Below are 55,023 nucleotides of genomic sequence, written 5' to 3' on the forward strand. Positions count from 1 at the left end.
GGTGCTTTACTTCTTCCCGCGCAGCTTCCGATGCGCGCCGAGGTCGAACACCTCGCTCGGGCCACCGTCGTTTTCGAGCAGGCCGAGGCGGCGGGCGACTTCCTGGTAGGCTTCTTCTTCGCCGCCGAGGTCGCGGCGGAAGCGGTCCTTGTCGAGTTTTTCGCCGGTGGTCATGTCCCACAGGCGGCAGCCGTCCGGGCTGATTTCGTCAGCCAGGATCACGCGGCTGTAGTCGCCGTCCCAGATGCGGCCGAATTCGAGCTTGAAATCGACGAGGCTGATGTTGATCGCCGCGAACATCCCGCAGAGGAAATCGTTCACGCGGATGGCCATCGAGGAGATGTCCTGCATTTCCTCGTTCGATGCCCAGCCGAAGCAGGCGATGTGCTCTTCGGCAATCATCGGATCGCCCAGCGCATCGTCCTTGTAATAGTATTCGATCAGGGTGTGCGGCAGCGGCTCACCCTCTTCAATGCCGAGGCGCTTGGAGATGGAGCCTGCGGCGATGTTGCGCACGACCACTTCGATCGGAATGATCTCGGCCTGGCGCACGAGCTGTTCGCGCATGTTCAGGCGGCGGATGAAGTGCGTGGGGATGCCGATGTGGGCGAGGCGCGTGAACACGTACTCGCTGATGCGGTTGTTGATCACGCCCTTGCCGTTGATCGTGCCGCGCTTCTGCGCGTTGAACGCCGTGGCATCGTCCTTGAAGTACTGGATCAGGGTGCCGGGTTCGGGACCCTCGTAAAGGATCTTGGCCTTGCCTTCGTAGATCTGGCGGCGACGGGACATGATTTGCGTCTTCCTGCACGGCGCCGGGCAGCGGCCCGGCCAGAATACAAAACCCCGGCATCGCGTTGGAGGCGAATCCATCGCAAGCGCCGGGGCGTTCTTGCCGCCCATAAGCCAACATGCGCCAAAGTGCAATTGGATGCGCCTGTGCAACGGAGCCTTGCAGGGCGGGGCGCTGGAATGGCGCGGCAGGCGGCGCTAGGCTGCGGGCAGAGGAGATACTGCTTATGACCAGCCCTGCCGCCAGAACCGATGCGATTGCCCTGCTTGCCCGCTACTACGCCGCGTTCAATGCCGGTGACTGGAAGGGCATGCTCGAGTGCCTGAGCGACGATGTGGCGCACGACATCAACCAGGGCGAGCGCGTGGTGGGCAAGGCGGCCTTCGCGGACTTCCTCGGCCACATGGAGCGCTGCTACAAGGAGCGGCTGGAAGATATCGTGCTGATGGCCAGCGAGGATGGCACGCGCGCTTCGGCGGAGTTCGTGGTGCATGGGGCGTACCTTGCGACCGACGAAGGCCTGCCCGAGGCGAACGGGCAGACTTACGTGCTGCCAGCCGGCGCGTTCCTCGCCATCGAGGGCGGCAAGATCGCGCGGCTGACGATGTACTACAATCTGGCCGACTGGACGAAGCAGGTGGTTGGCTGATGGGGATCGAGGTCAGGCCTCTGACCGGAAGCGAAATCGCGGCGGCGCTCGATGATCTGGCCGCCTTGAGGATCGCCGTCTTTGCGGCCTATCCCTATCTCTACGATGGCGATGCGGCCTATGAGGCGGAGTATCTTGCCGAGTATGCCGCTGCGCCCGATGCCGTGCTGGTGGCGGCATTCGATGGCGCCCGGATCGTCGGCGCGGCTACGGCGGCACCGATGATGCACCAGAAGGCGGAGTTTCGCAGACCCTTCGAGGCGCGGGGGATCGATACGGCGCGGCTGTTCTACTTTGGCGAGAGCGTGCTGCTGCCGGACTATCGCGGGGCCGGGATCGGGCATGCCTTCTTCGATCAGCGCGAGGCGCAGGCGAAGGCTTGCGGGGCTAATGCGGCGTGCTTTGCGGCGGTGGTGCGGGCGGACGATCATCCGGCGCGGCCCGAAGGTTACACCCCGCTCGATGCGTTCTGGACCAAGCGAGGCTATGCGGTGGTGCCGGGGCTGACCACGAAACTGGCGTGGAAGGAGCACGGCGACGAGGCCGAGAAGGTGAACGTGATGCAGTACTGGATGCGCCGATGGTAAGCTTCACCGTCGCTGCTGCGCAGTATCCGATCGACCGGCTGGAAAGCTGGGAAGCCTATGCGGCCAAGCTGACGCGGTGGGTGGAAGAGGCTGCGGCGGCGGGGGCCTCGCTGGCGGTATTCCCCGAGTATGGGGCGATGGAGCTGGCCAGCCTCGATCCTGAAACGATGGGCGATCTGGCCGGGTCGATCGAAACGGTTTCGGCGCTGCTGCCGCGCGTCGATGCGCTTCATGGCCAACTGGCGGCGCGGACGGGGATGCACATTCTGGCAGCTTCGGCACCGCGCAAGGATGCCGACGGGCGGTTTCGGAATGCCGCGCGGCTGTTTGCGCCCAATGGCAAGGCCTCGGTGCAGGACAAGCTGGTGATGACCCGGTTCGAACGGGAGGAGTGGGACATTGCGCCCGGAGCCTCGCTGCGGGTGTTCGATACGGCGCTGGGGCGGCTGGCGGTTTCGATCTGCTATGACAGCGAGTTTCCACTGCTGGCGCGGGCCTGCGTGGAGGCGGGGGCGGAGGTGCTGCTGGTGCCTTCGTGCACCGATACGCTGCACGGTTACTGGCGCGTGCGGATCGGGGCGCAGGCTCGGGCGCTGGAGGGGCAGTGCTATGCGGTGCATTCGCCGACCGTGGGGGATGCGGCGTGGTCTCCGGCGGTGGACGAGAACCGGGGGGCGGCGGGGGTCTATGGCCCGCCGGATCGCGGAATGCCGGAGGACGGTGTTGTGGCGCTGGGCGTCGAGGGCGCGGCGCAGTGGGTCTTTGGCGAGGTGGATACTGCGCGGGTGGCGGATTTGCGGGCCGATGGCGGGGTGCTCAATGCGCGGCACTGGGCGGAGCAGCCGGGGGCGGTGGCCTTGCCGGCGGTGGAGGTCGTGGACTTGCGCTAGGCCTGCGGCTATCACGCGGGTTCGTTACGAGGGAAACCATCCGCAATGTCGCTTGATGCCGCCGAGCAGGTCCACCGGCAGTTCCTTGATGCACTGGAAAACGGCACGGCGCGCAGGCGCTCGAACCTTGGGCTGAAGGACGTCGGGCTGACGCCGGAGCGGGCGACGGCGCTGTTCCGTTCGCAGGCTTTGTCGCGCCAGCTCGACCGGATGAGCCGCAAGCTGCAGGCGCGGGGCGAGGGGTTCTATACGATCGGCTCCTCCGGCCACGAGGGCAATGCGGTGCTGGCCGAAGTGCTGCGCGTCGACGACATGGCGTTCCTGCACTATCGCGATGCGGCGTTCCAGATCCATCGCGCGCACCGCGTGCCGGGAGAGAATCCGGCGTGGGACATGCTGTTGAGCTTTGCTGCCAGCGCCGAGGACCCGATCTCGGGCGGGCGGCACAAGGTGCTGGGATCGAAGCGCCTGTTCATTCCGCCGCAGACCTCGACCATCGCCAGCCACCTGCCCAAGGCGGTGGGGGCGGCGTTCTCCATCGGCATCGCGCGGCGGATGGGGTTCGAGGACACCGCATTGTCGAGGGACGGCGTGGTGCTGTGCAGCTTCGGCGATGCCAGCGCCAACCACTCGACCGCGCTGGGGGCGATCAACACGGCGTGCTGGGCGGCCTTTCAGGGCACGCCGATGCCGATCGTGTTCCTGTGCGAGGACAACGGCATCGGCATTTCCACCCGCACGCCCCCGGGCTGGATCGAGGCGAACTTCTCGGGGCGCGCAGGGCTGCACTACATCGCCTGTGACGGCTCGGACCTGGTCGACACGATGCGCGCCGCGCGCGAGGCGGAACAGATGGCGCGGCGGCAGAGGAAGCCGGTGTTCCTGCACATGAAGACGGTGCGGCTCTATGGCCATGCCGGGAACGACGTTCAGCTCGCCTATCGCACCAAGGAGGAGATCCGCGCCGAGGAGGAACGTGACCCGCTGCTGGCAAGCGCGGCGCTGCTGATCGAGGAAGGCGTGATGTCGGCGGCCGAAGTGCGCGGCGTCTATGACGAGATCGAGGCGACGCTGGAGCGGCAGGTGGAGCTGGCGATCAGGCGGCCCAAGTTGCCCGATGCGGCGGCGGTAATGGCGAGCATCGTGCCGCCAAAGCGCGAGGGCGTTGCAAGACCGTTGGCCTCGGCTCAGGACCGCGCCGCGCTGTTTGCCGACGATGCCACAGCGATGGACAAGCCGCAGCACATGGCCAAGCTGATCAGCTGGGCTATGGCCGACCTGCTGCTGCAATATCCCAACGCCATCGTCTGCGGCGAGGACGTGGGGCCGAAGGGCGGGGTCTATGCCGCGACGCAGAAGCTGCATGCGCGGTTCGGATCGGCGCGAGTGATCAATACCTTGCTGGATGAGCAGGCGATCCTGGGGCTGGCCATCGGGGCGGCGCACAACGGGTTGCTGCCGATGCCCGAGATCCAGTTCCTCGCCTATGTCCACAATGCCGAGGACCAGATCCGGGGCGAGGCGGCGACGCTGTCGTTCTTCTCGAACGGGCAGTACACCAACCCGATGGTCGTGCGGATTGCCGGTCTGCCCTACCAGAAGGGCTTCGGCGGGCACTTCCACAACGACAATTCGCTCGCCGTCTTCCGCGACATTCCGGGCGTCGTGCTCGCGGTGCCATCCTCTGGCCGCGACGCCGTGGCGATGCTGCGCGAATGCGTGCGGCTGGCGCATGAGGAACAGCGCGTAGTGGTCTTCGTGGAGCCGATTGCGCTCTACATGACGCGGGACTTGCACGAGGCGGGGGATGGCCTGTGGGCGAGCCTCTACCAACCGCCGGGGACGGGGGAGATCGCATTCGGCGAGATTGGCGTTGCCGGTGGCGGGACCGATCTTGCGATCGTGACTTACGGCAATGGCTACTACCTCTCGCTGCAGGCGCAGAAGCTGCTGGCGAAGCAGGGCGTTGGCGTGCGGGTGATTGACCTGCGCTGGCTGGGGCCGGTCAATGACGATGCGGTGATCGAGGCGGTTGCCCCCTGTTCGCGCGTGCTCGTCGTCGACGAATGCAGGATCACGGGCGGGCAGAACGAGGCGCTGATGGCGCTGCTGGCCGAACGCGCGCCTGACAAGGCGATTGCGCGCATGGCGGCGACAGACAGTTTCATCCCGCTAGCCCGCGCTGCCACTCATACCCTGCCCAGCCGCGACGGCATCGTCGCCAAGGTGCTGGAGATGGTGCGTGGCTAAGGAGACCGTCCTTGTCGTCTGCCCCGGACGCGGCACCTACAATGCTCCGGAGTTGGGGTATCTCAAGCAGCATCACGCCGGGTCCGAATGGCTGGCGCGGTTCGATGCGATGCGGGGCGAGGCGGGCAAGGAGACCTTGTCGGCGTTGGATGGGGCGGCAAAGTTCACGCCTGCGCACTTGCGGGGCGACAATGCGGCGCCCTTGATCCATGCCTGTGCCTACCTCGATTTCCTCAGGATCGACCGCGAGCGGTTCGAGATCGTGGGCGTCACCGGCAATTCGATGGGCTGGTACACCGCGCTTGCCTGCGCCGGGGCGGTTTCGCCCGAGCATGGCTTTGCCATTGCCGACGGCATGGGGATCAATTCGCAACGCCACGAGCCGGGTGGCCAGTCCGTGCTGGTGCTGGCGGGGGAGGACTGGACAGTCGATCCCGCGCTGTTGGCCGAAGTGGAAGCGGCAATGGCGCGCCATGGGGTGCTGCTGTCGATCCGGCTGGGCGGGATGCTGGTGGTGGCGGGGCCGGTCTCCGCGCTCGATGCCTTCGAGAAGGACTTGCCGAGGCTTTCGCGCCCGCCGCTGCGGTTGGCAGGGCATGGGCCGTTCCACACCCCGCTGATGCAGCCAAGCAGCGATGCGGCGCGGGCGCAGTTCCCGGTGGAATGGTTCGGCCAGCCGCAGGTTCCCCTGATCGACGGGCGGGGCAAGGTGTGGCGGCGGTTCGAGAGCAACCGCGAGGCGCTGTGGGACTACACCTTCGGCCACCAGATCCTGCAACCTTACGATTTCACCGCCGCGATGACCGTGGGCATTCGCGAATTCGCGCCCGACCGTGTCGTGCTGCTTGGCCCCGGCGAGACGCTGGGCGGGGCGATCGGGCAAGTGCAGATCGCTCTGAAATGGCTGGACATTGCGTCACGTAACATGTTCACTGCGCGTCAGGGAGAGGATCCGTTCCTGATTGGCATGGGGAGACCCAGCCAGCGAGGTACCGTGATCCCGTGAGCCAACCGTCAATACTGTTCGTCTGCCTTGGAAACATCTGCCGCTCGCCTCTCGCCGAGGCGGCCTTGCGCGCGCAATCCGTGGCTGCAGGGGTGGCAATGACCATCGATTCTGCCGGAACCGGCGACTGGCACGTCGGCCGCCCGCCCGATCCGCGCGCGCAGGAAACCGCGCGCCGCCACGGTCTCGACATCTCGAGCTATCGAGCGCGGCAAGTGGTCACGGAAGACTTCCACCGCTTCGGCCATATCTTCGCGCTTGATCAGCAGAACCTCAAGGACCTGCGCCGCATCGAGCCTTCACGCCACATCGCCGAAGTCGGCCTGCTGATGGACCTCGTGCCCGGCCGCAAGGGCACGGCGGTGATCGATCCCTATTATGGCGACGAGGACGATTTCGAGCAGGCCTGGGCCGACGTCAACGCGGCGGCAGAGCGGCTGGTGCAGCGCTACCTGCGCTGAAGCTCAGCCGCCAATCGACGAAGTGATGCGGGCTTCGGCAGCGGAAGCTTCCTCGATCAGCGCGCGCAGGGCGGTCGCGGTGTCCTGCATCAGCCGTTCGGAAATGGGCTTTTCGCCCGTAACGAAGCGCCGGATCGCGCGTTCGTCGATGCCGAGGCGGCGGCTGGCCGCAGTCGTTCCGCCCAGCACCTGGATGCAGTGGGCAAAGTGCTCGCCAAGTTCTTCGGTGGTGAATGTGCCGCTCATGCTGTCTCCTTGGCCTGATTGAATTGGCAGGCATGAAGGCTCTGCCTATAGGCCCTGAAATGGATATTGAAACGGACCCGGAAACGGAAACTGCGCCAGAAGCGGAAACTGTCGAAGCCGAATCCGCGCTGACGCGGCCGCAACGACGGCTGCTGCGGCGGATCTACAACGGTCGGACCGTGCCGATCGTGGTCGATGGCCAGCCGTTCCTGACCTTCAGGGAGGCAAGCCGCTATCTGCTGACGCTGTCGCCGGAGGCGCGCGATGCGGCCTATCTGGAGATGCGCGGGCAGGCGAAGTAACGCCTAGGCAACAACCAGCTTGACGCCCGCATCCTGCAAGGCAGCGGCCATGTCCGGCGCAATGCCGCTGTCGGTTATCACCGTGTCGATCTCGTCCAGCCCGCAGACGATAGTGCCGGACTGGGTGCTGAACTTGCTGCTGTCGACGAGCAGGATCACCTCCTCGGCCCGGTCGATCAGGCGGCGTTCGGCGGCGACCAGCACCGGGTCGGCCTGCATCACGCCTTGCGGTCCGATGGCCGCCGCACCCATGAACAGGCGCGGGGCGTGGAAGCGGGGCATCGATTCCTCGCCAGCAGGCGCAAGGATGATGTTCTGTTCGCGGAACACCGCGCCCGATGGCAGGAGGATGCGCGTGCCCGCCTGCGGCAGCAGCGCGTTGACGATGTGCAGCGAGTTGGTCAGCACCTGAAGGCCGAGCCCATCAAGGTGCGGGCACATCTGCAGCGTGGTGGTGCCGCCATCGATCATCACCCCTTCGCCCGGCTGGCACAGCGCTGCCGCCGCCTTGCCGATGGCCTGCTTGGCGCCGAGGTTCTGGGTGATGTTCTGGTCGAACGGCGTGCCCATCAGGCGCGGGCCGCTGGCGTCGTCGCCTTCGGGCAGCTTGGCCCCGCCGTGGACGCGGACGATCTGGCCGGATTCCTCCAGCCGCGTCAGGTCACGCCGGATCGTGGCCGGTGAGGCATCGAGCAGCACCTCGAGATCGCGATAGCTGACGAAGCCCGTCGGCCGCAGCGCCTCGAAGATGCGTCTTTCCCGTTCTGCCGCGTGCATTGCGCCCCACCGTCCCTAATTGTGGCGCTTATGCACTCGCCTGCAGCATGTTGCCAGCGCCGATCACGATGGTCGAGCCGACCAGCAGGCCGATCCCGGTCCACACCAGCGCGCGGGTGCGAGGGGAAGCGCCCTTCCATTCCCTGAGCGCGAAGCCCCACAGCGTCGAGAACAGGATGATCGAGGCCATGTGCAGGGTCCACGAGGAGAAGCCGTACTCGCCCATCTGGCTCTCGCCCATGGTGTAGAAGAAGAACTGGCCGTACCACAGCGTGCCGCCCAGCGCGGCGAGCAGCCAGTTGGCCAGCAGGTTGGGGCCCTCACCGGGCTGCGCTTCTGCCGAAGCCGCGCCGAAGAACTGGCCGAAGCTGCGGTTCCTGGCGATCAGGTAGGCGCACCACAGCGCATTGGTGGTGAGGCCTCCTGCAAGGACCACGCACAGGACCGGCAGGCCCTGGCTGAGCGGATCGGTGCCCGCTGCCAGCGTCAGGTCGCGGATCGGCTGGCCTGCGGCAAGGCCCCAGGCAAAGCAGCCGGACATCACGCCCGAGAAGGTCGCGATCAGCAGACCCTTGCGCAAGTTGAACTCGGCCACGCCTTCGGAAGCCTCGCCGCCAAGGTCGGCTTCCTTGGCATTGCCGGCGCGGGCGACGACGATGATGCCGGCCAGCGTGATCAGGATGCCTAGCAGGGTCAGTTTGCCGCTGGTGGTCGCGGCGATCTGGCCGAGGGTGCCATCAAAGATCGGCGGCCCCATCGTGCCGATCACGGTGGTCAGGCCCAGCGCCACCGCCATGCCGAGCGAGAGGCCAAGGTAGCGCATGGTCAGGCCGAAGGTCAGGCCGCCAAAGCCCCACATCGCGCCCCAGAACCAGCACCACATCAGCGTCTCGCGCGGGGTGGCGGAAAGGACGCCGAGGAGGTCCTTCGTCTGGATCGAGGCGAACAGCCAGGGCGCGATCAACCATGAGAACAGGCCGCCCGCCAGCCAGAACACTTCCCACGACCACAGCTTGATCCGCTTGTACGGCACATAGAAGCTGGCCGAGGAGAAGCCTCCGATCCAGTGAAAGATAACGCCCAGCAGCGGGTTCGCGCCCATCGGTTCCTGTCCCTTTTCGTTATGGCTTCACGAGTATCGAGCGGTCGATCTCGCTGATGTTCTTCACGCCGGTCAGCGTCATGGCGACGCGCATTTCGGCCTCGATGAGGCGGAGCATGTGCTCGACGCCCTGCTGCCCTTGCGCGGCAAGCGCGAAGACCCAGGCCCGGCCGAGCAGCACGCCCTTGGCACCCAAGGCGAGCAGGCGCACGACATCGAGGCCCGAGCGCACGCCGCCATCGGCCAGCACGGTGATCCGGTCGCCCACGGCATCGGCAATGGCGGGCAGGGCGCGGGCGGTGGAAGGCACGCCATCGAGCTGGCGACCGCCGTGGTTTGAAACGACGATGCCGTCCGCGCCAAGATTGGCCGCTTCCACCGCGTCCTCGGCATCGAGCAGGCCCTTGATGACCAGCGGCCCCTTCCACTCCGAGCGGATGAAGTCGAGGTCCTTCCACGAGATCGAGCTGTCGAAGTTCTCGCGCATCCACGCGAAGAAGTCCTCGATCCCGGTCTTGCCCTCAAGCTTGCGGATGACGTTGCCGAGGCCGTGCGGGCGGCCCATCACGCCCACGTCCCATGCCCAAGCCGGCTTCATCGCGCCTTGCAGCGTGCGGCGGATCGCGCCCTTCATGCCCGAGGCTCCGGCCAGCCCTGAGTGGTAATCGCGATAGCGGCTGCCCGGCACCGGCATGTCCACCGTGAACACCAGCGTCGAGCAGTTCAGCTCCACCGCTTCCTGCAGCAATTCGCGCATGAAGCCGCGGTCGCGGGTCATGTAGAGCTGGAACCAGAACGGCTTGCTCGCGGCCTTGGCGACTTCGGAGAGCGAGCAGGCCGATACGGTCGAGAGCGTGAACGGAATGCCCGCAGTCTCGGCCGCGCGCACCGCCTGGCATTCGCCGCGCCGCGCGTTCATCCCGGCAAGGCCGATCGGGGCGAGGGCAACCGGCAGTTTCAGCTTCTGGCCGAACAGCTCGGTCGAGAGGTCCAGTCCCGAAACATCGCGCAGCACGCGCTGGCGCAGGGCGATGTCGCGCAGGTCCTCGACGTTCCGCTTGAGCGTCGTCTCGCTGTAGGAGCCGCCGTCGATGTATTCGAACAGGAAGTGCGGCAGGCGGCGCCGGGCGAGTTCGCGGAAGTCGGGGATGGAGGCGGCAATCATGCGGCGGTTCTCTTCGTCGCGGCGTCGATCTCGGCGTGCCAGCGGTTGCGGTAGGTGTCGAGATCGCCATCGAGCGGTTCGACCCGCACCAGTTCCCCGCGCGGGGTGAGCGTCGGATCGATCAGGCGGAGTGCCCCGAACGACACATCGTTGTGGGCATTGGCGGTGTAGACCGCGGTGTCCGGACGCAGCGCAGCCAGCGCGCGCACGAACACTTCCGCCTCGGCAAAGCGCCCCTCGACCAGCAGGCGCTCGGACGAGCCGATCAGGTTAAGCGACGTGTCCGCCACCAGCGCGGCATAGATGCACGCGGCGGCGCGGCGCTCGTACCAGTCCTCGGGCCGGTTCAGCCAGTCGAAGCGCCCGTGCGGATAAGGCCCGAAGCCGCGCATCAGCGTCGGCAGGATCATGCGCTGCCTTGCCAGCACTTCCGGGACGGCGGCGAGCAGGGCGGGCTGATCGGGCTTGATGTCCACCCGGCGCGTGTCGATCTCGATCAGCGTCTCGATCTCGCGCCCGCCCATGAAGCGGGCCGAGGGCACCGCGCGGCCGTGGACGTCGACGTTGACAAGGCAGTCGCGCGCCTCGGGCAGGCTCGCGGTATCGACCGGGGTCGCGGGCAATCTCATGCCGATGAACCAGGTGCCGGTGGAAAGCACCGTCGCCTCGTTGTCGGCAATCTCGGCAAAGCCCCGCGCAGCCAGCAGTGCGGCATTGGAATCGTGCAGGCCTGCCAGCACTTTGACCTCGGGCGAAAGCCCGGTCTGCGCGGCGATCTCCGGCAACAGCGTACCCACTGCGTCTCCCGCGCGGGCGAGCGGCGCGAAGCGCTCGGCCCAGCCCAGACGCTTGGCCATGGGCGAGAAATCGGCTTCTTGCGGACACCACAAGTCGGAATGGCACCCCAGGCTGGTCACCTCGCTCACCGCATTGCCGGTGAGGAACCACGCCCAGTACTGCGCCCAGGGCAGCAGCGTGGCGCGGGCCATGGCTTCGGGCGCAAGCCGCTCCATCCACCACAACTGGCTGCCGAAGTTGAGGCCATCGGGCAGGGCGGGCGAGCCGGTCAGCGCAAACACGTCGCGCTGCGCCCGGTACTCGGCCATCGTCTCCTGCGGCAGCGCCTGCTCGTAGTCGAACGGCGGAAACGCCATCGCGCCATCGACCAGCGCCACCACGCCCGCACCATGGCCGACCGGCACGATCGTATCCACCGGAGCATGCGCGAATTCCGTCAGCATCTCGAGCAGCCACCGGCCCGTCGCCTCGGCATCGAGCCGCCGCACGCCCGCCACTTCCAGCGGCACGTTCGGGCGCACCCGACGGTCGAGCATGGTCCCGCCCGCATCCCACAGGCTGACCTTGCTCAGCGTCTTGCCGAGATCGATGACGATTCTAGCGCCCGACGGCACCCGCGCTCTCCCGCAGTCATTTCAATAAACGATCAATAGCAATCAAATATGATCGTTTCCAGCAGAAAGTCAGAACACCGCATGATCGCTGCGATCCACGCTGGCGCGGCCTTCGAGCACGGCACGGTAGTGATCGGTCAGCGTCTCGCTGCCGGTCGAAGGCGTCGCATCCGCGTCATACCGTCCCGTCGCCGGATCGAGCACCAGCATCGATTCGCTGGCATAGTATCGCCCGATCCGCGCCAGTTCCGCCTTGGTTGCAAGGCCCGGCACGACCTTGCCCGCCAGCGCCAGCACTCCGGCAATCGCATCGAGCAGCCCCAGCGGCACGGAGCGGAAGCGCGGCGCCTTGCCCAGCAGCGCAAACAGCGCCTCGCCCTGCGCACGCGGGGTCAGGGCCGGGCCGGGGCCGCCAATGGGCAGAATGCGGTTCCAGCGGTGTTCATGCGTGAGGCAATCGACGATGTAGGCGGCAAGATCGCCGTCGCTGACCGGCTTGCAGGCGGTCAGCGTGCCGTCGCCGAACACCAGGAAAGGCTTCCCCGCCTTTACCCGCTCGATCTGCCCGGACAGCGACTTGAAGAAGGCGGTCGGCCTGACGATGGAATGGCGCAGCCCCGATGCGGCCAGCTCTGCCTCGAAGGCCAGCTTGGCATGCTGGAACGCCAGCAGGGGTTTCTGAACGCAGATCGCCGAGAGCAGCACGAAATGCCCGACGCCTGCGCCTTGGGCGGCATCAAGCAGGTTCAGATTGGCACGATGATCCACCGCCCAGGCATCGTCCGGCACGCCGGTGCGCGAGGCGATGCACGAGATGACAGCGTCGAAGCGGCCTTCGTCAAAAATGCGCCCCAAGGCCTTCTTGTCGGAGAGATCCGCCAGCAGGATCCGTGCATCAGTTGACAAACCGTCGTCCGGTCGCCGCGACAGACAACTGACCTCATGCCCGTGCCGGGCCAATTCGCGAACCACCGCGCGCCCGATAGTCCCCGTCCCCCCGGCCACGCAGACCCGCATCGCTTCCTCCCGGCCCACCAGCGAGAGAGCCTCAAGCCAGCGACAGTCAGACAGATCGCGAGCGCGATCAAGCGAGATGTGGAGAAGGTGTGAAAATGGTGCCCGGGGACGGATTCGAACCGCCGACACGCGGATTTTCAATCCGCTGCTCTACCAACTGAGCTACCCGGGCATCGTCCTTTGCCGCGTCCTGAAAAGGACTTGGCTCGATGGGAAGCGCGCCTATGGCGAAGCGGGGCGAGGTTGGCAAGCCCCATCGCGCGAAAATTTTGGCGATTGTTGTGGTTGTAAACTTTGCGGCTGGATGCCCACCCCCAGCCCCTACCGCCTGCGGGAGGGGAGAACTGAAACGCTCCCTCCTGCTTGCGGGAGGGGAGAGTTGATGCGCGCTTTCTACCGGCGGATGGAAGCGAGACTTATTGGGCCTCGTGCGCGGTCTGATTCCCGGATTCCGGACGCTTTCAGTCTTCGGGATCCTCGTCCGCCGGACGGCCCGGAAGGGCGTAGCCACCTTCCAGCCACTGCACGAGATCGCGGTCCTTGCAGCGGGTCGAGCAGAACGGGCTGTGGGCCTCGCTGCGGGGCTTTCCGCAGATCGGGCAGCGCTTCTGGGTGGGCCGGGGGGCGGGTGTCGTCATAGCGGCACGCCTTGGGCAAAGCCGCCGGAAAGGGCAAGCGCGGGATCGGCCTTGCGGCGCACGGTGCGGCCGCTGCGGCGGGCAAGCTCGGCTTCCCATTCGGGCTGGATCGCGTCGAGCACGCGCGGATGAGCGGCGAGCAGCAGGGCGCCCGGCTCGGTCACGCGTTCGGCCTGGCGCAACAAGGCCCGCGCCGCAGCACTTGCGGGATAGCGTGCGTATCGTGCCACCAGCGAGGCCCGCTCGAGCCTCGAGACGAGGTGGACGAAGCCGAAGCCGTTCATCGCCGTGCGCTCGCCCTGCCAGTCGATCAGCGCATCGCCCAGCGCCTTGTCGACGTGCTGGCGGTCCTTCTTCTCGTGCAATGTCGGGAAATCGATGCCGACCGAGCCGCCGATGTCGAGCCGGTGCAGCGCATCGGCAATTTCATCGACGGCGGCGAGCGCGAGCTTGAGCGGCGGGAGTGCGCCATCAACGTCGATCAGGGTCATGGCCGGGGTGGGGCTGACGATGATGGAGCCGCCTGCGAAGGAGACTTCGCCGGTGATCGCCTGCTCGACCAGCTCGTCCCAGCCGTTGTCGGTAAAGGCGCGGCCGGTGATGGCCGCGGTCTTGACCGATGCGCCGGTCTCTTCGAGCTCTTCGCGCAAGGTTGGGGCCGGGCGGGGCGCCTCGCCGGGGGCTGAGCGGACGACAGGAAGCTTGGTGCGACCGCGCTCGGCAATCGCGGCGCGGGTGACGCGGACGGTAAGCGTCACGCCTTCGGTCGCCTCGCGCGGAAGCTGGTCGATCAGCGCCTCGGCACCGTCCTCGAAGCGCACGACGCCCCGCCTGCTGCCAGGATGGCGTTTGACGAGACGGGCCTGCGCGACAAGTCCGGGGCGCAAGCTTTCCCCCCAGCAGACGCGGGCCGAAAGAATGCGGCCGCCGGAGACGAGGATGGCGCGTTCCTCGCCGATCCCGGCCTCGTGCAGCCAGTCAGCGGACATCGAGGCCCGCCGCGCGCAGCAACTTGCGGGTTTCGAACAGGGGCAGGCCGATCACGCCGGAATGGCTGCCGGAAAGCCAGTCGCAGAAACCTTCGGCGCTGCCCTGGATGGCATAGCCGCCGGCCTTGCCGTGCCATTCGCCACCGGCGATGTAGCTTTCCACTTCCTCGCCCGACAGGCGCTTGAAGCGCACGATCGTCTCGGACAGGGCTTCCCGCAGCCTGCCGTCGGGCGTGATCACGGCGATCGCCGAAAACACGCGGTGGCGTCGGCCCGAGAGCAGGGCGAGGCACTGGCGGGCAGTGGCCTCGTCCTCGGCCTTGGGCAGGATGCGTGCGCCTGCGCCGACGACGGTGTCTCCGGCAAGGATAACGCAATCCGGGGCGATGGCTGCGGCAGCGCGCGCCTTTTCAGCAGCAAGCCGCGCGGCATGGGCGCGGGGGCGCTCGCCCTTGAGCGGGGACTCGTCGATGTCGGTGGCGACGACGCGCGCGGGCGTGATGCCGATGCGCCGGAGCAGTTCCAGCCGGCGCGGGCTGGCGCTAGCGAGAACCAGTTCGGGAGAAGGGGATGCGGGCGAAACCTCGCCCGCCATCAGAAGCCGCCGGGACCGCCGCGACCGGGCATGAAGCGGTAGGTGATGCGGCCCTTGGTCAGGTCGTAAGGGGTGAGTTCGACCAGCACTTCGTCGCCCACCAGCACGCGGATGCGGTTCTTGCGCATCTTGCCGGCGGTGTGGCCGAGGATTTCGTGGTCGTTTTCGAGGCGGACGCGGAACATCGCGTTGGGCAGGAGTTCCACCACCTGTCCGCGCATTTCGAGGAGTTCTTCTTTCGCCATCGGCGGGCTCGGATGCCTTTGTATAAGGGTATGCAGAAGGAACGCGCAGGCCACCGGAAATGATCCACGCGCACAAGGATTGCGCGGCCCATAGCCTTGCCGGGCGAAAAAGGGAAGAGGCGCGCGCGGGGCCGGTCTTGCGGTGACCAGCTTTGGTTCAGGTTGCGCGCCGGATGGTACAGTTCATGTTGCAGTGCGACAAACTGATACCAAATGCGCGTTGCCGCTGCGGGACCGTCTCGGCAGGTGTGGCGTTGAAGCTGCCAATGCCCAGCCGGCACCCTTTCGAGTTCAAGGAATTGCAGACGTGAGATTTTCCGCCGTGCCCTCGCTGGCCGCCATTGCCTTCTGCCTCGCGGCGACCAGTCCCGCGACGGCACAGGACGTGACTGCCGGGACCGATGATGCGGCGGCCGAAGGCGCGGCGCAGGATGCGCTGCAGGATCTCGAAGGCAACCCGATCACTGCCGAGGACGACCAGATCCTCGTCGTCGCCACCCGCATCAAGGGTCAGGTCGATACCGCGCAGCCGCCGATCGCGGTGCTCGATGAGAACGCCATCGCCTCCTATGGCGCGGGATCGTTGCAGGACCTGCTGGCCGCGCTTTCGCCGCAGACTTCGTCGGGGCGAGGGCGGGGAGGCGGGATGCCGGTCGTCCTGCTCAACGGCATGCGCATCTCGGGCTTTCGCGAGATGCGTGGCCTTCCGCCCGAAGCCATCCGCCGGGTCGAGGTCCTGCCCGAGGAAGTGGCGCTGAAGTACGGCTACCGGCCCGACCAGCGCGTGGTGAACTTCATCCTCAAGGATAATTTCAGCAGCTTCGGCAGCGACAGCGAGTTGCGCCTGCCCAGCGGCGGCGGCTTTACCGAGTGGGAGCAGGAACTCATCCTGACGAAGATCGCGGGCGGCAACCGCATCAACGTGACCGGCAAGCTCGATGATGCCAGCCCGCTGACCGAGGCCGAGCGCGGGATTGTGCAGCCCAGCACTTCGGCGACGCGCGTGGCCGGCGATCCCGATCCGGCGGCCTATCGCACGCTGATCGCGGATTCGAAGTCGGCCCAGCTCAATGCCACACTGGCGCGCGCGCTTGGCGGCGGGGCAGGCTTGAGCGTCAACGTGCTGGCCCAGCGCGACGATTCCCGTTCGCTCAACGGGTTGAACTCGGTGACGCTGACGGATGAGAGCGGCAGCTTCTCGCGCTTCACGCTCGACCCGCAACCGCTGACCACGCGCCGCCGCACGACCACGCTGCAGGCGAGCGCCGCGCTGAACAAGCCGCTTGGCAACTGGAACCTGGCGGTTACGGCAGATGGCGGGCACGTCGAGACGAACAGCACGATCGACCGCCGCGCGGACTTGTCGGGTCTGCAGGCACTGGTGAACAGCGGAGCACTGGCAGCGTCGGGCGCCTTGCCGTCCTCGGCGATCATCCCCGGTGCGGCCGACCGGGCATTGTCCAAGACCGACTCGCTGACCAGCCTTGCCACGCTGTCGGGCCGTCCGCTGCGCCTGCCGGGTGGCGAGGTGGCGCTGACGGTCAAGGCGGGGTTCGACTATTCGGGCATCGAAAGCAGCGATACGCGCACCGCCACCGGCCAGATCAACCTCAAGCGCGGCGATGCGCAAGGTGGGTTAAGCCTCGACCTGCCAATCACCAGCCGCAAGGAAAGCTTTGGCGCCGGGATTGGCGACATCTCGCTCAACGCCAATGCCGAAGTGCATCGGCTGTCGGACTTCGGCACGCTCTACAACTGGGGCGGCGGGCTGACATACAGTCCGACCGAGAAGTTGACCCTGCAGGCCAGCTATGTCGCTGCCGACAAGGCGCCGACGCTGACCGAACTGGGCGGCCCTTCGATCCTCACCGAGAACGTCTCGATCTACGACTTCTCGCGCGGCGAGACGGTGCTGGCGCGGGTGATTTCGGGCGGCAACCCGAACCTCGTCAAGGAGCGCCAGCGCGACTGGAAGTTCGGGCTCAACTGGACGCTGCCGTTCCTCAAGGATTCGACCTTCGTCGCCGAATACTTCCGCAACCGCTCGACCAACACCACCAACGATTTCCCGCTGCTCACGCCAGAGGTGGAAGCGGCGTTTCCGGGGCGCGTCGTGCGCGATGCCTCGGGGCGGATCGTGTCGGTGGACCAGAGCCCGGTGACCTTTGCCGAGGAGAAGAGCTCGCGCCTGCGCTATGGCCTCAATCTCTCCGGCAGCTTCGGCAAGCCCGACCCCAATGCACAACGCGGGCCGATGGCTGGCGTGCGGGGCGGCGGTGGCGGGCCGGGTGGTCCTCGCGCCGGGGCTGGCGGTCCGCCTCCCGGAGCCGGTCCGCGCATGGGCGGTGGTGGCGGGCGCGGCGGCCCCGGCGGCTTCAATTCCGACGGTCGCGGCCGCTGGAACCTTTCGATCTTCCACACCATCCGCTTCCAGCAATCGGTGCAGATCGCTCCGGGCGGCACCGTGCTCAACCTGCTCGATGGCGAGGCGATCAGCGGCAGCGTGGCGCGGCATTCGCTGGAGATGGAAGGCGGCGGCTTCTATCGCGGCTTCGGCCTGCGCCTCAACGGCACCTACACCGGCGGCTCGCGCATCGATGCCAGCGGCTTGCCGGGTTCGACGACGCTGAGGTTCGATCCGATCGCCACGTTCAACCTGCGCCTGTTCGCCGATCTCGGGCGCAAGCCGAAGCTGGTGGAGAAAGTGCCGTTCCTCAAGGGCTCGCGCCTCTCGCTTTCGGTCGACAACCTGTTCAACGCCCAGCAGCGCGTGACCGACAATACCGGCACCGTACCGCTGCGCTATCAGCCCGGCTACCTCGATCCGCGCGGGCGGGTGTTCGAGATCGAGTTCCGCAAGCAGTTCTGAGGCCGGGCTAGACGATCCGGCTCTTGCCCTGCACCCAGGCGCGGGCGCGTTCCTTGTTGCGCTCGCGCTCGGTCGCGGCGAAATTGTCGGCAAAGTGCCGCAGCGAAACGACCTGCGCGAGCGGCAGCTTCTCTTCGAACATCAGCCCGCAACGCCCGTAGCGGGCCCAGCGCACCTGTCCGAACGCCTCGATATGTTCGCATTGCAGGATCGCCGAAGCGCCGACAGGCGGCAGGTCTTCCTCGGGAATGATCGCCGCGCCGGTGACGGACAGGTCCTCGAGCATGCAATGCTGCGTGCCCGTCAGCAGGATCAGACGCGCAGGCAGGTGCAGCCGGACGCGGGCATCGCCGCGCCGTCCCTGGGGCACGGCGCTTGCGCCTGTCCCCGCCCGGCCGAAAGGTTTCGCGATCATTCACCACTTGTCGCGCAGGAGCCCTAAAACCACCGGAACGGACCATCCGGGAAAACCCTGATCACTTTGGGGAAACCCGGCCTCTGACCATTGCGCCGCGCGCGCCAGCGACTATCTGCATGGGAACGCCATGGCCCGCACGCCCGCCCCTCCACCCGACCGCGATACCGAGCGCTTCCACGAGGATCGCGCGTCGACCACCGTGCGCGGTGCGGACAAGCCGGACATCGAACTGGGCATCTCGGTCATCCGCGATACGGTGAACACGCTGCGGCCCAAGCCCGGCGTCTACCGCATGCTCGATGCGCGAGGTGACGTGCTCTACGTGGGCAAGGCGCGCGCGCTGAAGAACCGCGTCGCCAACTATACGCAAGTCGATCGCCTGCCCAACCGCCTGCGCCGCATGGTCAGCCAGACGCGCAGCATGACGATCGTCACGACGAATTCGGAAGCCGAGGCGCTGCTGCTCGAAGCGCAGCTGATCAAGCGCTTCCGCCCGCCCTACAACGTGCTGCTGCGCGATGACAAATCGTTCCCGTTCATCCTGTTGCGCGGCGACCATGCGTTCCCGCGCATCCAGAAGCATCGCGGCGCGCGCAAGGCCAAGGGCAACTACTACGGCCCCTTTGCCAGCGCCGGCAGCGTCAACACCACGATCAACGCACTGCAGAAACTGTTCCTGCTGCGCAGCTGCAACGACGGCTTCATGGCGCGGCGCGATCGGCCCTGCCTGCTCTACCAGATCCGCCGCTGCTCGGCCCCTTGCGTCGATCGCATCAGCGAGGCGGACTACGGCGAGCTGGTGCGGCAGGCCAAGGACTTCCTCGGCGGCAAGTCGAGCGCGGTCCAGCGCGAGATCGAGGCGCAGATGCAGGAGGCGGCGGAGAACCTCGACTTCGAGCGCGCCGCGATGCTGCGCGACCGTTTGCGCGCCGCCACCTTTATCCAGGGCAGCCAGGCGATCAACGCCGAGGGCGTCGGCAATGCCGATGTCTTCGCCATGGCAGTCAAGGGCGGGCAGGTGGCGGTGCAGGCCTTCTTCATCCGTGGCGGCCAGAACTGGGGCCACCGCGCCTTCTTCCCCAGCCACACCGAGGGGCTGGCAGAAACCGAAGTGATGACCAGCTTCCTCGCCCAGTTCTACGAGGAAGTGCCGCCGGCGCGCCTGATCCTCGTCGACCGTGAACTGCCAGAAGCCGCGCTGCTGGCCGAGGCCCTGTGCGAGGCGGCAGGAGGCAAGGTCGAGATTTCGGTGCCCCAGCGTGGCGACCGGCGCAGGCTGATGGAGCAGGCGCAGCGCAACGCCGTGGAATCGCTCGACCGGCGCATGGCCGAGAGCGGCACCAAGGCCAAGGTCATGCGCGAACTCGCCGAATTCCTCGAACTGCCCGAAGTGCCGCAGCGCATCGAGGTCTATGACAACAGCCACATCCAGGGCACCAATGCGCTTGGCGCGATGATCGTCGCGGGGCCGGAAGGCTTCGTGAAGGGCCAGTACCGCAAGTGGAACATCAAGACCGCACAGACCAACGACGACTTCGGCATGATGCGCGAAGTGATGACCCGGCGCTTCGGCAAAGCGCAGGAGGAAGACCCTGACCGCGAGAGCGGCATGTGGCCCGACCTCGTGCTGATCGATGGCGGCAAGGGCCAGATGTCGGCGGTGAAGGAGGCGCTTGGCGAACTCGGCATCGAGGACGTGGCGCTGATCGCCATTGCCAAAGGGCCGCACCACGGGCGCGAAGGACGCGAGGTGTTCCACTTCCCCGACGGGCGCGAGAAGATGCTTCCGGTCAACTCGCCGGTGCTGTTCCACCTGCAGAACATGCGCGACGAGGTTCACCGCTTCGCCATCGGCGCCCACCGCGCCAAGCGCAGCCGCGCGATCACCGCCAGCCCGCTGGACGAGATCCCCGGCATCGGCCCGGCCCGCAAGCGCGCGCTGCTCCTGCACTTCGGCACGGCGGGCAAGGTCCGCGCGGCGAGCCTCGACGATCTGCAGCGCGCACCGGGCGTGAGCGCGGCAGTGGCGCAAACCGTCTACGACTTCTATCATCCGAACGGCTAGAGGATGGAGAGTGCGATGAGCGACGACCGGCGCAAGTGGAGCGACGAGGCCGTGCGCCGGATCGAGGCGGACTTCAACCGCTCCGCCGACACGCACCTGATCCGCGTGGAACTGCCGAAATTCCCCGGCATCACGCTCTACCTCAAGGACGAAAGCGTCCATCCCACCGGCAGCCTCAAGCACCGTCTGGCGCGGTCGCTGATCCTCTACGGCTTGTGCAACAATCGCATCGGCCCGGACACGCTGCTGGTAGACGCGACAAGCGGATCGACGGCGGTTTCGGAAGCCTACTTCGCCAGGCTGATCGGGCTGAAATTCGTCGCGGTCATTCCGCGCAGCACCTCGCCGGCCAAGATCGAGGCGATCCGCTTTCATGGCGGCGACGTCCACATGGTCGACAGCGCGGGCGAGATGTATCCGGCAGCCGAACAGCTTGCTGCCGAAGCAGGCGGCCTGTTTCTTGACCAGTTCACCTACGCCGAGCGCGCGACCGACTGGCGCGGCAACAACAACATCGCGCAGTCGATCTTCCAGCAGATGGCGCGCGAGGATCACCCGGTGCCGTCGTGGATCGTGTGCGGGGCAGGGACGGGCGGTACCTCGGCCACGCTCGGCCGCTTCATCCGCTATGGCCGCTACCCGACGCGGCTGTGCGTGGCTGATCCCGAAGGCTCGGTGTTCCACCGCCACCATGCCGACCGCAGCGTCACCGCGCCGCCGCAGGGCGCGTGCTGCCTGATCGAAGGCATTGGCCGCCCGCGCGTCGAACCTTCGTTCGTGCCCGAGGTGATCGACCGCATGATCGCCGTGCCCGATGCCTCGTCGATCGGGGCGATGCGCGCCATTGCCGCGCGGATCGGCAGGCCGGTCGGCGGTTCGACCGGCACCAACATCCACGCCTGCCTCATGCTGGCCGAGGAAATGGCGGCGGCAGGCCAGGCGGGTTCGATCGTCACGATCCTGTGCGATTCGGGCCTGCGCTATGCCCAGACCTATTACGACGATGCCTGGCTCGAGGCGCAGGGGCTGGACTGGAAACCCGCCGAAACCCGCGCCGCCGCGTTGCTTTCCTGACACAGGGCATACGCAGGAACACCGTTTAGGCACCGGTAACCTTGTTTGTTTGCCTGCGGTTGAGGCTCCCGGGCGCTTGCTCGCCTGCGGGACAGGCCTTGCGCGTACGGGACGCGCGGGGCCGGGAGACTTGGGCAATGACGTTACGCAGCAGCCGCATTGCGGCATTGGGAGCCTTGGCGATGGTGGCTGCCGCACCGCTCGCCGCACAAAGCGCCAACGGCGTCGGCTCGCCGTTCGAACTGGCGTTCTGGCAATCGGTGGCGGGGAGCGAGGACCCGGCGGTCTATGACGCCTACCTGCAGCAATACCCCGCCGGGACATTCGCGGGCCTCGCCAAGGCCAAGGTGGCGAGCCTGCGCAAGTCTGCGCCAGCCCCGGTGGTCGCACCGCCGGTTGCTGCGCCCGCCCCGCAACCGGTCGCCGCTCCAGCGACACCGGCACCCGCCCCGGCTCTTGCCACAGCCGTAGCGGCACCGGCAGAACCCGCACAGGCCGCCCGCGATGCCGCGCTGCTTAGCGAACTGGCCAAGTCGCAGGAGCCCGGCGCGGGCACCGCAAGTGTCGCCGCCGCGCAAGGCTTTGCCCTGCCACCCCGGCCTGCGCTCACCGAGGTCAGCGACCTGCCGCTGCCGGGATCGTTCTGCTCTGCCGAGCAGCGCAATGCCTTCTACGAACTGCGCTACAAGCCGCTGCTCGAACTCGCACGCGGCAACAACTCCGCCGCCATCGCCCACATGCAGAAGCTGCAGCAGGCCTACGACAGCTACCAGCTCGCGCGCGATCCCTCGCCGATGAACGCGCTGGCCGCCGAGGCGCGCGACTATCAGCAGCAGGTTGCGGCGATGACCTACAGCCGTCAGGCCGCCGTGGTCCGCCAGTTCGATGCGATCATGGCCGTACCGATCACCGCCTGCCCGGTCACGGTCGCCGCGAAGTGAAGCGCCTCGTTGCCGCGCTTGCGGCCTGCACAATGCTTCTGCCGCTGCCAGTGCAGGCGCAGGCCTGTCTTGATCGCGAGACCCTTGTCGCCGCGCAAGTCCATGAATTCGAAGCGATGATGATGGCGGTCAGCCTGCGCTGCAAGGCCATCGGCGTCGACATCTCCGCCGATTACGAGGCCATGCTTGCCACCCACGCGCCGGTCTTTGCCGCAGCCGACCGCCGCCTGCGCGCGCACTTCGCGCAAGGGCGCACTTACGAGAGCTACGCTACCCAGCTCGGCAACCGCTATGGCGGCGGAGCGACCGATCCCGCCAATTGCCAGCGCTTCGATGCCGTGGCCCGCACCCTCGCCGCGCAACCGGCGATCTCGGCCTTGGGCAAGGTCGTCGCGGCCATGGTCGCGCAGCCGCGCATCACCGGTGCCGCCTGCCGCAAGCCCTGATCAGCCCTCGCGGCTCTTCGGCTCGATCGGCCGGATCAGCCCTTCCTGTGCCACGCTTGCCACCAGCCTGCCGTCGCGAGTGTAGATCCGCCCGCGATTGAAGCCGCGCGCGCGCCCAGCCCACGGGCTGTCGCAGGCGTAGAGCAGCCATTCGTCGGCGCGGAAATCATCGTGGAACCACACTGCGTGGTCGAGGCTCGCGCCCATCAGGTTGCCCTTCGACCAGCTGATGTCGTGCGGCAGGGTGGAGGTACCGAGCAGCGTCATGTCGCTGGCATAGGCCAGCACAGCGCGGTGGATGCGCGGATCGTCGGGCAGCGCGGCGACCGAACGGAACCAGGTATGCGCGCGCGGCTCCTGCGGGCCGCTGTTCATCCAGTGCCGCGCCTCCAGCGGGCGCAATTCGATGGGTCGGGGCTGCAGCATGAACTGGCGCTGATGCTCCGGCATCTTGTCGGCATGGCGACGGCGCAGTTCGGCCTCGCTGGCAAGATCATCCGGTCCGGCCACCTCCGGCATCGGCTCGGCATGATAGCGCCCGTCCTCGCGCTTGTGGAACGAGGCGACCATGTTGAGGATCGGCTTGCCCAGCTGGCTCGCCACCACCCGCCGGTTGGAGAACGAACCGCCGTCGAGGTCGCGCTCCACCTTGAAGTCGATCTCGTGGTCCTCGTTCCCGCCGCGCAGGAAATAGGCGTGGAGCGAGTGGACCGGGCGGTCGTCGGGCACGGTGCGCTCGGCGCTGGCGAGGGCCTGGCCGATAACCTGCCCGCCGAACACGCGGCCGACGCCGCCGATCTTGCGCCGTCCCTCGAAGCGGTCGCCGCCGTGGTCCTTGACGTCGAGCAGGTCGAGCAGACGGTCGACCAGTTCCTGCGGAGTCGGATTGTCGTTTTCGGTCATGCCCGTCCGATGGACTGACTTGCCGTTAGCGTCAACGGGATCAGCGCCGTCCACTGAGCTTGGCATAGAGCCGCCAGCCCAGCGCCTTGGCGCGATTGCTGGCCGGCCAGCGCCCCGGCGCGCGCGGAGCCCGGCCCCATTTGCGCAGCAGACCATTGAACGCCCGCGCATCGGCTTCGGCAAAGCTCCATTCCGAACGCCACGTGATCGACAGCGAGACCGAGGGCGCAGGCCCGTTTCGCACGAAATGCGGCGACATCACCGGTACATAGAGCGCCTCGCCCGGGTGCAGCGACCAGTCCTTGCCGGCGGGCTTCAGCTCGTCCCGCCAGAACAGCTCGCGTCCGCCGCCGGTGTGATAGCTTTCGTGCGTCTCGTCCGGCGCAAAGCGCGCATCGCCTGCCGGGAACATGGTCATGACCTTGCTGCCCATGACCTGCAGCAGGATGTTGTGCTCCGGGTCGAAGTGATAGGGCGTCACGCCGTCGGGGCTGGTCACGAAGACAAAGCCCTGCGGCTTGAGCATCGCCCCGGTGCGGTCCTCGATCACCGGGCGCAGTTCTTCCAGCAGGCTCGCCAGCAGTTCGGCATAGGCCGGGCATTGCTCGATGTTCTTGAGCGCGGCCCAGCTGCCGGTCGAGGCGATGTTGCGGATGGTCTCGCCGATGCCGATGCCGTTGGCCGGAGCCTTCTCGCCGTTCAGGCCGATGGGCAGTGCGGCGCGGTTGTACTCCACCGAACGCTCGGGCAGGGCCTCGGCCAGACAGGCCAGCGCGTCCAGCTGCATCAGCGGGTGCATGCCGAGCCGGTGAACCAGCTTGTGCGGCACTTCCGGGTAGGACGCGGCAAAGGTTGCGCGCGAAGTCTCGTCGAAGGCATCAAGCGGCGCCGCTGCGCGCGGCAAAGGGAAGGGCTGGTTCATCGTGTCAGTCCGACGGGATTGCGCCCGAGTTCGAGCGCGAGGAGGGTTTCGAACAGGGATCGCCGCAGCTTGCCGCCGATCGCCACGGAGATGCGCCCGATCGCGCGGCGCTCGGTCCACAGGCTGTCGATCATCGGATGGTCGGGCGCGGCGCAGCTGTCGCACCAGGTGATCTCGGGCCGCGAAAGCAGTGCCAGGTTTTCGCGTTGCAGCAGCACGCCCGGCGAATAGCGTGCGAAGTCCTCGTCGAACGCGGTCTTGTAGGAAAAGCTGCCCGGCGGCGTCAGGAAGTTGGCCAGCATGGCAATCGGCCGCCTGTCGATCGTCAGCGACAGGCGCTCCAGTCGGCCCAGCGCGGCCGCGCCTTCCAGCGCATTGCGGAACAGGGCCTCGGTCTCCGGCGCACAGGCCATCGCACTGTTGCTCGTGCCTTTCCAGCCACGCTTCTCAAGTGCGAGGAAGGCCTCGATCCAGGCGTCCAAGGCCGTGGCGTCCCGATACCGCACCACTTCCAGCTGCCCCTGTTCGGCGAGGCGCGAATGCTGGCGGCGCAGCTCCTTGCGCTTCTTGGCGGTGAGCGCCCGCTCGAGATAGAGTTCCGGTGTCAGCGGCGAATGCAGCAGGGCTCGCTGCTCGCGCATGACCAGCGAGGCCTTGCGGCCCTGCTCATCGGCACAGTCGAACAGCGCCTCGGTCAGCGGCTGTTCCAGCGGCATCGCAGGCAGGTGCAGGAACAGCGCCTGTTCGCGCCCGGCCTGCGCGTCTGCCCATTGCAACAGGGCCCGCCAGAACACCCTTTCGCACCCCGCCCGCACCAGCGGCGCACCGAGGAAGGCGTTGGGATGCAGCCATGTCGCCAGATGCGGCAGCGGCCAGCGACCATAGCGGCGGGGGCTGCTCAACGGCATCAGCCCGGCAAGTTCGCCCGCCACTTCCACCGAGAGCAACCGGCCCGTTCCTGTGGGATCGAAAGCCTCGAGCGAGGCCAGCAGGTACCACGGCTCGAAGAACGGGTTCGGGGTCGATGCACTTTCCGCCAGCGCATGCCACTGCATGCGGCGTTCGGGCGAAGTCCATTCGCGCCACGGTCGCACCGACGTCACCGGCTCGTCCGCAAGGACGAGAGGCGTGGGCGTGGCTGCCGTGGTGAATGTCGCAAGGTTCAAGTGTCAGGGTCTCCGCACCTCGCCTTAGGTGCAATGCCCGAAAACTCGGTTAACACGCGGGCAAAGAAATGCCCCGCCCGGATCGCTCCGGACGGGGCCTCCTCTCCCCAACTTTCCGTTGGTGGTTATCCCATCGCGTGGCTGGCAAGGGCTGCAAGCAGCAGCAGTGCCACGATATTGGTGATCTTGATCATCGGGTTCACGGCAGGGCCGGCGGTGTCCTTGTAGGGATCGCCCACGGTATCACCCGTGACGGCGGCCTTGTGGGCTTCCGAGCCCTTGCCGCCGTGGTTGCCGTCTTCAATGTACTTCTTGGCATTGTCCCATGCGCCGCCGCCCGAGGTCATCGAGATGGCGACGAACAGACCGCCGACGATCACGCCGAGCAGCAGTGCGCCAAGCGCGGCAAAGCCGTTGGCCTGGCCAGCGACACCCGCGATCACGAAGTAGACCGCGATCGGTGCCAGCACCGGCAGCAGCGACGGCACGATCATTTCCTTGATCGCCGCCTTGGTCACGAGGTCCACGGTGCGGGCATAGTCGGGCTTGCTGGTGCCTTCCATGATGCCCTTGTTGCTGGCGAACTGCTCGCGCACGTCGACCACCACGTCGCCTGCCGCGCGGCCCACTGCGGTCATGCCCATCGCACCGAACAGGTACGGCAGGAGCGCGCCGAGCAGCAGCCCGACGATGACATAGGGGTTCTCGAGGCTGAAGCTGACCGCGAGGTTCGGGAAGAACTCGCGCAGGTCGGTGGTATAGGCGGCGAACAGGACGAGCGCGGCAAGGCCGGCCGATCCGATCGCATAGCCCTTGGTCACGGCCTTGGTGGTGTTGCCCACCGCGTCCAGAGCGTCGGTCTTGTCACGCACCGAATCGTCGAGACCGGCCATTTCGGCGATGCCACCGGCGTTGTCGGTGACCGGGCCGTATGCGTCGAGCGCCACGACCATGCCGGCCAGCGCCAGCATCGCGGTTGCGCCATAGGCAATGCCGATCAGGCCTGCGAGCTGGTAGGCGATGATGATGCCGGCACAGATCACGATGGTCGGCATCGCGGTCGATTCAAGGCTGATTGCCAGGCCCTGGATGACGTTGGTGCCGTGGCCGGTTTCCGACGACTTGGCGATCGAGCGCACCGGGCGATAGTTGGTGCCGGTGTAGTACTCGGTGATCCAGATGATCAGGCCGGTGATGACGAGGCCAAGCAGCGAGCAGTAGAACAGCACGCGGCCCGAGAAGGTCACCGTATTGTCGAGGATGGTGTAGCCCATCGGCGCTTCCATGTCCCCGAGCGCATAGGAAATCGCCCACCAGATCGCACCGACGGACAGGACGGCGGTGACAAGGAAGCCCTTGTACATCGCGCCCATGATGTTGTTCGAGGAGCCGAGCTTGACGAAGTAGGTGCCGATGATCGAGGTGACGATGCACACGCCGCCGATCAGCAGCGGCAGCGCCATCATCGGGGCGAGAGCAGCGCCAAGGCCCTTGAGCAGCAGCGCGGTCAGCACCATCGTGGCGCCCACGGTCACGACGTAAGTTTCGAAGAGGTCGGCGGCCATGCCGGCGCAGTCGCCGACGTTGTCGCCCACGTTGTCGGCAATCACCGCGGGGTTGCGCGGATCGTCTTCGGGGATGCCGGCTTCGACCTTGCCGACGAGGTCGGCGCCGACGTCTGCGGCCTTGGTGAAGATGCCGCCGCCAAGGCGCGCGAAGATCGAGATCAGCGAGGCACCGAAGGCCAGCGCGACGAGGCCGTCGACCACGGTGCGGTCATCGCCGCCCACGGTGTAACCGGCGATGTCGGTCAGGTAGTGGTAGAACACCGCGATGGCGAGCAGGGCGAGGCCTGCCACCAGCATGCCGGTGATCGCGCCTGCGCGGAACGCGAGGGTCAGGCCGGCCTGGAGGCCGTTCTGCGCCGCCGCTGCCGTGCGCACGTTCGAACGCACCGAGATGTTCATCCCGATGAAGCCCGCGACGCCCGAAAGCACGGCGCCGATCACGAAGCCGGTGGCCGAGATCGCGCCGAGCGTCGCGGCGATGATCACGGCAACGACCACGCCGACGATGGCGATGGTGGTGTACTGGCGCTTGAGGTAGGCTTGCGCGCCTTCCTGGATGGCGCCGGCAATTTCCTGCATCCTGGCATTGCCAGCCGGTGCGCCGAGCACCTGGCGGCTGGTCACGAAGCCATAAACGACGGCCAGCAACCCGAATATTATCGATAAAACGACTAGGTTCACGTTGGCATCCCCCTTATCTCCCGGACCTCGAAAGGTCCGTCCCCGTCGTTGCGGGTCGGGCGGGAAGCTATAGCTTTATTTCTGCCCCGCAAGCCCTTCGATGACGTGCGGCATGGCCTTTTTAATCGTGCATATAACCCAGATTGCCATGCGGCACTGCACCATCGACGATAACAGGTGATGGCATCGCCGCTCGCGCCACGCCGATGCAATGCGCCGCAGTCGGGGGATTCGCATCGGCTGGCAGCGTGAACAGCAGTTCGTAGTCATCGCCCCAGCGCATCGCCTCGTCGCGGCGGCTGGCGGGCAGGGCGGGCGGGAAGGGCACGGCCTCGCTGTCGATGGCAAAGGTCACGCCACTGGCCTGCGCCATCCGCGCGGCATCGATCAGGAGGCCGTCGGAAACGTCCATCATCGCCGTGGCCATGGGGGCCAGCGCCCGCCCTTCCTCAAGGCGCGGCGTCGGCCGCCGGAACGCGGCGCTATCACCAGTCATCCCGTCGCGCAGCGCCTCGAACCCCAGCATCGCCGCGCCCACTGGTCCGGTCAGCCAGAGCCTGTCACCCGGTCGCGACCCGCTCCGTGAAGGCACCGGAGAGCAGGTCGCCCGCCCCAGCGCGGTCAGGCCAAGGCTGCGCGGGCCATTGGCGCTCACCGTATCGCCACCCAGCAAGGGCACGCCAAACGCCTGCAATGCCTCGCCCAGCCCGGCAACGAAGCGCGCATCCTCCTCACCCAGCGTGAAGCCGAGCAGCACGCCCACCGGTTCCGCGCCCTTGGCCGCGAGGTCCGAGAGGTTGGTTGCCACCAGCTTCCACGCCACGTCGGCCATATCCTGCCCCGGCAGCCAGTGCACGCCCTCGACCATCATGTCATGCGTCAGCACCAGCGTTTCGCCGCCGAAGGGCAGGACCGCGCAGTCGTCCGCCAGCCCGCGCGCCGCCGGGTGCGGGGCCAGCGCGCGCAGGGCTTCGATCAGGGCCAGTTCCTTGCTCACGCCCCGGTCTATGGGATGCGCTGCGAGACTTCACAAGCCCGCTTGACCAGCGCCGTCCCGCTCCTTAATCGTTCGATTAAAGGTATTTCGAGAGGAGTCGGAGCACATGGCCACAGCCTATATCGTCGATGCGGTGCGCACTGCCGGAGGGCGCCGTGGCGGCCGCCTCGCAGGCGTCCACCCGGTCGATCTCGCCGCGCGCAGTCTCGATGCGATCATCGCCCGCACCGGCATCGATCCGACTGCGGTTGACGACGTGATCATGGGCTGCGTCACCCAGGCCGGGCAGCAGGCCATGCAGGTCGGCCGCAACGCCGTGCTCGCCTCGAAGCTGCTCCCGCAATCGACGCCCGCCGTGACCATCGACCGCCAGTGCGGCTCCTCGCAGCAGGCGATCCAGTTCGCGGCGCAAGCGGTCATGTCGGGCGTGCAGGACGTGGTCATCGCCTCGGGCGTCGAAAGCATGAGCCGCGTGCCGATGGGCTCGAACGCCACCTTCCACATGAAGGAGGGCCTCGGCCACTACAAGTCGCCGGGTCTCGACGAGAAGTATCCGGGCATCATGTTCTCGCAGTTCATGGGCGCGGAAATGATCGTGAAGAAGCACGGCTTCACCAAGGACGACCTCGACCGCTTCTCGCTCAACAGCCACCACAAGGCCATTGCCGCGACGAATGCCCAGGCATTTGCGAACGAGATCGTGCCTATCGAGATCGAGACCCCCGAAGGCCCCGCCATGCACACCGTGGACGAAGGCATCCGCTTCGACGCCACGCTCGAAGGCATTGCCGGGGTCAAGCTGCTCAGCCCCGAAGGTTCGCTCACCGCTGCCAGCTCCAGCCAGATCTGCGACGGCTCCAGCGCCGTGCTGGTCGTCTCCGAAGCTGCGCTCAAGGCCCACGGCCTTACCCCGCTCGCCCGCATCCACAACCTGACGGTGACGGCGGGCGATCCGGTGATCATGCTAGAAGAACCCCTCTTCGCCACCGACCGCGCCCTGCAGCGCGCGGGCATGAAGATTTCGGACATCGACCTCTACGAGGTCAACGAAGCTTTCGCCTCGGTGCCGATGGCCTGGCTCAAGCACACCGGCGCGGACCCCGAGAAGCTCAACGTCAATGGCGGTGCCATCGCGCTCGGCCACCCGCTGGGCGCCTCGGGCACGAAGCTCATGGCCACGCTCGTCCACGCCCTGCGCGCGCGCGGCGGCAAGTATGGCCTCCAGACCATGTGCGAAGGCGGCGGCGTCGCCAACGTCACCATCATCGAAGCCCTTTGATTTTCCACCATCCCTTTCGTCATTGCGAGGAGGCGAAGCCGACGAAGCAATCCAGAGTCATCGCAAGCCGCTCTGGATTGCTTCACCCCGCTCTGCGGGGCTCGCAATGACGAAATTGGGGAACGACACCGATTGATCTGCCATTCTTGAGAGAGGAATACCCCCAATGAAGCTCGACAACACCGTTGCTGCCGTGGTCACCGGCGGCGCTTCCGGCCTCGGCGCTGCCACTGCCCGCGCGCTTGCTGCCAAGGGCGTCAAGGTCGCCATCTTCGACCTGCAGAAGGAAAAGGGCGAAGCCGTCGCGGCCGAGATCGGCGGCGTGTTCTGCGAGGTCAACGTGACCAGCGACGAAAGCGTCGATGCCGGCTTTGCCAAGGCCCGCGCCGCCCACGGTCAGGAGCGCATCCTCGTCAACTGCGCCGGCACCGGCAACGCGATCAAGACCGCCAGCCGCTCCAAGGAAACCGGCGAGATCAAGCACTTCCCGATGGATGCTTTCAACTGGATCATCCAGATCAACCTCGTCGGCACGTTCCGCTGCATCGCCAAGTCGGCGGCCGGCATGATGACGCTCGATCCGTGCGACGAGTTCGGCGAACGTGGCGCCATCGTCAACACCGCCTCGGTCGCCGCCGAAGACGGCCAGATGGGCCAGGCTGCCTACTCGGCCTCGAAGGGCGGCGTCGTCGGCATGACCCTGCCGATCGCGCGCGACCTGATGAGCGAGGGCATCCGCGTCAACACCATCCTGCCCGGCATCTTCAACACCCCGCTGCTGCAGGGCGCGCCGCAGAACGTGAAGGACGCGCTCGCCGCCTCCGTGCCGTTCCCCAAGCGCCTCGGCCAGCCGGAGGAATACGCCAATCTCGCCCTGTGCATGATCGAGACCGGCTACTTCAACGGCGAGGACGTCCGCCTCGACGGTGCCATCCGCATGGCACCGCGCTGACAGCAGAAGTAAGGTGAGGGGCGGGACAGCGATCCCGCCTCCATCGTTTCGGGAGAGTTACGTGGCCGACTACACGCAGATCAAGCTCGACATCGCCGACGGCATTGCAACGATCACGCTGCACCGCCCGGAAAAGATGAACGCCTATACCGGCACCATGATGAACGAGATGATCGACGCGTTCGATCGCACCGATGCCGATGACAGCGTCCGCGCCGTGATCGTCACCGGGGCCGGGGACCGCGCCTTCTGCGCCGGGGCCGATCTTACCCCGTCCGATGGCAAGCACGTCTTCTCCAGCGGCGATACGGTCGAGGACCTGTCCGATCCGCGCGTGCGCGATGGCGGCGGCATGATCACCTTGCGCATCTACCAGTCGAAGAAGCCGGTAATCGGCGCGATCAACGGCGCGGCGGTGGGCGTCGGCGTCACCATGCAGCTGCCGATGGACATCCGCCTCGCCTCGACCAAGGCGCGCTTCGGTCTCGTGTTCGCGCGGCGCGGCATCGTCCCGGAAGCAGCGTCGAGCTGGTTCCTGCCGCGCATCGTCGGCCTGCCCCAGGCGCTCGAATGGTGCATGACCGGCCGCATCTTCGACGCCGAGGAAGCCCTGCGCGGCGGCCTCGTCCGCTCGCTCCATGAGCCTGAGGACCTGATGCCTGCGGCCATCGCGCTCGCCCGCGAGATTGCCGACAACACCAGCGCCGTCTCGGTCGCGATGACCCGCGCGATGCTGTGGCACAATCCCTCGCTGTCGCACCCGATGGAGGCCCACCGCGTCGACAGCCGTGCCATCTACACCCTCTCGCGCGGCGGCGATGCGGCAGAGGGCATCGCGAGTTTTCTGGAAAAACGCGCTCCCCGCTACCCCGGACGCGTTTCTTCGGATATGCCTTCGTTTTATCCGTGGTGGAACGAGCCGGGTTGGGAATGAATACGGAAGTGTCAAAGGGGGAAAGCCTGGAAACGCCGGGCGCACGCGAGCAGCTTCTCCAGACCGCATCGATGATCATGCGCGAGGGAGATGTCGTCGATATTTCACTCTCGGAACTCAGCCTGCGCTCCGGGCTCAATTCCGCGCTGGTGAAGTACTACTTCGGCAACAAGGCCGGCCTGCTCAAGGCCCTGCTCGATCGCGACATGGAGAACATCGTCAAGTCGGTCGATGCCCTGCTGGCCAAGGACGACATGAGCCCCGAGGCCAAGCTGCGGCGCCACATCTCCAAGTGCATCGATACCTATTACGATTACCCCTACCTCAACCGCCTGCTGATGCGTCTGGTGCGCGACAGCGACGAGGCCGAGGCCAAGCGCATTGCCGACCAGTACCTGCTGCCGCTGCACCGCGCCTACAACCGCTTCATCGGCGAGGGCGTGAAGGCGGGCGTGTTCCGGCCGATCAACCCGCAGCTGTTCTACTTCACGGTGACCGGCGCGGCGGACCGTTTCTTCTCGGCGCGGCTGGTCCTCAAGCACTGCTTCGATCAGGACACGCTGACCGAACAGCTGCGCGACAGCTACCGCGAACACACCGTCGACTTCATCATGGCGGGCATCCTCGCGCACTGATTGCGCTGCCGAACCGCCCGTTTTTACTGCCCCGCGCGGCGAAAGCTGCGCGCGGGTGCGGTAAAGAAAATTTCGTGTGGCGGGCAGGACGGTAATGATCTAACGGGTTTTTCGCGGCCTGGTGTCATATTATTTCTCTCTTGCAAATCAGGCTGGTTTCATGTGATACGAAATCATGCCTCAGACACAGTCTCGCCTCTCCGACTTCATGCCCTACCGGATGGCCATCACCTCGAACGCGGTGAGCGGGCTTATCGCGGGCGAGTACCGCAGCGAATTTGGCCTCAAGATCCCCGAATGGCGCATCATGGCGGTCCTCGGCGATGCCGGGTCGCTGACCCAGCGCGATCTCGTCCGCGCCACGCTGATGGACAAGGTCGCCGTCAACCGCGCCTGCAAGGTGCTTGAGGAGCGCGGCCTCGTCCAGCGCAGCCCGAACGAGCAGGACGGTCGCTCGCATCATCTTGAACTGACGGCTGCAGGTTGCGACCTGCACGGCAAGATCTGGCCGCAGGCGGTGGAGATGTACGACAGGATCTTTGCCGCGATCACTCCGCGCGAACAGGAAAAGCTGCGCGCCATCCTCGACAAGCTGCTCAAGGCGGCCCGCGCGCTCGAAGGCGACGACAAGTGAAGCTCGCATCCCTGCCGCAAGGGCGCGACGGTCGTCTGATCGTCGTGTCCGAAGACCTTGCCTGGTACGCCGACGCCGATCACATCGTGCCGACGATGCAGGCCCTGCTCGACGATTGGGACCGCTATTTCCCGATGATCGAGGCGCTTTCGATCGAGCTTGCCCATGAGGCGATCCCGCGCAAGCGCTTCCACGAACGCGAAGCCTGCGCGCCCCTGCCGCGTGCCTACCAGTGGGTCGATGGCAGCGCCTACGTCAATCACGTCGAACTGGTCCGCAAGGCGCGCGGAGCGGAGCTTCCGCAAAGCTTCTGGACCGATCCGCTGATGTATCAGGGCGGCAGCGACGACCTGCGCGGCGGACGCGAACCGTTGCGCCTCGCCGACGAAGCATGGGGCTGCGACCTCGAGGCCGAGATCGTCGTCGTCACCGGCGACGTGCCGCAGGGCGTCTCAGCGGAGGAGGCGCTGGGCCACATCCGTCTCGTCGGCCTCGTCAACGACGTTTCGCTGCGCAACCTGATCCCCGGCGAACTCGCCAAGGGTTTCGGATTCGTGCAGTCCAAGCCGGCCAGCCACTTCTCGCCGGTCTTCGTCACGCCCGCGGCGCTCGGCGATGCCTGGGCCGGTGGCAAGCTCTCGCGCACGCTGATGATCGACGTGAACGGCCAGCCCTTCGGCCGGGTCGAGGCGGGCGAGGAGTGCACGTTCGATTTCGGCGTGCTGATCGCCCATCTGGCCAGGACGCGCAGCCTCGGCGCCGGCTCGATCATCGGTTCGGGCACTGTTTCGAACCGCGATCCCGATGGCTCGCCCGGCCGTCCCGTCGCGCAAGGCGGGCGTGGCTATGCCTGCATCGCCGAACAGCGCATGGTCGAGACCATTGCCTCGGGCCAGCCGCAGACGCCGTTCCTCAAGTGGGGCGACACGGTGCGGATCGAGATGCGCAACGCCAAGGGCAAGAGCATCTTCGGCGCGATCGACCAGACCGTCACCCGCGCCTGAACGCCTGCATCCGCAAACGAAAAGGCCCCGCCGGTTTGTCCGGCGGGGCCTTTCCTTGTGCCTGAAGGCCGGTCAGCTCTTCTTGTGGATCAGGGTATCGCTGATCGAGCAGGCCGCAGGGCCGAGGATGACCACGAACAGCACCGGCAGAATGAACAGGATCAGCGGGATGGTCATGATCGCCGGCAGGCGCGCGGCCTTTTCCTCGGCGCGCATCATGCGCTCGTTGCGGAACTCGGCCGAAAGCACGCGCAGTGCCGATGCCAGCGGCGTACCATAGCGCTCGGTCTGGATCATCGTTGTCACCACGCCCTTTACCGAATCCAGATCGACGCGGTAGGCCAAATTCTCGAAAGCCTGGCGGCGCTCGGTCAGGAACGACAGCTCGATCGCGGTGAGGGCGAACTCGTCGCCCAGTTCGGGATAGGCACGCCCCAGTTCGCGCGCCACGCGGCTGAACGCGGCGTCGACGGTCAGGCCGGCCTCGGCGCAGATCACCAGCAGGTCGAGCGCATCGGGCAGGCCCTTGCGGATCGCGTTGGTGCGCTTGGACACCATGTTCTGGATGAACACGTCCGGCCCCTTGTACCCCGCGATCAGCATGAACATGAACGCGCCCATGCGCTTCATGGGGCTCCAGTCGCCGAACATGTTCGTCCAGTAGAACATCACCGCGCCAAGCAGGCCGAGCGTGATCGGGCCGACCAGACGGCCAAGGATGACCGCAACCGCCCATTCCTTCTTGCGGATGCCGGCCTGGGCCAGCTTCTGCTGGATGACGGCGAGCTGGCTGTCCTGCAGGACCTTCAGCGATTCGAGGAAGCCGCGGATCTGGTCGGTGGTCTGGTTGCGACGGACGATGCTCTGGCGCTTGCGGGCATTGGCGGTGACGATGCCGGCCTTGAGCTGCTCGCGCCGCTCGTTCAGCGCCTTGACGCGCTTGGCCATCGGATCGCGCACGGTCACCGCGGCATAGATCGCCAGCATGACGGCGGCGGCGGCAACGCCGATCAGGATCGATCCGACGAAGTAGACGTCAAAGCCGAGCAGGGTCGGTCCGGGCGGGTTCTGAATCATGGCCTGTCTTTCCCGCTCAGATTTCGAAGTTGACCATCTTGGCCATGATGAACGACCCGATGCCCAGCCAGGTCAGCCCGCCGAGCCCGGCGATGATCAGGCGCTCGTCGACGAAGAATTTCGACAGGTAGACCGGGTTGATCCAGTAGATCAGCGCGAACACGATGAACGGCAGCGACCCGACGATATAGGCCGAGGCCTTGGATTCCGAGCTCATCGCCTTGATCTTCAGCTTCATCTGCGCGCGCTTGCGCAGCACGTCGGACAGGTTCGAGAGCGTTTCGGCAAGGTTGCCGCCGGTCTCGCGCTGGATCGCGAGGGTGATGCAGAAGAAGTTGAACTCGGGCATGTTGAGGCGGTCGGCCGTGTCCTGCAGCGCGTCTTCCATCGTCCGGCCCACCTTGATGCGGTCGGTCACCAGCTTGAATTCCTCGCCCACCGGACCCGGCAGTTCGCTGGCGACAACGCCAAGCGTCTCGGTCACCGGCAGGCCCGAACGAAGCCCGCGCACCAGCAGGTCGAGCGCATCGGGCAGGCGGGTGGTGAAGTTGTCGACGCGCTTGTTGATGGCGCGCGATACCAGCATGTGCGGAATTCCGCCGCCGATCAGCACGCCCGCGCCAAGCGCCATCAGCGGCGCGCCGGTCTTCAGGTAGACGATGACCAGCACCGCCAGGGCAAGGCCGCCGCTGAAATAGAGGTACTGCGACAGCGTCCAGCCCTTGCCGGTGCGATGAAGCCGCAGTTCCAGCGCTTCCATTCGCGAACCGGACCCGGCGATCTTCATGGTGCGCGGCTTGCGCGCGGCCAGCGTCTTGCGATACTGCGCCTCGACCTTGTCCATCGCGCTGTCGGAATGGCGGAAGCGCACCGACTGCAGTCGGCGCCCGCCTTCCTTCGAGGCGGAAGGACCCGAAAGCGCGGCATAACCCAGCACCATCGCCACCATCATGCCGACGGACATCAGGATCAGCTGGATCATGTTCCCCATTTCAGGTCTCTTCCTGTAACCTCAGTGGCTGCAATGCCGGATCAGGCCGGCACGCCGGCCTTGGGCTTGTTGAGCATCTTCTTGAGATCGAACTTGCCCAGCAGCGAGGGCTTGCGCGCGGTGGCAGCGCCGTCCTCCGCGCCGTCCTCCTCGCCCGATCCGATGATCGCGAAGGCGATGTCGCGGATCGCGCCACCCACCTTCGAGGCCCGGTTGGCGGCAACGAAAGTCTGCCCCAGCTTGGCCGCGTTCGACGCGCCCTTTATGTCGTAGGGCAGCATGTAGTTGATCTTGCGCTCGATCGAGGCTTCGAAGTCGGCCTTGCTGATTTCGTTCGCGCCGGCCTGCACCTTGTTCGCCACGATGATCGGGCGGGCGTGCGCGGCATTGGTCTTCAGCCAGGAGAGCAGGCGGATGGCATCGCGGGCACCGGCCAGCGTCAGTTCGGTCGCCACGATCACCACGTTCACGTCACCCAGCAGGTGCGGGAAGTTGATCAGCATGTTGCGCGGCATGTCGATCACGGTCATCTCGAACGCCTGGCGGAATTCCTCCTCCAGCTGCACGAAGGCGCTGCCGTCGGTCATCAGCGGCGAGCTGATCGGCGCTTCGGCCGAAAGGATCGCCAGATTGTCGTTGGCGCGGATCATCGCGCGTTCGATGAACAGCCCGTCGATGCGGCTCGGATTGTCGATAGCGTCGGTCAGGCCGCGGCCCGGCTCGAGGTCGAGCGTCAGCGCCCCGGTGCCGAAGTGCACGTCAAGATCGAGCAGCGCGGTCGGCAGCTTGTGGTCGGTGCTGAACAGCCAGGCGAGCGAGGTCGCCAGCGTCGAGGCACCGACGCCGCCGCGCGTGCCGACGACCGCAGTCGAGACGTGGCGCTTCACTGCTGCCGGATCATGGCTCTTGGGCGCCGTGAAGATCGCCTGCGCCTGCACCAGCGCGTCACGGATCTGCCCGGCGTTGAGCGGCTTGAGCAGATAGTCCTGGATGCCCGAGGCGATCAGGTCGCGGTAGAGGCGCACATCGTTGACCTGGCCCACCGCGATCACCACGGTGCCCGGTTCGCACACCTCGGCCAGCGCGTTGATGTCGTTCAGCGGGTCGCCGCTTTCCGACAGGTCGACCATCAGGATGTTCGGGCTGGCGGTGATGGACAGCGACTGGATCGCGTTCCTCAGGCCGCCACGGTGGCACTTTTCCGGTGCCCAGCCCATGTCGACGACGACCGGGCGAAGCACGTCGAGCGCGGTCTCGTCGCACATGAAGGCGGCAAAGGCGTCGCGGTTTGCATTCTTCCAGCTCATGTCGTCAGTTCCCTCCACCGCCGCCGCCGGCAGCGTTCGACGTCGCATTGTTCTTCAGGCCTTGCTCACCGGTCGGCCGTGCCGTGCGGAAGCTGTCTATCGCCTTGGTCCCGCTCATCACCACGGTCTCGCCGGTGCCGTCCGCGCCCTTGACCAGGTGCTCCTTGTCGGCGACCATCGCGGCCAGATTGCTGTTGATCGCGCAGCCGAAGTTCGAGGTGGTGCGGTTGCTCATCGAGAAGTCGGACTTGGCGGTCCAGTCCGGGCATCCCGGAACCGAAGCCGTCGCCCGCATCACCACCACGCGCGCAGCGCCAGCCGCCACGTAGCCGGGAGTGACCGGGGCCGGACCGTCGACGAACATGCCCCAGCGGCCGGCAACCGCGTCGACCGAGGCAATCGTCGCCTTGGACTGCAGCGGATCGTCGATGGCGATCTTGTCGCCATACTTCAGGCCGAGGCTTTCGAACCATCCGGCGAGGCGGCGCTGTTCAGGGATCGAGATGCCGCCGCCGGGCAGCGTCTCGACGTCGAAGACATAGCGGTCACGCTCGACCACCGGCTGGTGGACCGAATTGAGCATCCGGTTCTCGGGCGCGTTGACCGAGCAGGCCGAAAGCACCGTGGCCAGCGAAAGCAGCAGCGCTGCCGAAGCCGGTCGGAGGGCAGGGCGGGTGTGATTGATGCGCATGGGCTGTCCCTCTCTCACTGGATGCTGAAGCCGGGCTCGACGCTGGCGACCTTCTTGTCGCTGCGGCGGTCGGCCGATTGCGGCGCGCCCTTGGGCCGATCGAGTTCGCCGACCTTGGGCCCGGCCTGGACCGTGCCTTCCTTCTGCGTCGGCTTGGGCCGATCGCCGCCGGTCACCCCGTCGTTCTCCATGTTGCCGAGCAGGCGCTGGATGTCGTTGGGGCTCTGGAAGCCGTCGGTCGGCAGCTTGATCTCGTTGGCGTTGACCGGGTTGACCAGATAAGGCGTCACCACGATCACCAGCTCGGTCTCGCCCTTGCGATAGCGGGTCGAGCGGAACAGCGAGCCGAGGATCGGCACGTCGCCTACGCCGGGCATCTTGGTCAGGGCGTTCTGCGAACCGTTCTGCAGCAGGCCGGCGATCATGAACGACTGGCCCGAGCCCAGTTCGATCGTGGTTTCGGCGCGGCGCACGGTCAGCGCCGGGATTTCCACGCTGTCGAGCTTGAGCGCACCGGTGCTGGAAAGCTCCGAGACTTCCGGCCGCACGCGGATCGAGATGCGCCCGTTGGCCAGGACCGTGGGGGTGTAGGCAAGGCTCACGCCATAGCGCTTGTATTCGATCGAGGTGGTGCCGAGGCCCTGCGATACCGGGATCGGGTATTCGCCGCCCGCAAGGAAGTCGGCCGTCTCGCCCGAAAGCGCGGTCAGGTTCGGTTCCGAAAGCGTGGTCACCAGGCCCAGCGTCTCGCCGGCATCAAGCGCGCCCAGCAGGTCCAGCCCGAGCAGCTTGCCCATGCCCGAAATCGTCGTGCCCGAAGCGGCAGCCGAAATCGCAGTGCCGGTGCTCTTGACCAGATTGGCCGAGGCACCGGTCGGATCGGGGATATAGCCGCTCACGTTGACGTTCCCGCCACCCACCGCAAACGGCAGGCGCGGGTCGTTGGTGAACGTCGTGCCGATCGCGCGGCCTTGACCAACGCCGAACTTGAAGCCGCCCGAACCGTCGATCGTCGTCAGGTTGAAGCCGAGGTCGCGCACCAGCGTGCGGCTCACCTCGGCAAACTTCACGTGCAGGCTCACCTGCAGCGGCGTTGCCATCTTCAGGCGGCTGATCACGTTGGTCTTGTCGCCGACGAAGGCCTTGACCAGACGCTCGGCCTCGGCAGCGTCCTCGGGCGCGGCGACCGAACCGGTCAGCAGCACCGTGTTGTTCATTGTCGAGACGTTGACGCGGGCCTCGGGCATGGCGAGGTGCAGCATCTGGTCGATCGAGTCGATGTTGTTGCCGACGCGGATGTTGGCAGACCACACCACGTCGCCCTTGGCGTTGCTGGCATAGACCGTGGTCTCGCCGCCGGCCTTGCCGAACACGTAGAACTGGTTGGTCGACTTGACCTGCACGTCCGCCACCTTGTCATCGGCAACGAAGACGTCGGCCATGCGGCCAGGCACCGTGACCAGTTCGCCGCGTCCGATCGAGATCGTGACGGTACGGGCCGGGCTGGTCAGGCTTTGGGCGTGGAGCGCGCCGGTCGCGGGCAGCAGGGCCAGCGGGGCGGCGATCATCGCGGCCGTGATAAGCGTGGAGAGACGGCGGTTCATGGTGCTGCCCTTCGAATGCGGGTTCTGTCGCATGGTCCTGGTGTCGGGAGCGCGCATCACTTGGCTCCGATCGAGACGGTTTCGGTGTCCTTGCCGCGGGTCACGCGGACCATCGGACCGGTGCGGACGGGCTGGCCGTTCGCCGACATCTGCGGCGCGGGGCCGGAGGACGGTGCGGCATAGCCACCCGATGGCGCCGTCGCGACCGGCACGGTCGAGCGCTGGAAGCGCGATACGTCGCCACCGGTCACGTAGCTGGCCTTGGCGCTTTCGATCGGGCGGGCCATGGCCTGCTTGATCAGCGCTTCTTCCTGCTGCTTGGTCGCGCCAGCCGGGATCTTGACGTCACCCGAAGCGATCGCCTGCTCCAGCTCGGCTGAATTGTCGGCCAGCGAGCGCAGCGACAGGCTGATCGTGCCGACCGTCTGCGCCACCGCGATCTTCTCGGCGATCTTCGGCGTCACTTCGAGCGTGACGGTGCTGAAGGTGCGCACGCGGGTCTTGCCTTCGACCATTTCCTGTTCGGTCGACTGGTCGGTTGCCAGCACGCGCAGGTTCTTGAGGAAGGTTTCCGATGCCTTGAGCGCCATGCCGGCATCGCCGTTGCCCTTGACGGTCTGCGTCAGGACGAGGTCGATGTGGTCGCCCGGGAACACGAACCCGGCAACGCCGGTGCGGGCAGAGACCGGAATGGTCACGGCGCGCATGCCCGGCCCGAGAGCGGCGGCCAGGAAGCCGCGGTCGCCAGGAGCGACAAGGTTGCCCTTGGTCACCGGCTCGCCTGCGGTCATCGGGTTGCGCACCACGGTGCCGAGCAGCTTCTGCATGTCGGCCTCGCCTTCGACGAAGTAGGCGTCCTGGACCATGTCCTTGGGCCAGGGCTGGAAGTTGATCGCGTCGGCGGTGATGATCGTGCCGACGGGCAGGGCGCGCTGCGCCACCAGCACCTTCGGACCCATCGGCACCTTGGCCGCAGCTTCGGCCTGGGGCGTGGACGCGCCGGCGAAAAGGCTCCTTGCCGCGAAGGCCGTGCCGATCGCCACGATCAGCGCCCCCACCAGCAACATCAGCTTCCTCTTGTCCATGCTACTTGTCCCGCCCTCTTAAGTCAGGCCCGCATGTCTCGGGCAAAATGGTTAAAATTTGTGATATTGCGTTCACGCGCCCGTAACGGAGTGCCAGCCGGCCTCCAGCATCGGGGCGAGGATGATCAGTCCGGCAGTGGCAATCGCCACGCCGTAGGGGATCTTCGCGTCGCGCCGACGGGTCACGGTATAGTGCCACGCCGCCACCACGATGGTCAGCGCGCCGCCCAGCAGCGACATGATCACCAGCAGCTTGAGGAAGCTCACCGGCGGCAGCCAAAGCGCCAGCGCGGCGAGCAGCTTGACGTCGCCTCCGCCCATCAGCTTGAGCGCGAACAGTCCTGCCAGCACCACGAAGGCCAGCAGCGCCACGCCCAGTTGCATGGCCACGCCCGGCCACAGCGACAGGCCCGATGCCCACCAGTAGGCGGGCGCAGCCAGCGCGATGGCGGCGTTCAGCCAGTTGTCGATCTGGCGGCGGCGGATATCGGTGAAGGCGGCAACCAGCAGCGCGATTGCCAATGCCCCGACCAGTCCGTAAACGATGGTGTTCCCCTGCATGCTTCGGGGCATACGGGACAATCACTTACCAAACGGTAACCAAACCTTGGCGCACGATTGCGTCGGTGGAGGCGTCGCAGGCATGGAGTTCGACAGCACCAGGCGGATCGATCGCAGGGCGATTCCGGCCGATGCGATCGAGGGAAGCTGGACCGCTCCGGATGGCCACGCCATCCGCCGGATCGACTGGCCGGGCCTGGCCGAAGACCCCGCCCACGACAGCCCGCGCGGCTCGATCCTGTTCCTCCCCGGACGCGGCGATTTCTACGAGAAGTATCTGGAATCCCTCGATTATTGGCACAGCGAGGGCTGGCGGGTCACCGCGCTCGACTGGCGCGGGCAGGCAGGCTCCGGCAGGCTCTCGCCTCACCCCGACATCGGCCATGTCGAGGACTTCAATCTGTGGCTCGATGACCTCGCAAGCTTCTGGTCGCAATGGGTTTCGCAAACCCCTGCACCCCATGTCATCATCGGTCATTCGATGGGCGGGCACCTCGTCATGCGCGCGGTTGCGGAGAAGCGCATTAACCCTGTCGCGGTGGTCCTGAGCGCGCCGATGCTCGGCTTTCTCACCCCCGGTCCGAATCGCCTGCTGCACAAGGTCGCAGCCGCGATGTGCCGATTCGGCGACCCTGCTCGTCCTGCCTGGAAGATCAGCGAAAAGCCCGGCACCACCGCCGCGGCCCGCAACACCCTGCTCACCCACGATGACGCGCGCTACGAGGACGAGGCGCAGTGGAAGCGGCAGCGCCCGTACCTCGGCATGGGGCCGGGGTCGTGGCGCTGGGTCGAACGCGCCTATGCCTCGATGCTCGTGCTCGATGCCCCCGGCTTGCTCGAATCGGTGCAGACGCCGGTCCTCCTGCTGGCCGCGCGCCACGATGGCCTGGTCGGCTGGAAGGCGATCGAGCAGGCCGCCCGCCGCCTGCCGCGCGCCCAGCTCATGGTCTGGGGCCGCGAGGCACGCCACGAACTGCTGCGCGAGGCCGATCCTGTGCGCGACAAGGTCATGGCCGCGATCGACGATTTCCTTGATCGGCTGGCCCCCGCCGAGGAGGTCACCCCCGCGTGACCCTGTTTGCCGGAAACTTCGACGTCGCCGTGATCGGCGCAGGGATGGCCGGTGCCAGCCTCGCTGCCGAATGCGCCCCCCATGCCCGCGTCCTGCTGGTCGAGGCCGAGGACACGCCTGGCTACCACACCACCGGCCGCTCCGCCGCGTTCTGGGAAGAGACCTATGGCGGCCCCGGCGTCTTCCCGCTGACCATGGCCTCGGGCCGCTTCCTGCGCGAGGGCGGCTACCTGTCCCCGCGCGGCGCGCTCAACATCGGCCAGGCGGCAGACCGCGACAAGGTCGAGGCCTTCGTCGAGAAGTTCACCGCGCTCGGTGCCACGCTTCACCTGCAGGACCGCGCTGCATTGGAAGCCCGCGTGCCCGGCCTCAGGCCCGAATGGATCATCGGCGCGTGGGAGCCGGAATGCGCCGACATCGATGTCGCCGGCCTGCACCAGCACTACCTTGCCGCCTCGAAGCGCACCGGCACCGTGCTGCGCGTCCGCGCCCGGGTCGAGCGGCTGGAGCGCGAGGGCGGCGAGTGGCGCATTGCCTGGGCCGATGGCGAGGCGCGCGCGCCGATCATCGCCAACGCCGCCGGCGCCTGGGCCGACACTCTTGCCGAAATTGCCGGTGCCCGCCCGCTCGGCATCCAGCCCTTGCGCCGCACCATCGTTCAGCTGCGCACCGATCCCGCGCCTGCCGACGATCTGCCGCTGACGCTCGGCATCAACGAGGACTTCTACTTCAAGCCGCAAGGCGGGCGCCTGTGGCTCTCGCCGCATGACGAGATTCCCGACGTCGCCGGCGATGCCGCGCCCGAGGAACTCGATGTCGCCATCGCCATCGATCGCTTCGAACACGTCGTCGACTGGAAGATCGCCGCCATGGAACGGCGCTGGGCCGGCCTGCGCTCGTTCTCGCCCGACCGCCTCCCGGTCTACGGCTTCGATCCTGAGGTCGAGGGCCTGTTCTGGTTTGCAGGGCAGGGCGGCTTCGGCATCCAGACGGCCCCTGCCGCCGCACGCCTCGCCGCCCAGCTCCTCCTCGGCCTGCCCCGTGACGGGCTGACCGCGGAAATCGACGCCGGCGTCTATGCGCCGGCGCGCTTCCGGCCCGATCAGTCGTAGATCGGGCGCAGCTCGTTATCGAGGTAGTACCGGGTCATCGCCATCGAGGCGAGCAGGTCCGGCGACCCGTCGTACTCGATCGACATCCAGCCCTTGAACCCATGCTGCTTGAGCAGACGATAGAGGCCCTTGAGGTCGAGCGTGCCCATCCCCGGCTCCCAGAACCAGCGCGTGCCGTCGTCGGTGATTTCCGGGTCCTGCGAATAGCGCAGGCTGTCGGGCTGCCTGGACGAGGCCGTGTCCTTGAGGTGGAACGTGCTGATCCGGTCGTGGTAGTCGTTGTAGAAGGTCAGCAGGTCCTCGCCCATGATCGAGATCTGCGCGGTGTCGATGCAGTAGTGGACGTAGCGCGGGTCGGTCGATTCGATCAGTTCGCGGTGCTCGGGCAGGTTGATCGCGCAGAAGAACTCGTTGTGCAGGCCGATCTTCACCCCCTTGTCGGTGGCATAGCGGCCGATCTCGTTCATCACCTTGGCGCAATTCTGCACCTCCTCGCGGCTGAGCGGGCCACAGCCGAACCAGTTCTGCGTCGGGCAGGTGTTCATGTAGGTGCCGCCGAAGCGCACGATGGTGTCCACCGCCTCGCGGCCTGACTGCACCGCTTCGTCGAAGTGGCTGGCATCGTGCGAGGCATGGGCGCCATGGAACATGCCGATCACTTCGACGCCGCGATCCTTGGCAAAGGCGGTGAAGTTCTCGGGCGATCCGAACAGCGGCAGGATGTCGGCCATGTCCCACGGCGCGATCTCGATGCCGTTGAAGCCCAGCGCCGACTGGTATTTCAGGATGTTGTCCCAGTCGGAATAGTAGGCGCTGTTGGTCTTGTCCTCGTAGTAGAAGTCGCGGAAGTTATCGATCTGCTTGTAGGGGATCGACTTCCAGTGGCTCATGTTGGCGTATTGGATGTTGGGCATGTCGGAGACCTCCGGCCTTAATTCTGAAGCTGGTTGAGCAGGGCGCGCGTGCGCAGCAGGGCGCGGAACGGATCGCGCGTCTGGCGGGCGCTGCACACCACGGGGCCGGAGTAGCCCAGCTGGTCGAGCGTTGCGGCAAGGGCGGCAAAGTCCACCGATCCGGTGCCGGGATCGCGGAACACTTGCGTGGCCCGGGGCTGCGGGTGTTCGGGATTTGGCGTCTTCCACACCTCGCCGCTGTCGACGAAGCTGGTGTCGGTCAGGTGGACGCAGCCGATGCGGGCGAAGTTCGCGGTCAGGAACTGCACCGGATCGATCCCCGCCACGGTCAGGCTGGCGCTATCCAGATCGAGCGCCACGCTCTCCGGCAAACGTGCCAGCAGCGCCAGCACGCGCTCGCCCCCGAACAGGCTCCAGTATTCGTTGCGCAGGACGAGCTTCACGCCCAGTTCCTCGGCCTTGGCGGCAAGGCCGCTCAGCAGTTCGACCGTGCGGTCGGTGAACATCTCGATCTGCGCGTCGATGTCCGGGTGATACTGCCGGATGCGCCCGTAATAGGGCGAGGGGCTGATCGCGAAGTAGTCCGCGCCAAGGTCGGCCGCGTGGGACAGCGCCTCTCCGGCGAAGTGGCCGCTCGCGCCGAAGTAGAAGTGGATGTTGTCGTTGCGCATGAACAGGTTGGGATCGAACGTCACGCCGGTCACGCGCGTGATGCCCTTGCCCTCCAGCATCTCGCGATAGGCCGCCGCGCTGCCGTACTTGGTATTGATGCAATAGCGGTTCATCGGCACGCCGCTGCGCCCGCCGAACTGCCACACCGGCTCATAGGGAATCTCGATCGAGACGAACCCTGCCGTGGCGATCAGCGGGTAGAGTTCCTCCCAGAAGTACTTGCTTTCGAACCGGTTGCGGTTCGGTTCCTGATAATGGCGATTGATCAGATCGAGGCTTATCGCGATCTCTTTGGCGTTCATGGTCGGCTTCCACTTTCTGGCCTGGCTGCCCCGTGGGAGGAGCAGCGGCGTCCGTGCTTGATCGGAAAAGGGACCTGTGCCGCGCAGGCGCGGGCAACCGCGCCGGAGAGCACTCCGGCGTTCTGGCCGATGACAAATGACGATTTTGCCGCCGCAGACACAGGATCCATTTCCCATTCCACGGCCCCGACGCGCCTTGGCGCTCGTTTGCCTGGCGGGATCAAGGCCCGCTACTTTATGCGAGCGGGCATCTGCCATCGGCGCGCAAAAATCAAGTCCGCCCGCACGATTTGCCTGCCACCTCGCGCATTTCCCGTGGTATCACTTAACCTGGGTTAACGACTGGGAGAGTCGCGATGGCGCACCGTTTCGAGATCCGCAAGAACAAGGCCGGCGAGTTCGTCGCCTACTTCTGCCACAACAGCGAAGCAATTTTCTGGACCGAGGGCTACTCGAGCAAGGCCGGCGCGAAGAACGCGATTGAATCGGTCAGGAAGAACGGCCCGGACGCCGACGTGGTGGATACGACGGTCGACTGATCGCCGAAGCTCGTCCGCACCAATACTCGCGGGGCAACGCGTCACACCCGAAGTGTCAGAAGGCAGCGGGATCCCGGGGCAGGCCCACGATAACGTTGGTCAGAGCGATGGGTGTGGGGGAGAAATCCCCTCAGGCCGCCACCGCCGCGTCGCTCGCCAGCTTGTCCACGCGCTCGTTCTCGGGGTGGCCGTCGTGGCCCTTGACCCAGACCCATTCGACCTTGTGCGGACGCACCGCCTCGACCAGCGCGCGCCACAGGTCCTCGTTCTTGACCGGCTTGTTGTCGGCCGTCTTCCAGCCCTTCTTCTGCCAGCCGAACACCCACTTGGTGATGCCGTCGAGCACGTACTTGCTGTCGGTGTGGAGCGTCACGCGGCAAGGCTGCTTGAGCGCCTGCAGCGCCATGATCGCGCCCATCAGTTCCATGCGGTTGTTGGTCGTCTCCTTTTCGGAGCCGGCCATTTCCTTCTCGTGCTCGCCCATGCGCAGCAGCGCGCCCCAGCCGCCCTTGCCCGGATTGCCCTTGCAAGCGCCGTCGGTGAAGATCTCGACGTGCTTCACGCGAACACCTCAGGATTTGCCGCATAGAACTGCAGCCGCCGGGCAAAGGCCATCGGGTCCTTGCGCACCACCAGCGCATCGGCGGGCGTGTTCAGCCAGTCATAGGCGCGGCTCGAGGTGAAGCGCATCGCCGCACCCTGCGCCAGCAGGGGCAGGGCGGCGCGCTCTTCCGCCGAAAGCGGCCGCACCGACTCGTACCCTTCCAGCAGCGCCTGCGAGAGCTCCGCGCTGAAGTTCCGCCCCGTCGCATCGAAGCACCACGCCGCGTGCGTCACCGCGACGTCGTAGGCCATCAGGTCGTTGCAGGCGAAGTAGAAGTCGATCAGGCCGGTGACCCGGTCGCCCAGCATCAGCACGTTGTCGGGGAACAGGTCGGCATGGATCACCGCGCGCGGCAGTCCTTTCGGCCAGCCCGCCGCGATCTTCGGCATTTGTTCGGCCACCAGCCCGGCCAGCTCCGGATCGATCGAGGCGAGGCTATCCGGTCCGCATTCGTCGAACAGCCGCTGCCATTCCGCCAGCCCCATGCCGTTGGCGCGCGAGCCGGCAAAGTCCGCCGAAGCTGCATGCATCTGCGCCAGCGCCGCACCCACCGCGCGCGCCTGCCCCACGGTCGGCTCGCTGACCGAAACGCCCGGAAGGAATTCGATCAACGCCAGCGCCTTCTCGCCCCGCCTGCGGAACAGCGCGCCCTCGCGATCATGGATCGTGCGCGGCACCGGGCAGCCCTTGGCGGCGAGATGATCGAGCAGCGAGAGGAAGTAGGGCAAGTCCTCCAGCTCGATGCGGAATTCGTACATCGTCAGGATGAAGCGCGCGCCGCTCCCATCCCGTCCCGTCGTCTCCAGCAGCCAGTTGGAATTGGACACGCCCTCGGCAATGCCCTTGGCCGAAACCAGTTCGCCCACGTCGAATTCGTTGACAAGCGCGGCCATCTCTTCCGCGCCGATCTGGGTATAGACCGCCATGTGTCGTGCGCCTTAGTCGAGCAGCTGGCGCGGCAGCTTGAACACCATCTTTTCCTCGGCGGTGGTCACCGTCTCTTCCGAGATGGGCCGCAACTCACTGACCTTGGCGACGACCTCGCGCACCAGCACTTCGGGCGCCGAGGCGCCGGCGGTCAGCCCCAGCGTGTTCACGCCTTCGAGCCACGCGGGATCGATCTCGTTCGCGCGCTGGATCAGGCGCGAGCGCGTGCCCATGCGTTCGGCCACTTCAACGAGGCGCAGCGAGTTGGAACTGTTGGGCGCACCGATCACCAGCAGCAGGTCGCACTCGGCGGCAATCGCCTTGACCGCTTCCTGCCGGTTCGAGGTGGCATAGCAGATGTCCTCGGCCTTGGGCCCGACGATCTGCGGGAACTTGGCGCGCAGGGCCGTGACGATCTCGGCGGTATCGTCCACCGAAAGCGTCGTCTGCGTCAGGAACGCCAGCGGCGTGTCAGCCGCGAACGCCAGCTTGGCGACGTCCTCCACCGTCTCGACCAGCGAGATCGAACCTTCCGGCACCTGGCCCATGGTGCCGACCACCTCGGGATGGCCCTTGTGGCCGACGAACAGGATGTGCCGTCCGGCCTCCACCTGCCGCTCAGCCTGGCGATGCACCTTCGAGACAAGCGGGCAGGTCGCGTCCAGCCAGTCGAGTCCGCGCGCGGTCGCATCCTGCGGCACCACCTTGGGCACGCCATGCGCGGAAAACACCACCGGCGCGCCATCGGGCACCTGGTCCAGCTCTTCCACGAAGATCGCGCCCTTGGCCTTCAGCCCATCGACCACGAAGCGGTTGTGCACGATCTCGTGCCGCACATAGACCGGCGCGCCATAGCGCTGCAGCGCCCGCTCGACGATCTCGATCGCCCGGTCGACCCCGGCACAGAAGCCGCGCGGCGCGGCGATGAGGAGGCGTAACGGAGCCGTTTCGGCAGCGACATCTGGCAAGCTGGCGTTCATCCTGCGGCCCTTAGCAGCAAGCGCGCCCTACCGCCATTGCCGAAAGCGGCTGCGGTGGGTAGAGGTGGCCGAAATCTTGCCGCTCCGGCGGCGCGTTGTTGCCGAAATCGAGGATCGAGTGCCCATGAACGCAAGTGCCCGCCGTATCGCAATTCTGGGCGCACCGCTCGTGGCCGCGCTCGGGCTCACGGCCTGCGGCGGCAAGAAGGGCGAACTGGTGGTGGACGATGCGGTCGGCGTCACCGCCCTGCGCGATCCCTGCCCGCGCGTCGGCATTCCTGACTACACCGGCGACATTACTGTGTTCACTTCGCCGTTGCGGACCGATTCGGACGCTATCGACATCGAAGCCACGATCACCAACTTGCGCGCCCAGTGCGCCGATGGTGCCAGGCTGCATTCGGTCGCCAGCTTCGACGTACTCGCCCGCCGCGCCACCAAGTCCGGTGCGCGCCGCGTCGAACTGCCCTACTTCTCCACCGTCGTGCGCGGTGGCAACGTCGTCGTCGCCAAGCGCGTCGGCAAGGTCGTGATCGATTTCGCCGACGGTCAGGACCGTGCCACCGGCCACGCCCAGGCGGGCGCCGATGTCGACAAGGCCGAAGCTTCGCTGCCCGAAGAGATCGTTAAGCGCATCTCGCGCAAGCGCCGCGCAGGGGACGAGGACGCCGCTGTCGACCCGCTGTCGCAGCCCGACGTGAAGGCCGCTATCGCCAAGGCCAACTTCGAACTGCTCGTCGGCTTCCAGCTGACCGACGCTCAGCTCCAGTACAACGTCCGCAAGTAAGCACCCTTCCGTTAGTCGTGCGATTGGGCTAACCGCCCGCGCATGACTGACGCCCGGATCAACCTCCACGCCGACTTCGCCTCGGTAATCGACACCGCGCTGACCGCGCTCGAAGCCGCAGGGACGCTCCCTGCCGGTTTGAACCGAGGCGCGGTGACGTGCGAGCCGCCGCGCGATCCTTCCCACGGCGATCTGGCCACCAACGCTGCGATGGTCTTGGCCAAGCCCGCCGGTACCAACCCGCGCGCACTGGCCACGGCGCTCGTTGCCGAACTCGAGAAGGAGCCGCGCGTCGTCTCCGCCGAGATCGCCGGACCCGGCTTCATCAACCTGCGGCTGACCGACGATGCATGGCGCGGCGAACTTGCGCTGATCGCGGCGGCGGGCGGCGATTATGGCCGCTCGACCATGGGCGGCGGCAAGGTCGTCAACGTCGAATACGTCTCGGCCAACCCCACCGGCCCGATGCACATGGGTCACTGCCGTGGCGCCGTGGTCGGCGATGCGCTGGCGGACCTGCTCGTGTTCAGCGGACACAAGGTCACCAAGGAGTATTACGTCAACGACGCCGGCGCGCAGGTCGATGTCCTCGCCCGCTCGGTCCACATGCGCTACCGCGAGGCACTGGGTGAGAGCATCGAGATCCCCGAAGGCCTCTACCCCGGCGACTATCTCGTCCCCGTGGGCAAGGCGCTGGCCGAGGAGTTTGGTGACAAGTACGTCGGCGCCCCCGAGGCTGACTGGCTGATCCTGTTCCGCACCCGCGCCGTGGCGGCGATGATGGACATGATCCGCGCCGATCTCGCCACGCTCGGCATCCACCACGACCTTTTCTCATCCGAAGCGGAGCTTCAGGCTTCGGGCAAGGTGGACGCTGCCGAACAATGGCTGCGCGCCCACGATCTCGTCTACGACGGCATTCTCGAAGCGCCCAAGGGCAAGACGCTCGAGGACTGGGAGCCGGTCGAACTGCCGCTGTTCCGCTCGACCAAGTTCGGCGACGATCAGGACCGCCCGATCAAGAAGTCGAACGGCGCATGGACCTATTTCGGGGCCGACCTCGCCTATCACTTCCAGAAGGCGCAGACCGCCGATGCCCTCGTCGACATCTGGGGTGCTGACCACGCCGGCACGGTCAAGCGGATCAAGGCTGCGGTCGCCGCGCTGACCAGCGCCGAGGGTGGCGTTGCAAAGCCGTTCGAGGTCAAGCTCGTCCAGATGGTGCAGCTGATGAAGGGTGGCCAGCCCTTCAAGATGTCGAAGCGCTCCGGCAACTTCGTCACCTTGGCCGATGTCGTCGACATGGTCGGCAAGGACGTGGTGCGTTTCACCATGCTAACTCGCAAGCCCGACGCGCAGATGGACTTCGATTTCGACAAGGTCGTCGAAGCCAGCAAGGACAACCCGGTGTTTTACGTGCAGTATGCCCACGCGCGCATCTGCCGGAACATTCGCAAGGGTGCCGACGAAGGCTTTGCCCCGTCAGGAGAAAACCTCTCGTTGCTGGGCGAGGAAGAACTGGCTCTGGTCAAGCTCGCCGCTCAGTTCCCGCGCACGGTCGAAGCCGCTGCCGTCGCGCGCGAGCCGCATCGCATCGCCTTCTTCCTCCACGATCTCGCCTCGGCCTTCCACTCCTACTACAACCTCGGCAACGACCGGCCCGAGAAGCGCTTCATTGTGGCACAAGACTCCGCAATGACCGCAGCCCGCCTTTTCCTCGCCGAACAAATCGGGCAGGTAATTCGTAACGGTCTTGCGCTACTGGGCGTTGAGGCAGCGCAGGAACTTTGACGTCAAACAGGGCAGGGCAGGCATGAACGGCGAAAACGGGCAGAATTCGTGGGACGACGAACCGGGCAAGCCGTTCGACGTCTCTGCCGAGATGGCCGAACCCGTCGGTGATCGCCTCGCCCTGGGCGACGAGGAACGCCTCCCCTGGCTCGAAAGCGCTGATGATCTTGATGGCGAGGATGAGGACAGCGGCAACGGTCGCCTGATCGGCTTTGCGGTGATGGGCCTCGTCGTCCTCGCCGCGCTGGTCGGTGGCATCTGGTATGCCAGCAACCGCACCACCGGCCCGGCCAATGCCGACGGCAGCCTGATCGAGGCCAGCCGCGAACCCTACAAGGTCGTGCCCAAGGACCCCGGCGGCAAGACTTTCGCAGGCACTGGCGATTCCAGCTTCACGGTCAGCGAAGGCGAAAAGCCCGTCGCCAACCTTGCAGGCTCCGCCTCGCCAACCCCGGCGGCGGCCGCCCCGTCGCCCACGCCATCGGCCAAGCCGAGCGCAGGCGCAACGCCCGCACCCAAGCCCACTCAGGCAGCCGCCGTCAGCGGCGTCGGTGTGCAGGTCGGCGCGTTCTCGTCCAACGCTGCGGCAGAGGCCGGCTGGCAGAAGCTCGTCGCCAACCACGAAGCCCTCAAGGGGCTCTCGCACCGCGTGATCGAGGGCAAGGCCGACATCGGCACCGTCTATCGCCTGCAGGCCGTGGCGGGCGATCTTGCCTCGGCCAGCGCGCTCTGTGCAACGCTCCAGGCGGGCGGGTTGAAGTGCCAGGTGAAGCGCTGAACTGATCTGGGGGAGGTAGAGGGTCCCGTTTTCCCCCACCTTCACCGCACAAACCCTTGCCAAAGCCGCGCCATTTCGCGCACCTCACCGCCATGTTGCCTGCGATTTTCGGGCTTTCCGGCCTGACCCTGACCGATGACGAGCGCGCCTTCTTCCGCGATGCGGACCCGGCGGGATACATCCTGTTCGGCCGCAACGTCGAAAGCCGCGCCCAGGTCCGCGCCCTGACCGACGAACTGCGCGCGCTGCACGGACGGGACCGCACCTTCATCTGCATCGATCAGGAAGGCGGCCGCGTCGCCCGGATGAAACCGCCGGTGTGGGCAGCCTATCCGCCCGGCGAACGCTTTGACCGGCTTTACGACGTCGCCCCCGCCAGCGCGATCGAAGCCGCGCGCGCCAATGCCCATGCCCTCGGGCTGGACCTGGCCGAAGTCGGCATCAGCGTCGATTGCCTCCCCCTGCTCGACGTACGCCAGCCCGGCGCGCACGACGTGATCGGCGATCGCGCGCTCGGTTCCGAACCCTTGCGCGTCGCCGCGCTGGGCCGCGCCACGCTCGATGGCCTCGCCCGGGCAGGCGTCGCGGGCGTGGTCAAGCACATGCCCGGCCACGGCCGCTCGATGGTCGACAGCCACAAGGAAACCCCGCTCGTCACCGCCAGCGCAGAGGAACTCGAGCAGGACCTCGCCCCCTTCCGCGCGCTCAAGGACGCGCCCATCGCCATGACCGGCCACTTGCGCTTTACTGCGTGGGACGCCGAAAACCCTGCCACCCTCTCGCCTTTCGTGATCGGTGAGGTCATGCGCAAGCAGATCGGCTTCGACGGCCTGCTGCTGACCGACGATCTCGACATGCAGGCGCTGGGCGGCACCGTGCCCGAACGCGCAGTACGGGCGCAGGCGGCGGGATGCGACATCGCGCTCAACTGCTGGGCGAAGATGGACGACATGATCGGCATTGCCCAGGGCCTCGCGCCGATGAGCGCCAAGACCGCCGAACGCCTTGAACGCGCTCTGGCCGACACCTCAACGTTCGAAGGCCCTGCCGATACGTCCGCCCAAGCCGCGCTCCTCGCCACGCGCGACCGGCTGCTGGAACTCGCCTGATGGCCGACGTCGTCGAACCGGCCCTGTTTGACGGCGACGCGGCCTGGGAAGGCATTGCCAGCGCACCCACCGGCGATGCCGCGCTCTACCTAGAACTTGATGGCTGGGAAGGCCCGCTCGACCTCCTGCTCGAACTGGCGCGGCGGCAGAAGGTGGACCTGCGCACCATTTCGATCCTCGAACTGGTCGGCCAGTATCTCGACTACATTGAGCGGGCGAAGGCGCTGAAGCTCGAACTGGCGGCGGACTATCTGGTGATGGCGGCATGGCTCGCCTACCTCAAGTCGCTGCTCCTGCTCCCGCGCGATCCCGAAGTGCAGCCAAGCCCCGAGGAACTCGCGCTCAAGCTGCAACTGCGCCTCCAGCGTCTCGGCGCAATGCGTGAGGCCGGCGCACGGCTGATGGGGCGTGACCGCACCGGGCGCGACGTGTTCCTGCGTGGCGCGCCTGAAGGCCTGCGCGTGGATCGCAAGGCGCTGTGGCAGTGCGATGTGTTCTCGCTGATCCAGGCCTATGGCGCGATCAAGCACCGCAACCGCCCGGTCGTCCACATGGTCCGCGAACGCGCGGTTGTCACGCTCGACGCCGCGCTGGCGCGCGTGTCGAAGATGCTCGGCGTGGCGATGGACTGGACCGACCTGCGCGCCTTCCTGCCGCTCGATGCCGATCCGCAACTGCGCAAGTCGGCGCTCGCCTCCAGCTTCCTCGCCGCGCTCGAACTTGCCAAGCAGGGCAGGGCAGAGATCGCGCAGGACCACGCCTTCGGACCACTTATGCTGAGAGCTGCGCGCGCATGACCGGACAGCCCGACGATCTCGAACGCGCGGTAGAGGCCACCCTGTTCGCCGCCGAACAGCCGATGACCGAGCAGGAAATCTCCGCGCATCTCGAAGGCGCCGCGGTCGGCCCGGTGCTCGAACGACTGGCCGAAACCTACGCAGGACGCGGCATCCATCTCGTTGAGCGCGGTGGTCGCTGGCACTTCCAGACCGCCGCCGATCTCGCCCATCTCCTGCGCCGCGAGAAGGAAGAGCCGCGCCGCCTGTCGCGCGCCGCCACCGAGGCACTGGCGATCATCGCCTATCACGAACCCGTCAGCCGCGCCGAGATCGAGGCGATTCGCGGCGTGCAGACCGCCAAGGGCACTCTGGACGTCCTGCTCGAGGCTGGCTGGATACGTATTGCCGGACGCCGCGAGGTCCCCGGTCGCCCGACGATCTATGCAACAAGCCCCGAATTTCTCACGCATTTCGGCCTTTCTTCGCGCCGTGACCTGCCCGGAATCGAGGAATTGCGCGCTGCAGGCCTGCTCGATCCTGTCGAAGAGGCGTTTGCCGTCTTGACGGGGGGCGACGATGCGGACACGGGGGCGATTGATCCGTCTGGCGAAGACAACTCAGACTGAGTTCACGTTAAAACTGGCAAGTGGGGCGCGCGACCCTTATCTAGGGCACGCAAAGGAGTTGGTAACATGGGTGGTCTTTCCCTTCCGCACCTGATCGTGCTTG

Annotated in this window: 57 protein-coding genes and 1 tRNA gene (1 of these 58 running past the window's edge); 28 read left to right on the forward strand and 30 right to left on the reverse strand. The window is 66.6% G+C overall.

The annotated features are described in order from the left end of the window. Nucleotides 1–6: 6 nt before the first annotated feature. A complete protein-coding gene (gene purC, locus I2488_RS06475; protein WP_011444700.1) occupies nucleotides 7–792 on the reverse strand; it encodes a phosphoribosylaminoimidazolesuccinocarboxamide synthase in 786 nt (261 codons plus the stop codon). A 227-nt stretch (nucleotides 793–1,019) separates the two neighbouring features. Here purC and I2488_RS06480 point away from each other — a divergent pair, with 227 nt between their 5' ends. From I2488_RS06480 to I2488_RS06505, 6 genes are read left to right on the forward strand one after another with little or no spacing between them, the layout of a single operon-like run. Next, nucleotides 1,020–1,442 carry a ketosteroid isomerase-related protein gene (locus I2488_RS06480; RefSeq protein ID WP_196274975.1) on the forward strand — a complete coding sequence of 141 codons (423 nt, stop codon included), beginning with the start codon at nucleotides 1,020–1,022 and terminating at the stop codon, nucleotides 1,440–1,442. Further along, complete coding sequence (locus I2488_RS06485; protein WP_196274976.1) at nucleotides 1,442–2,029, forward strand: GNAT family N-acetyltransferase; 588 nt, start codon at nucleotides 1,442–1,444, stop codon at nucleotides 2,027–2,029. Before I2488_RS06480 ends, I2488_RS06485 begins: the two co-directional genes overlap by 1 nt. After that, nucleotides 2,023–2,919 carry a carbon-nitrogen hydrolase family protein gene (locus tag I2488_RS06490; RefSeq protein WP_196274977.1) on the forward strand — a complete coding sequence of 299 codons (897 nt, stop codon included), beginning with the start codon at nucleotides 2,023–2,025 and terminating at the stop codon, nucleotides 2,917–2,919. The genes I2488_RS06485 and I2488_RS06490 overlap by 7 nt, the downstream gene beginning before the upstream one ends. Nucleotides 2,920–2,964: 45 nt before the next feature. Next, nucleotides 2,965–5,169 carry a dehydrogenase E1 component subunit alpha/beta gene (locus I2488_RS06495; protein ID WP_196274978.1) on the forward strand — a complete coding sequence of 735 codons (2,205 nt, stop codon included), beginning with the start codon at nucleotides 2,965–2,967 and terminating at the stop codon, nucleotides 5,167–5,169. Further along, nucleotides 5,162–6,175: an ACP S-malonyltransferase gene (locus I2488_RS06500; protein WP_196274979.1), complete on the forward strand. Its 1,014-nt coding sequence runs from the start codon at nucleotides 5,162–5,164 to the stop codon at nucleotides 6,173–6,175. Before I2488_RS06495 ends, I2488_RS06500 begins: the two co-directional genes overlap by 8 nt. Then, on the forward strand, nucleotides 6,172–6,636 hold the full coding sequence (locus I2488_RS06505) for an arsenate reductase/protein-tyrosine-phosphatase family protein (RefSeq protein WP_196274980.1): 465 nt from the start codon (nucleotides 6,172–6,174) through the stop codon (nucleotides 6,634–6,636). Before I2488_RS06500 ends, I2488_RS06505 begins: the two co-directional genes overlap by 4 nt. Before the next feature lie 3 nt (nucleotides 6,637–6,639). Here the strand turns inward: I2488_RS06505 and I2488_RS06510 are convergent, their stop codons facing one another. Next, a complete protein-coding gene (locus I2488_RS06510) occupies nucleotides 6,640–6,882 on the reverse strand; it encodes a helix-turn-helix domain-containing protein (RefSeq protein ID WP_196274981.1) in 243 nt (80 codons plus the stop codon). A 32-nt stretch (nucleotides 6,883–6,914) separates the two neighbouring features. Here I2488_RS06510 and I2488_RS06515 point away from each other — a divergent pair, with 32 nt between their 5' ends. Next, nucleotides 6,915–7,184 (forward strand): hypothetical protein, encoded by a 270-nt coding sequence (locus I2488_RS06515; RefSeq protein WP_246465519.1) that lies wholly within the window; start codon nucleotides 6,915–6,917, stop codon nucleotides 7,182–7,184. 3 nt (nucleotides 7,185–7,187) lie between these two features. On the opposite strand, the gene I2488_RS06520 is transcribed toward I2488_RS06515, so the two are convergent. From I2488_RS06520 to infA, 10 genes are all read right to left on the reverse strand, one after another. Next, nucleotides 7,188–7,961, reverse strand: a complete 774-nt coding sequence (locus I2488_RS06520) for a DeoR/GlpR family DNA-binding transcription regulator (RefSeq protein WP_196274982.1) — start codon at nucleotides 7,959–7,961, stop codon at nucleotides 7,188–7,190. 28 nt (nucleotides 7,962–7,989) lie between these two features. Next, entirely contained in the window at nucleotides 7,990–9,063 is a 1,074-nt protein-coding gene (gene rhaT / locus I2488_RS06525) for an L-rhamnose/proton symporter RhaT (protein WP_196274983.1), read from the reverse strand. Between the two features lie 19 nt (nucleotides 9,064–9,082). Then, the gene (lldD, locus tag I2488_RS06530; protein WP_196274984.1) at nucleotides 9,083–10,228 is read right to left on the reverse strand and encodes an FMN-dependent L-lactate dehydrogenase LldD; all 1,146 of its coding nucleotides are present in this window, start codon (nucleotides 10,226–10,228) and stop codon (nucleotides 9,083–9,085) included. Continuing rightward, a complete protein-coding gene (locus I2488_RS06535; RefSeq protein WP_196274985.1) occupies nucleotides 10,225–11,640 on the reverse strand; it encodes an FGGY family carbohydrate kinase in 1,416 nt (471 codons plus the stop codon). Before I2488_RS06535 ends, lldD begins: the two co-directional genes overlap by 4 nt. Before the next feature lie 69 nt (nucleotides 11,641–11,709). Then, nucleotides 11,710–12,657 (reverse strand): NAD(P)H-binding protein, encoded by a 948-nt coding sequence (locus I2488_RS06540; protein WP_196275084.1) that lies wholly within the window; start codon nucleotides 12,655–12,657, stop codon nucleotides 11,710–11,712. A 96-nt stretch (nucleotides 12,658–12,753) separates the two neighbouring features. Continuing rightward, nucleotides 12,754–12,829: transfer RNA gene (locus I2488_RS06545), tRNA-Phe, on the reverse strand. 289 nt (nucleotides 12,830–13,118) lie between these two features. After that, nucleotides 13,119–13,295 carry a DNA gyrase inhibitor YacG gene (gene yacG / locus I2488_RS06550; RefSeq protein WP_196274986.1) on the reverse strand — a complete coding sequence of 59 codons (177 nt, stop codon included), beginning with the start codon at nucleotides 13,293–13,295 and terminating at the stop codon, nucleotides 13,119–13,121. Further along, nucleotides 13,292–14,284, reverse strand: a complete 993-nt coding sequence (locus I2488_RS06555) for a ribonuclease E/G (RefSeq protein WP_196274987.1) — start codon at nucleotides 14,282–14,284, stop codon at nucleotides 13,292–13,294. The genes yacG and I2488_RS06555 overlap by 4 nt, the downstream gene beginning before the upstream one ends. Beyond that, entirely contained in the window at nucleotides 14,274–14,879 is a 606-nt protein-coding gene (locus tag I2488_RS06560; RefSeq protein WP_196274988.1) for a Maf family protein, read from the reverse strand. The genes I2488_RS06555 and I2488_RS06560 overlap by 11 nt, the downstream gene beginning before the upstream one ends. After that, nucleotides 14,879–15,124, reverse strand: a complete 246-nt coding sequence (gene infA / locus I2488_RS06565) for a translation initiation factor IF-1 (protein ID WP_039338683.1) — start codon at nucleotides 15,122–15,124, stop codon at nucleotides 14,879–14,881. The genes I2488_RS06560 and infA overlap by 1 nt, the downstream gene beginning before the upstream one ends. Before the next feature lie 307 nt (nucleotides 15,125–15,431). Here infA and I2488_RS06570 point away from each other — a divergent pair, with 307 nt between their 5' ends. Beyond that, nucleotides 15,432–17,993: a TonB-dependent receptor gene (locus tag I2488_RS06570; protein WP_343070998.1), complete on the forward strand. Its 2,562-nt coding sequence runs from the start codon at nucleotides 15,432–15,434 to the stop codon at nucleotides 17,991–17,993. A gap of 7 nt (nucleotides 17,994–18,000) precedes the next feature. On the opposite strand, the gene I2488_RS06575 is transcribed toward I2488_RS06570, so the two are convergent. Next, entirely contained in the window at nucleotides 18,001–18,408 is a 408-nt protein-coding gene (locus I2488_RS06575) for a PilZ domain-containing protein (protein ID WP_196274989.1), read from the reverse strand. 130 nt (nucleotides 18,409–18,538) lie between these two features. Between I2488_RS06575 and uvrC the strand changes: the two genes are divergently transcribed. From uvrC to I2488_RS06595, 4 genes are all read left to right on the forward strand, one after another. Further along, nucleotides 18,539–20,476, forward strand: coding sequence for an excinuclease ABC subunit UvrC (uvrC, locus tag I2488_RS06580; protein WP_196274990.1), 1,938 nt, complete (start codon nucleotides 18,539–18,541; stop codon nucleotides 20,474–20,476). Nucleotides 20,477–20,491: 15 nt separating this feature from the next. Then, a complete protein-coding gene (locus tag I2488_RS06585; RefSeq protein WP_196274991.1) occupies nucleotides 20,492–21,550 on the forward strand; it encodes a PLP-dependent cysteine synthase family protein in 1,059 nt (352 codons plus the stop codon). 137 nt (nucleotides 21,551–21,687) lie between these two features. Continuing rightward, nucleotides 21,688–22,491, forward strand: coding sequence for a hypothetical protein (locus tag I2488_RS06590; protein ID WP_196274992.1), 804 nt, complete (start codon nucleotides 21,688–21,690; stop codon nucleotides 22,489–22,491). A 32-nt stretch (nucleotides 22,492–22,523) separates the two neighbouring features. Next, nucleotides 22,524–22,937, forward strand: coding sequence for a hypothetical protein (locus I2488_RS06595; protein WP_196274993.1), 414 nt, complete (start codon nucleotides 22,524–22,526; stop codon nucleotides 22,935–22,937). Here the strand turns inward: I2488_RS06595 and I2488_RS06600 are convergent, their stop codons facing one another. The 5 genes from I2488_RS06600 to thiL form a co-directional block, all read right to left on the reverse strand. Further along, nucleotides 22,938–23,840: an acyl-CoA thioesterase gene (locus I2488_RS06600; RefSeq protein ID WP_196274994.1), complete on the reverse strand. Its 903-nt coding sequence runs from the start codon at nucleotides 23,838–23,840 to the stop codon at nucleotides 22,938–22,940. A gap of 40 nt (nucleotides 23,841–23,880) precedes the next feature. After that, a complete protein-coding gene (locus I2488_RS06605) occupies nucleotides 23,881–24,762 on the reverse strand; it encodes a JmjC domain-containing protein (RefSeq protein ID WP_196274995.1) in 882 nt (293 codons plus the stop codon). Then, nucleotides 24,759–25,928, reverse strand: a complete 1,170-nt coding sequence (locus tag I2488_RS06610) for a GNAT family N-acetyltransferase (RefSeq protein ID WP_246465520.1) — start codon at nucleotides 25,926–25,928, stop codon at nucleotides 24,759–24,761. The genes I2488_RS06605 and I2488_RS06610 overlap by 4 nt, the downstream gene beginning before the upstream one ends. A gap of 125 nt (nucleotides 25,929–26,053) precedes the next feature. Next, on the reverse strand, nucleotides 26,054–28,177 hold the full coding sequence (locus I2488_RS06615; protein ID WP_196274996.1) for a sodium-translocating pyrophosphatase: 2,124 nt from the start codon (nucleotides 28,175–28,177) through the stop codon (nucleotides 26,054–26,056). A 121-nt stretch (nucleotides 28,178–28,298) separates the two neighbouring features. After that, a complete protein-coding gene (gene thiL / locus I2488_RS06620) occupies nucleotides 28,299–29,174 on the reverse strand; it encodes a thiamine-phosphate kinase (RefSeq protein ID WP_196274997.1) in 876 nt (291 codons plus the stop codon). Between the two features lie 106 nt (nucleotides 29,175–29,280). Between thiL and I2488_RS06625 the strand changes: the two genes are divergently transcribed. The 6 genes from I2488_RS06625 (at nucleotide 29,281) to I2488_RS06650 (ending at nucleotide 34,612) form a co-directional block, all read left to right on the forward strand. Continuing rightward, nucleotides 29,281–30,453 (forward strand): acetyl-CoA C-acetyltransferase, encoded by a 1,173-nt coding sequence (locus tag I2488_RS06625; protein WP_196274998.1) that lies wholly within the window; start codon nucleotides 29,281–29,283, stop codon nucleotides 30,451–30,453. 166 nt (nucleotides 30,454–30,619) lie between these two features. After that, a complete protein-coding gene (locus I2488_RS06630) occupies nucleotides 30,620–31,405 on the forward strand; it encodes an SDR family NAD(P)-dependent oxidoreductase (protein WP_196274999.1) in 786 nt (261 codons plus the stop codon). 61 nt (nucleotides 31,406–31,466) lie between these two features. Then, entirely contained in the window at nucleotides 31,467–32,339 is an 873-nt protein-coding gene (locus I2488_RS06635) for an enoyl-CoA hydratase-related protein (RefSeq protein WP_196275000.1), read from the forward strand. Continuing rightward, a complete protein-coding gene (locus tag I2488_RS06640) occupies nucleotides 32,336–32,974 on the forward strand; it encodes a TetR family transcriptional regulator (RefSeq protein WP_196275001.1) in 639 nt (212 codons plus the stop codon). The genes I2488_RS06635 and I2488_RS06640 overlap by 4 nt, the downstream gene beginning before the upstream one ends. A 175-nt stretch (nucleotides 32,975–33,149) precedes the next feature. Further along, a complete protein-coding gene (locus I2488_RS06645; protein ID WP_196275002.1) occupies nucleotides 33,150–33,608 on the forward strand; it encodes a MarR family winged helix-turn-helix transcriptional regulator in 459 nt (152 codons plus the stop codon). Continuing rightward, the gene (locus I2488_RS06650; RefSeq protein WP_196275003.1) at nucleotides 33,605–34,612 is read left to right on the forward strand and encodes a fumarylacetoacetate hydrolase family protein; all 1,008 of its coding nucleotides are present in this window, start codon (nucleotides 33,605–33,607) and stop codon (nucleotides 34,610–34,612) included. The genes I2488_RS06645 and I2488_RS06650 overlap by 4 nt, the downstream gene beginning before the upstream one ends. 72 nt (nucleotides 34,613–34,684) lie before the next feature. Here the strand turns inward: I2488_RS06650 and I2488_RS06655 are convergent, their stop codons facing one another. The 7 genes from I2488_RS06655 to I2488_RS06685 form a co-directional block, all read right to left on the reverse strand. Beyond that, nucleotides 34,685–35,689, reverse strand: coding sequence for a type II secretion system F family protein (locus tag I2488_RS06655; protein ID WP_196275004.1), 1,005 nt, complete (start codon nucleotides 35,687–35,689; stop codon nucleotides 34,685–34,687). 16 nt (nucleotides 35,690–35,705) lie between these two features. Then, nucleotides 35,706–36,680 carry a type II secretion system F family protein gene (locus I2488_RS06660; protein ID WP_196275005.1) on the reverse strand — a complete coding sequence of 325 codons (975 nt, stop codon included), beginning with the start codon at nucleotides 36,678–36,680 and terminating at the stop codon, nucleotides 35,706–35,708. Between the two features lie 41 nt (nucleotides 36,681–36,721). After that, entirely contained in the window at nucleotides 36,722–37,987 is a 1,266-nt protein-coding gene (locus I2488_RS06665) for a P-loop NTPase family protein (protein WP_196275006.1), read from the reverse strand. Between the two features lie 4 nt (nucleotides 37,988–37,991). After that, on the reverse strand, nucleotides 37,992–38,678 hold the full coding sequence (locus tag I2488_RS06670) for a CpaD family pilus assembly protein (protein ID WP_196275007.1): 687 nt from the start codon (nucleotides 38,676–38,678) through the stop codon (nucleotides 37,992–37,994). A 14-nt stretch (nucleotides 38,679–38,692) separates the two neighbouring features. Next, on the reverse strand, nucleotides 38,693–40,282 hold the full coding sequence (locus tag I2488_RS06675) for a type II and III secretion system protein family protein (RefSeq protein WP_196275008.1): 1,590 nt from the start codon (nucleotides 40,280–40,282) through the stop codon (nucleotides 38,693–38,695). A gap of 56 nt (nucleotides 40,283–40,338) precedes the next feature. Next, a complete protein-coding gene (gene cpaB, locus I2488_RS06680) occupies nucleotides 40,339–41,367 on the reverse strand; it encodes a Flp pilus assembly protein CpaB (protein WP_196275009.1) in 1,029 nt (342 codons plus the stop codon). Nucleotides 41,368–41,439: 72 nt separating this feature from the next. Next, a complete protein-coding gene (locus tag I2488_RS06685) occupies nucleotides 41,440–41,928 on the reverse strand; it encodes an A24 family peptidase (protein WP_246465521.1) in 489 nt (162 codons plus the stop codon). Nucleotides 41,929–42,010: 82 nt separating this feature from the next. On the opposite strand from I2488_RS06685, the gene I2488_RS06690 reads away from it, so the two are divergent. Both I2488_RS06690 and I2488_RS06695 read left to right on the forward strand, forming a co-directional pair. Further along, the gene (locus I2488_RS06690; protein ID WP_196275011.1) at nucleotides 42,011–43,000 is read left to right on the forward strand and encodes an alpha/beta hydrolase; all 990 of its coding nucleotides are present in this window, start codon (nucleotides 42,011–42,013) and stop codon (nucleotides 42,998–43,000) included. Beyond that, a complete protein-coding gene (locus I2488_RS06695; protein ID WP_196275012.1) occupies nucleotides 42,997–44,112 on the forward strand; it encodes an FAD-dependent oxidoreductase in 1,116 nt (371 codons plus the stop codon). The genes I2488_RS06690 and I2488_RS06695 overlap by 4 nt, the downstream gene beginning before the upstream one ends. On the opposite strand, the gene I2488_RS06700 is transcribed toward I2488_RS06695, so the two are convergent. Continuing rightward, nucleotides 44,103–45,026 carry a sugar phosphate isomerase/epimerase family protein gene (locus tag I2488_RS06700; protein ID WP_196275013.1) on the reverse strand — a complete coding sequence of 308 codons (924 nt, stop codon included), beginning with the start codon at nucleotides 45,024–45,026 and terminating at the stop codon, nucleotides 44,103–44,105. The genes I2488_RS06695 and I2488_RS06700 overlap by 10 nt on opposite strands. A 17-nt stretch (nucleotides 45,027–45,043) precedes the next feature. Further along, a complete protein-coding gene (locus tag I2488_RS06705) occupies nucleotides 45,044–46,000 on the reverse strand; it encodes a sugar phosphate isomerase/epimerase family protein (protein ID WP_196275014.1) in 957 nt (318 codons plus the stop codon). A gap of 356 nt (nucleotides 46,001–46,356) precedes the next feature. On the opposite strand from I2488_RS06705, the gene I2488_RS06710 reads away from it, so the two are divergent. Beyond that, entirely contained in the window at nucleotides 46,357–46,539 is a 183-nt protein-coding gene (locus I2488_RS06710) for a YegP family protein (RefSeq protein ID WP_196275015.1), read from the forward strand. A gap of 130 nt (nucleotides 46,540–46,669) precedes the next feature. Here I2488_RS06710 and rnhA read toward each other — a convergent pair whose 3' ends face one another. Genes rnhA through ispH form a run of 3 tightly spaced genes read right to left on the reverse strand, consistent with a single transcriptional unit; the run spans nucleotide 46,670 to nucleotide 49,050 of the window. Further along, a complete protein-coding gene (gene rnhA, locus I2488_RS06715) occupies nucleotides 46,670–47,101 on the reverse strand; it encodes a ribonuclease HI (protein WP_039334207.1) in 432 nt (143 codons plus the stop codon). Further along, complete coding sequence (thrB, locus tag I2488_RS06720) at nucleotides 47,098–48,069, reverse strand: homoserine kinase (protein WP_196275016.1); 972 nt, start codon at nucleotides 48,067–48,069, stop codon at nucleotides 47,098–47,100. The genes rnhA and thrB overlap by 4 nt, the downstream gene beginning before the upstream one ends. Before the next feature lie 12 nt (nucleotides 48,070–48,081). Further along, nucleotides 48,082–49,050, reverse strand: a complete 969-nt coding sequence (gene ispH / locus I2488_RS06725; protein ID WP_196275017.1) for a 4-hydroxy-3-methylbut-2-enyl diphosphate reductase — start codon at nucleotides 49,048–49,050, stop codon at nucleotides 48,082–48,084. Nucleotides 49,051–49,174: 124 nt separating this feature from the next. Here ispH and I2488_RS06730 point away from each other — a divergent pair, with 124 nt between their 5' ends. The 7 genes from I2488_RS06730 to I2488_RS06760 all read left to right on the forward strand — a co-directional run. After that, nucleotides 49,175–49,837 (forward strand): hypothetical protein, encoded by a 663-nt coding sequence (locus I2488_RS06730; protein ID WP_196275018.1) that lies wholly within the window; start codon nucleotides 49,175–49,177, stop codon nucleotides 49,835–49,837. A gap of 42 nt (nucleotides 49,838–49,879) precedes the next feature. Next, nucleotides 49,880–51,628 (forward strand): arginine--tRNA ligase, encoded by a 1,749-nt coding sequence (argS, locus tag I2488_RS06735; protein ID WP_196275019.1) that lies wholly within the window; start codon nucleotides 49,880–49,882, stop codon nucleotides 51,626–51,628. A gap of 22 nt (nucleotides 51,629–51,650) precedes the next feature. Further along, nucleotides 51,651–52,406, forward strand: coding sequence for an SPOR domain-containing protein (locus I2488_RS06740; protein WP_196275020.1), 756 nt, complete (start codon nucleotides 51,651–51,653; stop codon nucleotides 52,404–52,406). A 92-nt stretch (nucleotides 52,407–52,498) separates the two neighbouring features. Then, nucleotides 52,499–53,515 (forward strand): beta-N-acetylhexosaminidase, encoded by a 1,017-nt coding sequence (nagZ, locus tag I2488_RS06745; protein ID WP_196275021.1) that lies wholly within the window; start codon nucleotides 52,499–52,501, stop codon nucleotides 53,513–53,515. After that, a complete protein-coding gene (locus I2488_RS06750; RefSeq protein ID WP_196275022.1) occupies nucleotides 53,515–54,312 on the forward strand; it encodes a segregation and condensation protein A in 798 nt (265 codons plus the stop codon). The genes nagZ and I2488_RS06750 overlap by 1 nt, the downstream gene beginning before the upstream one ends. Next, entirely contained in the window at nucleotides 54,309–54,920 is a 612-nt protein-coding gene (gene scpB, locus I2488_RS06755; protein ID WP_196275023.1) for an SMC-Scp complex subunit ScpB, read from the forward strand. The genes I2488_RS06750 and scpB overlap by 4 nt, the downstream gene beginning before the upstream one ends. A 66-nt stretch (nucleotides 54,921–54,986) precedes the next feature. Then, nucleotides 54,987–55,023 carry the start of a twin-arginine translocase TatA/TatE family subunit gene (locus tag I2488_RS06760; protein WP_196275024.1) on the forward strand. The gene runs 203 nt beyond the window's last position, so only the first 37 of its 240 coding nucleotides appear in the window; the start codon lies at nucleotides 54,987–54,989; its stop codon lies beyond the right edge, outside the window.

This window comes from Novosphingobium jiangmenense, assembly GCF_015694345.1.
Classification (GTDB): domain Bacteria; phylum Pseudomonadota; class Alphaproteobacteria; order Sphingomonadales; family Sphingomonadaceae; genus Novosphingobium; species Novosphingobium jiangmenense.

What these genes read in the sequence shown, in the direction of transcription:
- ispH (WP_196275017.1), bottom strand. Translation starts at nt 49,050, where the DNA reads ATGAACGCCAGCTTGCCAGATGTCGCTGCCGAAACGGCTCCGTTACGC.
- I2488_RS06640 (WP_196275001.1), top strand. Translation starts at nt 32,336, where the DNA reads ATGAATACGGAAGTGTCAAAGGGGGAAAGCCTGGAAACGCCGGGCGCA.
- I2488_RS06730 (WP_196275018.1), top strand. Translation starts at nt 49,175, where the DNA reads ATGAACGCAAGTGCCCGCCGTATCGCAATTCTGGGCGCACCGCTCGTG.
- infA (WP_039338683.1), bottom strand. Translation starts at nt 15,124, where the DNA reads ATGGCGAAAGAAGAACTCCTCGAAATGCGCGGACAGGTGGTGGAACTC.
- I2488_RS06575 (WP_196274989.1), bottom strand. Translation starts at nt 18,408, where the DNA reads ATGATCGCGAAACCTTTCGGCCGGGCGGGGACAGGCGCAAGCGCCGTG.
- I2488_RS06595 (WP_196274993.1), top strand. Translation starts at nt 22,524, where the DNA reads ATGCTTCTGCCGCTGCCAGTGCAGGCGCAGGCCTGTCTTGATCGCGAG.
- I2488_RS06710 (WP_196275015.1), top strand. Translation starts at nt 46,357, where the DNA reads ATGGCGCACCGTTTCGAGATCCGCAAGAACAAGGCCGGCGAGTTCGTC.
- uvrC (WP_196274990.1), top strand. Translation starts at nt 18,539, where the DNA reads ATGGCCCGCACGCCCGCCCCTCCACCCGACCGCGATACCGAGCGCTTC.
- nagZ (WP_196275021.1), top strand. Translation starts at nt 52,499, where the DNA reads ATGTTGCCTGCGATTTTCGGGCTTTCCGGCCTGACCCTGACCGATGAC.
- rhaT (WP_196274983.1), bottom strand. Translation starts at nt 9,063, where the DNA reads ATGGGCGCGAACCCGCTGCTGGGCGTTATCTTTCACTGGATCGGAGGC.
- I2488_RS06740 (WP_196275020.1), top strand. Translation starts at nt 51,651, where the DNA reads ATGAACGGCGAAAACGGGCAGAATTCGTGGGACGACGAACCGGGCAAG.
- I2488_RS06630 (WP_196274999.1), top strand. Translation starts at nt 30,620, where the DNA reads ATGAAGCTCGACAACACCGTTGCTGCCGTGGTCACCGGCGGCGCTTCC.
- I2488_RS06560 (WP_196274988.1), bottom strand. Translation starts at nt 14,879, where the DNA reads ATGGCGGGCGAGGTTTCGCCCGCATCCCCTTCTCCCGAACTGGTTCTC.
- I2488_RS06490 (WP_196274977.1), top strand. Translation starts at nt 2,023, where the DNA reads ATGGTAAGCTTCACCGTCGCTGCTGCGCAGTATCCGATCGACCGGCTG.
- I2488_RS06605 (WP_196274995.1), bottom strand. Translation starts at nt 24,762, where the DNA reads ATGAACCAGCCCTTCCCTTTGCCGCGCGCAGCGGCGCCGCTTGATGCC.
- scpB (WP_196275023.1), top strand. Translation starts at nt 54,309, where the DNA reads ATGACCGGACAGCCCGACGATCTCGAACGCGCGGTAGAGGCCACCCTG.
- I2488_RS06700 (WP_196275013.1), bottom strand. Translation starts at nt 45,026, where the DNA reads ATGCCCAACATCCAATACGCCAACATGAGCCACTGGAAGTCGATCCCC.
- I2488_RS06485 (WP_196274976.1), top strand. Translation starts at nt 1,442, where the DNA reads ATGGGGATCGAGGTCAGGCCTCTGACCGGAAGCGAAATCGCGGCGGCG.
- I2488_RS06690 (WP_196275011.1), top strand. Translation starts at nt 42,011, where the DNA reads ATGGAGTTCGACAGCACCAGGCGGATCGATCGCAGGGCGATTCCGGCC.
- I2488_RS06515 (WP_246465519.1), top strand. Translation starts at nt 6,915, where the DNA reads ATGAAGGCTCTGCCTATAGGCCCTGAAATGGATATTGAAACGGACCCG.
- I2488_RS06705 (WP_196275014.1), bottom strand. Translation starts at nt 46,000, where the DNA reads ATGAACGCCAAAGAGATCGCGATAAGCCTCGATCTGATCAATCGCCAT.
- I2488_RS06600 (WP_196274994.1), bottom strand. Translation starts at nt 23,840, where the DNA reads ATGACCGAAAACGACAATCCGACTCCGCAGGAACTGGTCGACCGTCTG.
- I2488_RS06555 (WP_196274987.1), bottom strand. Translation starts at nt 14,284, where the DNA reads ATGTCCGCTGACTGGCTGCACGAGGCCGGGATCGGCGAGGAACGCGCC.
- lldD (WP_196274984.1), bottom strand. Translation starts at nt 10,228, where the DNA reads ATGATTGCCGCCTCCATCCCCGACTTCCGCGAACTCGCCCGGCGCCGC.
- I2488_RS06520 (WP_196274982.1), bottom strand. Translation starts at nt 7,961, where the DNA reads ATGCACGCGGCAGAACGGGAAAGACGCATCTTCGAGGCGCTGCGGCCG.
- purC (WP_011444700.1), bottom strand. Translation starts at nt 792, where the DNA reads ATGTCCCGTCGCCGCCAGATCTACGAAGGCAAGGCCAAGATCCTTTAC.
- cpaB (WP_196275009.1), bottom strand. Translation starts at nt 41,367, where the DNA reads ATGGACAAGAGGAAGCTGATGTTGCTGGTGGGGGCGCTGATCGTGGCG.
- argS (WP_196275019.1), top strand. Translation starts at nt 49,880, where the DNA reads ATGACTGACGCCCGGATCAACCTCCACGCCGACTTCGCCTCGGTAATC.
- I2488_RS06625 (WP_196274998.1), top strand. Translation starts at nt 29,281, where the DNA reads ATGGCCACAGCCTATATCGTCGATGCGGTGCGCACTGCCGGAGGGCGC.
- I2488_RS06750 (WP_196275022.1), top strand. Translation starts at nt 53,515, where the DNA reads ATGGCCGACGTCGTCGAACCGGCCCTGTTTGACGGCGACGCGGCCTGG.
- I2488_RS06655 (WP_196275004.1), bottom strand. Translation starts at nt 35,689, where the DNA reads ATGATTCAGAACCCGCCCGGACCGACCCTGCTCGGCTTTGACGTCTAC.
- I2488_RS06645 (WP_196275002.1), top strand. Translation starts at nt 33,150, where the DNA reads ATGCCTCAGACACAGTCTCGCCTCTCCGACTTCATGCCCTACCGGATG.
- I2488_RS06665 (WP_196275006.1), bottom strand. Translation starts at nt 37,987, where the DNA reads ATGAGCTGGAAGAATGCAAACCGCGACGCCTTTGCCGCCTTCATGTGC.
- I2488_RS06675 (WP_196275008.1), bottom strand. Translation starts at nt 40,282, where the DNA reads ATGAACCGCCGTCTCTCCACGCTTATCACGGCCGCGATGATCGCCGCC.
- I2488_RS06480 (WP_196274975.1), top strand. Translation starts at nt 1,020, where the DNA reads ATGACCAGCCCTGCCGCCAGAACCGATGCGATTGCCCTGCTTGCCCGC.
- yacG (WP_196274986.1), bottom strand. Translation starts at nt 13,295, where the DNA reads ATGACGACACCCGCCCCCCGGCCCACCCAGAAGCGCTGCCCGATCTGC.
- I2488_RS06510 (WP_196274981.1), bottom strand. Translation starts at nt 6,882, where the DNA reads ATGAGCGGCACATTCACCACCGAAGAACTTGGCGAGCACTTTGCCCAC.
- I2488_RS06590 (WP_196274992.1), top strand. Translation starts at nt 21,688, where the DNA reads ATGACGTTACGCAGCAGCCGCATTGCGGCATTGGGAGCCTTGGCGATG.
- thrB (WP_196275016.1), bottom strand. Translation starts at nt 48,069, where the DNA reads ATGGCGGTCTATACCCAGATCGGCGCGGAAGAGATGGCCGCGCTTGTC.
- I2488_RS06660 (WP_196275005.1), bottom strand. Translation starts at nt 36,680, where the DNA reads ATGGGGAACATGATCCAGCTGATCCTGATGTCCGTCGGCATGATGGTG.
- I2488_RS06685 (WP_246465521.1), bottom strand. Translation starts at nt 41,928, where the DNA reads ATGCAGGGGAACACCATCGTTTACGGACTGGTCGGGGCATTGGCAATC.
- I2488_RS06495 (WP_196274978.1), top strand. Translation starts at nt 2,965, where the DNA reads ATGTCGCTTGATGCCGCCGAGCAGGTCCACCGGCAGTTCCTTGATGCA.
- I2488_RS06585 (WP_196274991.1), top strand. Translation starts at nt 20,492, where the DNA reads ATGAGCGACGACCGGCGCAAGTGGAGCGACGAGGCCGTGCGCCGGATC.
- I2488_RS06670 (WP_196275007.1), bottom strand. Translation starts at nt 38,678, where the DNA reads ATGCGCATCAATCACACCCGCCCTGCCCTCCGACCGGCTTCGGCAGCG.
- I2488_RS06540 (WP_196275084.1), bottom strand. Translation starts at nt 12,657, where the DNA reads ATGCGGGTCTGCGTGGCCGGGGGGACGGGGACTATCGGGCGCGCGGTG.